The organism is Candidatus Seongchinamella marina (assembly GCF_026262685.1).
GTDB lineage: Bacteria > Pseudomonadota > Gammaproteobacteria > Pseudomonadales > Halieaceae > Halioglobus > Halioglobus marinus.
The window spans coordinates 977,646-1,034,669 of sequence record NZ_SHNP01000001.1; the positions used below are offsets into that span (position 1 = coordinate 977,646).

The following is a 57,024-nucleotide window of genomic DNA, read 5'->3' on the forward strand; positions in this document are numbered from 1 at the left end:
TGAAATTACCGCCGGTGGCCTGCGGGCCACACTCGAGTATGTGTCCAGCTAAGGAGCCTTGAGCCAACTGGTCAAGATCGTCCCTGTTCCAGTTAAATTCATGAATACAGGCACCTAGCGTAACCGCGCTATCCACGCATCGGCCAGTCACTACAATATCGGCACCCAGACCAAGTGCCCTGGCTATTGGGAATGCTCCAAGATAGGCGTTGATGCTTTGTATTCGCTCTACCGCCGGGAATTCTTCGTCAGAGAACATCTCTCGGACTCCACTAGCGGACAGCTGTGCTGTTTGCGGCATTAAATCGTCACCACTGACACAGGCGACTTTGAGTGCGAGGCCCTGCGCGGCAATTTCCGCACGCAGTGCATTAGCGCAGGCCCGGGGATTGGTGCCGCCTGCATTGGAAATGACTTTTACGCCGCGTTCGGCGACCAGGCGCAAGTTCGGTTTCATGGCCGCCGTGACAAAATCGACGGCGTAACCCTTGGTCTCGTCCTTGGCCCGACCTCTGGCCATGATGGACATGGTGATTTCCGCCAGATAGTCATAAACGATGTAGTCCAGCTCGCCGGCGCTTAGCAGCTGTGGAGTTGCTCGAGCTGCGTCGCCCCAGAAGCCGCTGGCCCCGCCGATGCGCAATACCTTGTCAGACATTTATTTTTCTTTCCTGTCAGCATGGATGAGAGCAGGCAGTTTACTGAATGCATCTAGTCAGGTCATGGGATATGGCGCCATACTCGCAAGAGTTTGCGCCACGCAATGCTCCGAACGCAGATGCCTGCTTGGTGTTGCTGCTTGCGATAATTCGGGGCTTAGAAAAGCTAATGCTGATATATTGAGGGTCGCATCGCATCGCATCAGGTATTTCCCGCTGCAAATGGTTATTGGCTCACCAAGCCCAGAGAGTAAATTCGACAATAGGTATGTCCACGCGAGGAGCTTGCGCGGGCTGATGGACCTGGCGACGGCTTTGGGTGCGGATTCAGCTTGTATCGCGCGAGACGCGGGTCTGGACACCAGTCTTCTGGAAGTTCCCGACGCCCGGGTGCCCGTTGCTGTGTTCTATCAGTTGCAACGAGAGTTTTTACTCCAGACCGAGAACCCTGACTTCGGGCTGCTCAGTGGTCGAGTGACATACATGGAAGCTGCGCACGTACTGGTGTATCTCGCATCGGCCTCAACGACACTGCGAGACTGGCTCAACTTAATGCCCAGCGTCTCCAGTCTTCTCGGGGATCTGGGAGTGATCAAAATCACTCGCAACGTGGGTGAGTTCGTCATGGAATGGCACCCTGAGGATCCGCCGCAGGCAAAGCGCTGCCTGATCAGCGACAATATCCTGTCGACTACAGCGTTACAGATGGACAGTTACTGCCTGTTGCCTGTGCGTCCACGTCGTGTTGACTTGTCTTACCCGCGGCCAGAAAATATTGATGTGCTGGAGTCGACTTTTCGAGCGCCCTTGTTTTTCAATCAGCCCCGCAGCGCGCTTTATTACGATCGTAAGGTACTGGATTTCCCCCAGCTACACGTCAGTACGCGTATCTATGAGGCAGTGGAAGAGGAGTTTTCCCTGTTTTTTAGCAGTGATAACTCAGCAAGCGATCCGTTTTCTCTCGCGCTGCACTCGGCTATTCGACGTCAGGTTCCCCTGGGAGGGGGCTCCATCGACAGCATAGCTAGCCATATGAATATTTCCCGGCGTACATTGCAGCGTCGTTTAAAAGAGCGAAACACCAATTTCCAGCAGCTGCTGCAGAGCGTTAAATCAGGACTCGCCAAGCGTTACCTGCAAGAGAACCGACTGAGCGTCATCGAAATCGCTTTTTTGCTAGGCTACGGTGACCCCTCTTCATTTTCAGCAGCTTTCAAAACCTGGCATGACTGTACCCCCACAGAGTATCGTCATGACAGTCTGCAAAGCCGCCCCCGGGCTGAACATGGCTCGGGTTTGATTCAAGACTCCGATTGATCCCACCAGGGATAGAAGGGCGGCATATTGACCGAGCACTTATCGGTAAAATTTGCGGCTCTCTTTTCGCGAAAGGACTGTACGCCTTCTTTGCCACTGCTGAGACTGGCGTAAAAAATCGCCAGCGAATCCACTTTGTGGGCTTCAATTGGATGCGGCGCCGCAGCATTTCGGTACATCATTTGCCGGGTCAGCGCGATCGCGACGGGACAGTGCTGGGCGATTTTTTCGGCAATGCGATAAGCCCCGGCGAGCAACTCGTCGGCCGGCAATACAGACTTTACAAGTCCGGCAGATAGCGCTTCGTCTGGCCCGATAATATCCGCGGTATAACACCATTCAAGTGCTTGTGAAACACCGACGATACGGGGTAGAAACCAGGTGGAACAGGCCTCTGGTGTGATGCCGATTTTGTTAAAAACAAAGCCAATGCGGGTGTTTTTGGACGCCAGGCGAATATCCATGGCGCAAGTCATCGTCGCGCCTATGCCGACTGCGGCACCATTGATTGCGGCAATCACTGGTTTTTTACAATCGTAAATGGCGAGAGTTACCCGGCCGCCCGTATCTCTGACGCCGGAGATAATATCCGGATCGTTAAGTCTTTTCTCCATGTCTTCCATGGTCGGTGACCGCGCCTCATCAAGACCAAATACATTGCCTTCTCCCGAGAGGTCCATGCCAGCGCAGAAAGCGCGCCCCGCGCCGGTGACCACAATGGCACGAACTTCATCGTCCTCGCTGGCACGGTTAAATGCGTCAATCAGTTCGTGAGCCATGACGATGGTAAAAGCGTTGAGCTGGTCCGGACGATTGAGAGTGAGGGTTAGAATGTGATCCTTCACTTCATACCGTATTGTTTCATATTGCATAAATTGTGATCTCGAATGTGTTTTGAGTAATGCCAACGGGGTAAGGCCGGACTCGTCTATGTTAACGCCAGGTATTGATATCGACAACGACGAGGATTACATCAGTAGCCTGTTATGGAACAATGACGCGATACCACAGGAAGGATAAGTGATGAGCGTGACGTCCGCAGTCAGTTCCGATAAAAAAGTCAGTAGCAAAGTCGCCGGCTATGGTTTGTTTATGCTGACGCTGGTTTATGCCTTTAACTTCGTCGACCGACAGATTCTGGTGATTTTGCAGGAACCCATCAAGAATGACATGGGGCTTTCCGATACTCAACTGGGTCTTTTAAGCGGCTTTTCTTTTGCTTTAGTGTACATCACAGCTGGTATCCCCATCGCCTACTGGGCCGATCGTACTAACCGTCGCAATATCATCACAGCATCTCTTGCCGTCTGGAGTGGGATGACCGCTTTGTCGGGTCTTGCGCAGAACTACAGCCAGTTACTGCTGGCGAGAATCGGGGTAGGCATCGGCGAGGCGGGCGGCAGTCCGCCTGCTCACTCGATGATTAGTGACTACTACCCGCCGGAGCGCAGAGCAACCGCGATGGCTATCTATACCACCGGGCTCCATCTGGGAATTCTGATGGGGTTTATTGTTGGCGGATTGATCAGCGAGTTCTTTGGTTGGCGTATCGCTTTTTTCTCCGTTGGTATTCCAGGGGTGCTGCTGGCAGTTGTCTTTTATTTCACGGTCAAAGAGCCACCGAGAGGACAATGGGATGAGTCGGTCAACATGGCGCACAAACCGTCTCTGGGTGAGACGCTCAAGCACTTGTCTTCGGTGCGCAGTTTTTGGTATCTGGCCCTGGCAGCTGGGGCGACATCGTTTGCGGGTTATGGCAATGGCAATTTTGCGCCGTCTTTCCTGATTCGAAATCATGGTTTTAGCGTGGGTGAAGTTGGTGTAGTACTGGCGATATTTGGCGGTGGTGGGGGCATGATAGGCACGTTTTTGGGCGGCTACCTTACGGATCGCCTGGGTGTGAGAGACCGCCGTTGGTACGTTTGGTTGCCGGCGTTGGCAGGCATTATTGCGCTACCGATGGGTTTTCCCTACCTGCTGCTAGACAACACAACGGTCGTTATTGGCCTGATGTTCTTTGTTACTCTATTTTTAAATACCTACATGGGCCCTGTGGTCGCTACCTGCCACGCATTGGTACCGTCCTCTATGCGTGCCATGGCTTCCGCGATACTGTTTTTCGTGCTGAATATGATCGGGCTTGGGCTTGGACCACTGACGGTTGGTGTCCTTAGTGATTTGTATATGCCGCACTTCGGAAACGATGGCTTACGCTATGCAATGTTGACGGTAGGCTTGTTAAGTTCAATAGGAATAGTGTTGTTCTACTTGGCGGGCAGGCATCTTGAAGCAGACGTCAAGAAGGCCCAGGCAGTTGGCCAGGGCGATAGCTAGTGTTCGGTGAGCTTTCGGGCGACCCAATACCAAACAGCCAAATTCATGTTGAGCCCGATATGGCTGCCAAGCACCTCTATATTGTGAACATTGGGGTAATCACCTCGCTGAACGGATGTACGCCAATTGACGACACCGTCCCCCCGGGTGTAGATGGCCGTAGTAGGCACCGGTGGCGGGGCGGGGTTCACCATCTCCCTGTGATCCCCAGGGTTCAACCTTCTGTAGAGTCGTGAGGCGTGAGATGCCTCTTCATGCCCGGAGCCAAAGGGGCTGCCAAGGGTAATGACCTGGCGGACAACACCGGGCTCCCTGCGAGCGATTTCGCGGGCGTAGATGCCACCTAGAGAATGACCGATCAGGGTCACCTTGCCACCGCCTGCGACAGCAAGACTCCCCAGCGCCCTGGTAAGACTGTCCTTATCGAAACTGGCAGTACCCAGATTGCGGCCCTGCTCCCAGCCACTGGCCTGATACCCCAAACTGTTCAGGAAGCAAATGAGTGGACCGTTGCCGCCATCATCGCCGAGAAAGCCCGGTATCACCATGACGCTGTGTTTTCCTGTGGCTTTTGGCATTTTGCGCAAAAGTGGGGTTGCCAGGCCAAGCACGGCAGCATCCAGTAAAGCTCTCGGGCCGTCAGTAAGAGCAAGAGCCAGCGGAGGAGGGTTCAAGAGGATATTCCTCGCAATTGTGATAACGATGGCAGTCGTTCATCGAAACTCGCTTGCACGTAGTTTCGGTAGAACCCTGATTCGGGCATGATGTTGCTATAATCTCTCATCGCACAGACAATAGAAGCCTCAAAGCGTTTTGTCGAGAGCAGTTGGCACTGCACCAAAATTCCTGAATGATTGCCTTTGCTAAGGGACGTCTCCGTGCCAACTTAGGCAAAATTCTTCGCCGCGAGCTCCGTGAATCAGGCGCAACTTGTAATCGCAGTTCAATAGTGGCATAAAGAGTGCCGAAAACTCCAGACACCGCTATAAACTTAATACAAGGGAGCTCCCCCATGGCTGTAAAAATTGTACCTAAGGATGAGATGGTTAACGCGATTGGTACCAAATTTGAGCCCGGCGATTGGATCGAGGTTACTCAGGGTCGTATCAATACCTTTGCTGACTGCACCGAGGATCACCAGTTCATTCACGTGGACGAAGAAGCCGCTAAAAACACGCCCTTCGGCACTACTATCGCACATGGATTCCTGACACTCTCTTTGCTGTCGAAAATGGTAGAGGGCAACGGAGTCGTTCCTGAAAATACGGTTATGGGCCTCAACTATGGCTTTGACAAGGTTCGCTTTCTTGCGCCCGTCGCCTCTGGCAAGCGTGTGCGCTGCCACTCTGAAGTGCTAAACGTGGATCGCAAAGACGATAACCGATTCCTGATAAAGCAGGGGGTTTCCGTTGAGATCGAGGGCGAGGACACGCCGGCGCTGGTTGCCGAATGGCTTTCCATGGTTATCACTGGCTAGGAAACGATTAAGCTCGCTGCCATCGATGTCATCCCCACGCAGGCGGGTGATGACTGCGCAAAAAATTTATCTTATAGGAGTGTTTAACAATGTCTATTCGCTATGACGGCAAAGTTGCCATCGTTACCGGTTCTGGCCAGGGTCTGGGCCGTAGTCATGCCATCGAACTTGCCAAGCGCGGCGCCAAGGTAGTCATCAACGACCTGGGCGGCAGTGTTGATGGCTCAGGCGCAGGCTCGGAGTCCGCACAGGCTGTGGTTGCTGAGATTGAGGCGCTGGGTGGTGAAGCTATTGCCAATGGCGCAAACGTCGCCCGCTACGAAGAAGTTGAAGCGATGGTCAAGCAGACCATGGATAAATGGGGCCGGGTAGATATTTTAGTCAACAACGCCGGAATTTTGCGCGATAAAAGTTTTGCCAAGTGCGACCTTGACGATTTCAAGCTGGTGGTGGATGTGCACCTGATGGGCACGATTAATTGCACCAAAGCCTGCTGGGATATTATGCGTGAGCAGGCCTATGGCCGTATTGTGGTCACAACCTCTTCTTCGGGCATGTACGGAAACTTCGGTCAAACCAACTACGGCAGTGCAAAGATGGGCGTAATTGGCGCCATGAATACGCTGGTGCAGGAAGGGGCCAAGTTCGATATACGCGTCAATGCCCTGGCGCCCACTGCTGGAACACGCATGACTGAAGGGCTGATTCCTGAAGAAGCCTTTGCATTGCTCACGCCTGAGACAGTGACGCCAGCGGTTCTGTACATGGTCAGCGAGGACGCTCCAAACAAAACGATTATCTGCGCCGGCGCGGGCGCTTACTCGGTGAGTAAGATTGTAGAAACCGACGGCGTGTGGCTTAAGCCAGAGGATCAGACCCCGGAAGGCATCGCTGCGAACTGGGACGCTATCACCTCCCCGGTGAATGAACGCCAGCCAGAAGCGGGCTTTGAGCAGACCGTCAAGTTTACCGGTAAGGCGATGGAAGGCCTTGGTTTGGTAGACAAGTAAATAATATCGAGGGTGCCTTTGGTGCCCTTTTTTGTATCACTGGAGAAAAATCATGAAAGAAGCAGTCATTGTATCCACTGCACGTACCCCGATCGGCAAAGCCTACCGCGGTGGGTTTAATAATTTGGGCGGCGCCAGTCTGGGCGCTGCATCTGTTGCCGAGGCGGTCAAGCGTGCCGGTATTGACCCCGGCGAAGTTGAAGACATCATTATGGGCTGTGCGCTGCAGCAGGGGCCAACCGGTGCCAATGTGGCTCGCCAGATTGCTTTGCGTGCAGGAATGCCCATAACGACCTCTGGGATGACTCTGGACCGCCAGTGCTCTTCTGGCCTGATGGCGGTTGCAACTGCAGCCAAGCAGGTGATGTACGACGGAATGGACGTGGTTGTTGGTGGTGGCCTGGAATCGATCTCTTTGGCCCAAACCGAGCACATGAACCTGCATCGCTTCGTGGATGAAGAGCTGATGGCAATGCATCCTAATATTCATATGCCTATGCTGCAGACCGCCGAGACGGTTGCCCAACGCTACAATATCTCTCGCGATGCAATGGACGAATACGGCCTGCAGTCTCAGCAACGGACAGCCGCTGCCTATGAATCTGGCAAGTACGCAGATGAGCTGGTTGATGTCTCTTGCATGCGCACGGTTTGGAACAAAGAAACGGGTGAGGCCTCTGAGGCTGAAGCGACTGTATCTGCTGATGAAGGTTTGCGCGCCACGACAGCTGAAGGCCTGGCCAATCTAAAGACGGTTGTTGAAGGGGGCACGATTACGGCGGGTAACGCCTCACAGCTGTCTGATGGTTCTTCTGCGCAGGTCGTTATGGATGCCAAACTGGCGGAGCAGCGAGGTCTCGAGCCCCTGGGTATTTATCGCGGTATCGCAGTTGCCGGCTGTGAGCCTGATGAAATGGGTATAGGCCCGGTATTTGCTGTGCCCAAATTGCTCAAGCAACACGGTTTGTCGGTGAATGATATCGGCCTGTGGGAGCTGAACGAGGCGTTTGCCGTACAGGTCATATACTGTCGTGATCAGTTGGGTATCGACAACGACAAGTTGAACGTTAACGGCGGCGCGATCTCCATCGGTCATCCTTACGGGATGAGCGGGTCACGCATGATTGGTCACGCCTTGATTGAAGGCAAGCGCCGCGGTGTGAAGTACGTGGTAATTACCATGTGCGTTGGTGGCGGCATGGGTGCGGCTGGCTTGTTCGAAGTTGCCTGATTGACTGGAGATTTATGATGAAAGCGATTATTTGTAAAGAGCACGGTCTGCCGGAAAAGTTGGAGCTGACAACCGAGTGGCCGGAACCCGAGCTTGGTGAAAACGATGTAATCATTGATGTTAAGGCCGCGGGGCTTAATTTTCCTGACGTATTGATGATTCAGGGCAAGTACCAGTTTCAGCCAGACATGCCTTTTGTGCCCGGTGCCGAGAGTGCCGGCGTCGTGAGTGCGGTAGGCGACAAGGTCACTCGCTATAAAGTCGGTGACAAGGTTATCTCCATGGGTGCATCGGGTGCGTTTTGCGAGCGTATTGCGGTCCATGAAATGGGTGCTTTCCCTCTGCCCGAAGGCTTGACCTTTGAGCAGGCAGCAGGGGTCAGCATTACGTACTTCACTTCTTACTATGCGTTGAAGCAACGTGCCAACATCCAGCCGGGTGAAACTCTGTTGGTTCTGGGTGCGGCCGGAGGCGTGGGTACGACTGCCATCGAACTTGGCAAATTGATGGGCGCTAAGGTGATTGCTGCGGCCAGTTCTCCCCAAAAGCTCGAGCTGTGTAAGCAACTGGGTGCCGATGAGGTCATTAACTACTCTGAGGAGTCGCTTAAGGATAGAGTGAAGGAGTTAACTGGCGGCAAAGGCGTCGATGTGGTTTACGACCCCGTAGGCGGTGATTTCGCCGAGCCTGCAGTGCGCAGTATGGCCTGGAAAGGACGTTATTTAGTCATAGGTTTTGCCAGTGGCCCTATTCCTCAAATCCCCTTGAATCTGGCCCTGTTAAAAGGCTGTTCTTTGGTGGGTGTTTTCTGGGGCAGGTTCTCCGGCGAAGAGCCGCAGGAAAATCTCAATAACATCACCGAGTTGTGGGATATGTTCACCCAGGGCAATCTCAGCCCTGTGGTGACTGACGTATTTCCCATGGCACAGTATGAAGATGCTTTTAATTGCCTGATACACCGCAAGGCAAGAGGGAAGGTGATTCTCACTACCCAGTGAGATTGCCGGCGACAGAGGGCGAGCGCTGTTAACGATTCGCTTTGTTGTAAAGTCGATGGTTGCGGTTCTTGTCCTTTTAACTTTCTGTGCGGCGCTGCTGCTCGTTTGATTGTGGCCCCCGATTCGCGGGAAATAGCGGTTCCCAATTATGGATTGCGCGATCCGCATTTGTTGCTTGAAGCGGATGCTCAGTTGCATTTGAATTATGTCGGCGCCGGTGAACAAGGAATCGGGGTGGCAATGCTGGAGTAGCATCCCTTTACTGAATAAATGAAACGGTAATTGAGCAGGTGTCTGTCACCTGTGTGACACCAACCAACGTCTGCGCACTGATATCGTTGCGGATAGTATTTTTTCAAACCATTACAACACCGGAGTTTTTAGCCATGCCAGCACCCTTATTGAGCCGTCGTGACCTTGAATTCATGCTCTACGAAGTGTTTGAAGTAGAGTCCAGCCTGACCCGCGAGCGCTATAGCGACCACAATCGGGAAACGATTGATGCGGCTATCGATGTGGCGCAGGCGATTGCAGAAAACTACTTTCTACCTATCAGGCAAAAAGTTGATACCAATCAGCCGACATTTGATGGCGAAAAAGTCCAAATGATACCGGAGATCAAGGTGGCGATTGATGCGGTAATTGAGGCCGGTCTGGCGTCTCCTGGAGCAGATTACGAGTTGGGCGGTATGCAATTGCCCGCACTGGCGACCGCCGCTACCGGTGCCTATCTCAACGCTGCTGGCAGCACGACCATGGGCTATATCGGGCTCACCAATGCCAACGCCAACCTGATTGACGCGCATGGCACACAAGAGCAAAAGGATAAGTGGGTGCAGCCCCAGCGAAGCGGCCGTTTTGCGGGCACTATGGCGATGAGCGAGCCCGGTGCTGGCTCCAGTCTTTCAGATCTTACGACCACGGCAATACCTCAGCAAGATGGCACTTACCGGATCAGCGGCAACAAAATCTGGATCTCCGGTGGAGACCATGAGCTGACAGAGAATATCGTTCACCTGGTGCTGGCGAGAGTCAAGGGCGCGGTCAAGGGCGTTAAGGGGATATCCCTGTTTATTGTCCCTAAATTCATGGTGAATGATGATGGCAGCCTCGGTGAGCGAAACGACGTTACCCTGGCCGGGCTGTTTCACAAAATGGGCGGTCGCGGGCAAACGTCTACAGCACTCAATTTCGGTGAGAAAGAAGGCGCAGTCGGTTACCTTGTGGGAGAAGAGAATCGCGGCTTGATGTACATGTTCCATATGATGAACGAGGCGAGAATTATGGTGGGCAGCGGCGCCGCCATCATCGCACTTGCGGGCTATCAGTACTCATTGGATTATGCCAAGGAACGCCCACAAGGACGCTTGCCGTCGGCCAAGGACCCATTGGCGCCACCGGTAAATATTATCGAACACGCCGACGTGAAGCGTATGCTGCTGGCGCAAAAAGCCTACTCAGAAGGAGCTTATGCGCTGTGTTTATTCGGCACCATGCTGGCAGATGATGAGCATACGGCCCACACGGAAGAAGAGCGGGCAGCTGCCCATGAGCTTCTCGACTTTTTAACACCGATCATCAAGTCCTGGCCATCGGAGTATGGTCCCAAGGCCAACTCTATGGCGATACAGGTCCTGGGTGGGGCGGGATATGTTAACGAGCATCCGGTCGAGATGATGTATCGCGACAATCGCCTCAATCCGATTCATGAAGGCACGACGGGCATACAGTCCCTGGACTTGCTGGCGCGCAAAGTGCCGCAGAACGGGCTCGCGGGCTACACGGCATGCCTCAATGCAATAGGCGATACCATCGCCGAGGCACGAGCCAGTGCAGAAGTTTCAGAAGCTGCAGAGCAGTTGAGTGCCGCCGTGGATACGCTGAAACAGGTCACAGAGTTCCTGTTGGGCTCGATGGCGGAAAAAGATATCGACCTGGTACTGGCCAACTCGGTGAAGTACCTGGACTTGTTTGGTAACGTGGTTATCGCTTGGATGTGGCTGAAGCAGGGAATCGTTGCTTGTCGAGGTCTGGCCGCAGACCCACATGAAGAGGACGCCAATTTTTATCGCGGAAAATTACAGGCGATGCAGTATTTTTCTCGCTACGACCTGCCTGAAATTGAAACCTGGGCTGCATTGCTGATGAAGCTGGACGGTACCTGCAAGGATATGCAAAACAACTGGTTCTAGTGAAGAAGTAAACGCTTGTCCTGGCGCAGTTGTTTGGCAGATGCGAGAACGCGCACTATTGCGATGTTAGGGAAACCGGTCTCGAAGTCGGTTTGCTCAGTTAACAGGAGTCGTGAAATGATCAAGGGCAACTGCCATTGCGGCGCAATATCATTTGAGCTGGACGATCAGCCGGAATGGCTCACCCAATGTAACTGCTCTATTTGCAGGCGTCTGGGTACCGTGTGGGCACATGCGCCCGTCGATAAAGTGACGCTAAATGCTGACTCCGGTGCATCTATCGCCTATTCCTGGGGTGATAAAGAGCTGGCGTTTCACAGCTGCAAAACGTGTGGAAGTACGACTCACTGGGTGAGCCGTGAGCCCAAGGAAGGTGCGGTGATGGCGGTTAACACATGCCTCGTTGAGCCTGCGCAGCTTGCGAAAATCAGGGTGCGTCAGTTTGATGGTGCCGATAGCTGGCGTTATCTTGATTGAACGGGGCGCCAATTTCTTTTTACCTACAAATATTGGCGTAATATTAGCGTGTCGCCCCGTTGGGTGAATTCAATGTGCTTGAGAAAGGTCATGCCCAGAAGTATTTGATTCATAGCCAGGCCCGGCGCAATTCCAGCCTGCACATCACGTAACTCAATTTCTCCCACTGCCACGCTGTCTAGCGATGCTGCGTAACTAGTGGATATGCCGTTTGCTGTCTGAGTGCGGTATGGGCGTCCCCGTGGTATATCCAGTTTTCGCGCAATCGCTTCAGGAATGGCAACGCCGGTAGCTCCCGTATCCAGCATGAAGGTGACAGGCTGGCCATTAATCGTGCCGCTGGTCACGTAGTGCCCAAACTTGTTGCGCTGCAGTACCACTTCTCGCATACCCGCTTTGGAATATTGGGTGTCCAGACGTTGGTTGGGGTTGAATTGTTTTTCCAGTACGTCGCCAAAAAATAAAATGCCCAGGCCCAAAAATACCATCCAGGCCAGGATCATCATTCCCAGTCCCATGCGCTTTTGTTCCTTGATAGAGTCCTGGGAATTCATTGAGTTAGACCGGGTATTCAGTCCAGATCACTAGCATCGTGGCGCTCTGGCACTCTTTCTTCTTCCGGTCCCCAGGCTTTATTGACGCGTTCGCCTCGCTTCACGGCCGGTCGGCCTTCGATTGTTTGAGCCCAGCGTTTGACGTTAGTGTAAGACGCGACGTCCAGGAATTCCTGAGCGTCGTAAATTTCGCCGGTGATCAGTTTGCCATACCAGGGATACACGGCCATGTCGGCAATGGTGTATTCGTCGCCTGCTAAATAGTTTGCCTCGGCTAGTCGACGGTCGAGCACATCCAGTTGTCGTTTCACTTCCATTGCGTAGCGATTGATTGGATATTCGTATTTTTCCGGCGCGTAGGCATAGAAATGCCCGAACCCGCCGCCCAGGAAGGGGGTGGCAGCCATTTGCCAGAACAGCCAGGACAGGCACTCGGCGCGTGCAGGCTCATCTTTCGGAATAAAAGCGTCGTGCTTTTCTGCCAGGTACAGCATCATCGCGCCGGACTCGAAAATGCGAGTTGGGGGCGTGGTGCTGTGATCCATCATTGCCGGAATTTTCGAGTTGGGATTGGCAGCGACGAAGTCGCTACCGAACTGGTCGCCCTCACTGATATTGATCAGGTAAGCGTCGTACTCGGCATCGGTCTTACCCAGGGCGAGTAACTCTTCCAACAAGATCGTAACTTTAACTCCGTTGGGCGTGGCCAGGGAGTAAAGCTGCAAAGGATGCTTGCCTATCGGGAGTTCTTTCTCGTGGGTAGCGCCCGCAATCGGTCGGTTGATGTTGGCGAAACGGCCGCCACTCTCTGAGTCCCAGGTCCAGACCTTGGGGGGTGTGTAGGTAGTAGTCATAAGTTGCCGATGTCCTCAAAAGTTTCAATTTGGCGGGGGTTGAATTTTCCAGGTCGCCCGTCCATTCCAGACATCACAGCTTCGGTCTGATTGTCCTTGCCTAGAATGCGGCCCTGTAGCTTTTCTTCCAAACGCAGGCCGTCACTGTCACTGCCGTGCCAGCCATGATTCAACAGGTATTTCCCGTAGGTGATTGCATCCGGGCTGCGACCGGCAATGTCATGAGCCATCGCCAGGGCAGCGCTGACCGGTTCTTCGTCTAGCCGGGTGACAAGGCCCAGTGACATGGCTTCTTCAGCATTGACGACCCTGCCGGTGAAGGTGAGTTCCTTGGCGATGTCCAGGCGCACCAGGTCACGCAGGGTCTGTGATGCCGACATGTCCGGGATGAGTCCCCATTTGATCTCCATGACTGACAGTTTGCTTTCGGGGTGAGCAATACGAATGTCCGCCCCCATGGCGATCTGGAATCCGCCGCCATAAGCGACGCCATGCAAGGCACAAATGACTGGCACTGGCATCGCTTTCCACACATACGCGGGGGATTGGTAGTAGTTTGGCCAGAAGCCGCCGCGGCCGGGGCCGAAGAAGTTGCTGTTGAGTTCGCCGCTGGCAAAGTTTTCCAGATCCAGGCCAGCGCAGAATCCGCGACCTTCGCCCGATAGAACGACTGCGCGGACATCTTTATTAACAGATAGCTCACGACCGGCGTCAGTGATGGCCTCGAACATCTGCCAACTCAGGGCGTTCATTTTCTCGGGTCGATTGAGGCGGGCGTGAGCAACGTGATCGTTGATCTCAACAGTGACCAGTTCAGACATGATATTACCTGTGTTGGGAATGGCTAGGGAGCAAGAGTATACAGATTCGAGGGCGGTGTGTTCACCGCTTACTCATTGAATCTGTCCGCGAGGAAATTGACGAACAGGCGCACTTTTGCAGACAGGTGCCGGTTGTGTGGATAGACCGCCCAGACGCCCGTGTCCGTTGGGTTGTAATCTTCCAGAACCGGCAGCAGCGCACCATCAACAATATCTTGATCAAGATAGAAGCTGGGCAGTTGGACTAGACCGAGCCCTGCCCGTGCGGCGCGCAGTAATGAACGCCCATTGTTGGAGCGCCAGTTGCCGCTAACCCGCAGATCCTGGTTTCGTCCATTTTCACGGAAACGCCAGCTGTCGAGTGTGCCCAGTAGACAGTTATGGTTAGTCAGGGAGTGGATGCTGCTGGGTGTGCCATTGCGCAGTAAATATTCCGGCGATGCGCAGGTGAGCAGTTTGCGGGTACTAATACGACGGGCGATTAACGAGGAATCCTTCAGTGTGCCTGCCCTGATCGCTACGTCGTAGCCTTCTGAAATCAGGTCGATGAGCCGGTTACTGAAGTTCAATTCTACGATGAGGTCGCGGTATTCAGCCATAAAGTCCAGGGCTGCTGGGGCGATAAAGTCCTCTCCAAATGCGCCAGCAACGGTCACTCGCAGGATGCCGCGTGGATTGGCCTGCAGGTCGAGTACTGCTCGCTCCGCCTCATCGAGGTTGTCCAGTACTTGTCGGCATTGCATATAGAATGCCTGGCCGACATCCGTGGTCGATACTTTGCGAGTTGTTCTGAGCAGTAGCTGGGCATCCAGCCGATTTTCCAGCGCGTTGATCTGACGGCTCACGTGAGAGCGAGAAACTCCAAGGTCATCCGCGGCACGGGTAAAACTCCCCAGGCGCACGACTCGCTCAAAGGCTTCTATATTTTCCCAACGGTGCGATGCCATGAATAAGGCCCTCATTGTTTCCATATAACAACAGTGAGGTGCAAGATAGAGTATTTATCTTGCTTATGGCAACTAATTAAACTACGCCGATTTTGCGATAACACCAAATCAGGGAGAGTTTAATGAAGACACGTGCAGCAGTCGCGTTTGGAGCCGGTAAACCACTGGAAATATGTGAGGTGGACCTTGATGGGCCGCGCGCGGGCGAAGTATTGGTCGAAATAAAAGCCACCGGCGTTTGCCACACGGATGCGTTTACCCTGTCAGGAGATGACCCCGAGGGCGAATTTCCAGCCATCCTTGGCCATGAGGGCGCTGGCGTAGTCGTCGATGTTGGCCCCGGTGTTAGCAGTTTAAAGCCCGGTGATCACGTCATCCCGCTTTATACACCAGAGTGCCGCGAGTGCAATTTTTGTCTGCACCCAAAAACCAACCTGTGTCAGTCCATTCGCGAGACACAGGGACGTGGCGTAATGCCCGATGGCAGCAGCCGCTTCTCGCTCGATGGTAAACCGATACTGCACTACATGGGGTGCTCTACTTTTTCCAACTATTCGGTAATGCCGGAAATAGCATTGGCTAAGGTGCGTGAAGACGCACCTTTCGACAAAATTTGTTATATCGGTTGCGGTGTAACCACTGGCATAGGTGCCGTTGCTTTCACGATGAAGGTGGAACCTGGCTCAACCGTTGCAGTCTGGGGTCTTGGGGGCATTGGTCTGAACGTGATCCAGGGCGCCAAGATGGTAGGCGCTTCGCGAATTATTGGCGTCGATATCAATCCCGATAAAGTCGGACTGGCGAAAAAGTTTGGCATGACCGACTTCGTCAATCCAAAAGAGGTGGACGATGTGGTTGGCCATCTGGTTGAAATTACTGGCGGTGGCCTGGATTACACTTTCGAGTGCATTGGTAACGTCAACACCATGCGCCAGGCGCTGGAGGCCTGTCATAAAGGCTGGGGAGAAAGTTGCGTCATTGGTGTTGCCGGCGCGGGTCAGGAAATTTCCACACGGCCATTCCAACTGGTTACCGGTCGTAGCTGGAAAGGCACTGCTTTTGGTGGCGCTCGCGGCCGTACCGATGTGCCAAAAATCGTTGATTGGTATATGGACGGGCGTATCAATATCGATGACCTTATCACTCATACCATGCCATTGGACGATATTAATAAAGCGTTTGATTTGATGCATTCCGGCGAGAGTATTCGTTCGGTCGTCACTTACTAACGGAATTGATAATGGAAAAAATCGGCGAAAATATTTGTTTCGGTGGACGTCAATTGCGCTACTGCCATGCCTCAGATGTATTGGGCTGCGAGATGAATTTCTCCATTTATCTGCCCCCACAGGCGGAGCAGGGCAAAGTGCCGGTGCTGTATTGGCTTTCCGGCTTGACCTGCACCGATGAAAATTTTGTGACCAAGGCAGGCGCGCAGCGATACGCCGCAGAACACGGTATTGCAATCGTTGCACCCGATACCAGTCCTCGCGGTGAGGGTGTGCCCGATGACCCGGAGGCCGCATGGGACTTTGGCCTGGGCGCCGGGTTCTACGTCAACGCCACGCAGTCGCCCTGGTCGCAGCATTACCGCATGTATGACTATGTGGTCACCGAGTTGCCAGCGCTGCTCAAGGCACAGTTCCCAGTGGATGAAGCACGGATGGCTATCTCAGGTCATTCCATGGGCGGTCATGGCGCATTGACTATCGCACTGAAAAACCCGGGGCGATTCAAGTCGGTATCTGCATTTTCCCCCATTTGCTCTCCCTTGCGTTGCCCGTGGGGCGAGAAGGCGCTGGGCATGTACCTGGGGGACGACCGCGCGACTTGGGCTGAGCACGACAGCTGTGCGCTGATGGCGCATGTTGAGGAAAAGTTACCTGCTTTGGTTGATCAGGGTGACGCAGATAATTTCCTGCAGGAGCAGCTTAAACCCGAGTTGTTGCAAGAGGTTGCCAATAGTGTTGGTTACCCTTTGGAACTGAGGATGCAGCCTGGTTATGACCATAGCTACTTCTTCATCGCGAGCTTTATTGGCGAGCACATTGCGTTTCACGCATCGCACCTGTAGTTGGGTGGTGGGCGCCTGACGGCGTCCCCAAAATGAGCCATACTCAAATGAGTAGACGCGAGTATAGAGAGGCGCCATTGGACACTGAAAGATTGCTGGCACAGTTACTGTGTCAGTACGAAAATACACCTGGTGGTCTGTTGCCCCTGCTGCACGCAGTGCAGGAAGATCTGGGGTATGTACCCCCTGAATCAATTCCGGCTATAGCCGAGGTGATGAACCTGTCCGCGGCTGAAGTGCACGGTGTGATCAGTTTCTATCACGACCTGAAAACCAGCCCCGTTGGTCGTCATACTTTGCAGGTATGCGCGGCAGAATCCTGTCAGGCTGCGGGCGGCAGAACACTGGAGCATGCTGCTCAGGAACAGTTGGGAATAGGGTTTGGTGAAACCACCGATGACGGTTCGGTAACGCTTGAAAAAGTCTACTGCTTGGGCAATTGTGCCTGCTCACCATCGGTGCGTATCGATAACGAAACTTATGCTCGCCTAGATGCTACAGGCCTGACGGCGTTAATAGCGAACATTGGTCAGGGGGAGGGCGCATCATGAGCCAACGATTTTTTATACCTCGGGATACTACGGCAGTTGCTGTTGGCGCGAACGAAGTGGCCAATACGCTGGCAGCGGTGCTGTCAGAGCAAGTGAGTGAAGCCACCATTGTGCGCAACGGTTCCCGTGGCGCGTTTTGGCTAGAGCCCTTAATGGAAATTGAAACACAAGGGGAGCGCGTCGGATTTGGCCCGCTATTCCCTGAAGATGTTGCTGATATTGTTGCACTGTCGCCTGCCGACCGCACCGAGCATCCAAAGTATTTGGGAAAGCTCGAGGAGCACCCATGGTTTGCAGGACAGCAGCGTTTGACGTTCGCTCGTTCCGGGCTGGACGACCCGCTGTGTCTGGATGCTTATCTCTCGCGTCATGGCTTTGATGGCCTTGAGCATGCACTGCATTTGCCGCCAGAAGGCATTGTCGACGAGGTGACGCGTTCTGGCTTGCGTGGTCGTGGGGGTGCTGCTTTCCCTGCGGGTATTAAGTGGAATACGGTGCTGCAGGCCGCTGGCGACGAAAAGTATATAGCCTGTAATGCAGACGAGGGTGATTCCGGCACCTTTGCCGATCGCCTGCTGATGGAGTCCGATCCCTATATGTTGATTGAGGGAATGACGATAGCGGGGCTCGCCGTAGGCGCACAACAAGGTTATATCTACCTGCGCTCTGAGTATCCTCACGCCTGGGAGGTTATGCACACTGCCATTGCCAAAGCCGAGGCGGCCGGTTACCTGGGAGAGGGCATCTGCGACAGTGATCGGCAATTCCATCTGGAGTTAAGACTGGGCGCGGGCTCTTATATTTGCGGTGAAGAAACCGCCATGCTGGAAAGTCTGGAAGGTCGTCGCGGGGTGGTAAGGGCAAAGCCGCCGTTGCCTGCGATTGAGGGCCTTTTTGGCAAGCCTACGGTAGTAAACAATGTTCTCACCCTGGCTGCTATCCCCACTATTATGGCGGGCGGTGCGGAGGCTTACGCCGCCCTGGGTCAAGGCCGTTCGCTGGGTACGATCACTTTACAACTGGCGGGCAACATTAAAAACGGTGGCCTGGTTGAAGTGCCTTATGGTGCCACTTTGCGAGCGGTTCTGGATCAGTTTGGCGGCGGCACCCGTTCGGGTAGGCCGATCCGAGCGATACAGGTGGGTGGCCCATTGGGTGCCTATTTACCGGAGCCACTTTGGGACACTCCGCTAGACTATGAGGCCTTTGCCGCGGCTGGAGGCATGTTGGGCCACGGCGGTGTCGTGGTGTTTGATGACACCGTCGACATGGCACAGCAGGCACGTTTTGCAATGGCCTTTTGTGCCGAGGAATCCTGCGGTAAATGCACGCCCTGTCGAGTGGGGTCTGTTCGCGGTACCGAGGTAATGGATCGAATTATTGCCAGGGAATCACTCGATGAGAACATGGCTTTGTTGGATGACCTTTGCGAAACCATGGAATTGGGCTCGCTTTGTGCCATGGGTGGACTGACGCCAAATCCGGTGCGCAGTGCACTGCAATATTTTCCAGAAGACTTCGCCTGAGGCGGGAGAACACGATGCTGCAATATTACGAACCGGAAAAAGACTACGGCACGCCCCCGGTCCAATCTTCCGAAATGGTGTCGGCAAATATCGACGGTGTTTCTATAGAAGTGCCTGCGGGCACCTCGATAATGCGAGCCGCTGCTCTGGTGGGAATCAAAGTCCCCAAGCTTTGCGCCACCGATTCGATCGACGCCTTTGGCTCCTGTCGTATCTGCCTGGTTGAGATAGAGGGACGCAGAGGTTACCCCGCTTCCTGCACTACGCCGGTGGAGGAAGGGATGCAGGTGCAAACTCAAACGCCGAAGTTGGCTAAAATTCGCAATGGAGTGATGGAACTTTATATTTCGGACCACCCGCTGGATTGTTTGACCTGCCCGACCAACGGCGACTGTGAGTTACAGGACACTGCCGGCGAGGTTGGACTGCGCGAAGTGCGCTATGGTTTTGAAGGCGAAAACCATTTGGCTGCGGAGAAAGACGAATCCAATCCCTACTTCACGTTTGATCCTTCCAAATGCATCGTCTGTTCGCGCTGCGTGCGTGCCTGTGAGGAAACTCAGGGGACCTTCGCGCTGACCATTGAAGGCCGCGGCTTTGACTCCAAAGTCAGCGCCGGTGGCGTTGATTTCCTGAATTCTGAATGTGTATCCTGCGGCGCCTGTGTTGATGCCTGTCCAACGGCAACGCTCACTGAAAACAGTATTATTGAACAGGGGAAACCCGAACATACGGTGCTGACAACCTGTGCTTATTGTGGCGTGGGCTGTGGCTTTCGCGCGGAGCTTAAGGGCGAGCAGGTAGTGCGAATGACGCCGTGGAAAGAGGGTAAAGCTAACGAGGGACACGCCTGCGTAAAGGGTCGCTTTGCCTTCGGCTACGCTACACATCCTGATCGTATTACATCGCCGATGATTCGAGACAGTATCGATGAACCCTGGCGTAAGGTGAGCTGGGATGAGGCAGTGAATTTCGCGGCGCAACGTTTCCGCAAAATTCAACAAGAGTACGGACGTAATAGTATCGGCGCTATTAGCTCCAGTCGCTGCACTAATGAAGAGGTCTATCTGATCCAGAAACTGGTGCGAGCGGGCTTCGGCAATAATAATGTTGATACCTGCGCCAGAGTTTGTCATTCGCCGACGGGTTTTGGCTTGAAGACTACGCTGGGTGAATCAGCAGGTACCCAGACCTTTGCGTCTGTGGCAAAGACAGATGTGGCAATCGTAATGGGCGCCAATCCCACCGAAGCGCACCCCGTGTTTGCCTCGAGGTTAAAACGGCGGCTGCGGGAGGGGGCCAAACTGATTGTGATTGACCCCCGCAAGATTGAGCTGGTGAGCTCGCCGCATATTCGTGCCGATTATCACTTGCCGGTTAACCCCGGAGCAAACGTCGCCCTGCTGAACGCTCTGGCGCATGTCATCGTTACTGAAAACCTGCACGACGCTGAGTTCATCGGCCAGCGCTGTGAGTCAGAAGCGTTCAGTGAATGGCAGGCGTTCATTGCCGATGACAGTCAATCCCCTGAATCACTGGAACAGGCCACCGGCGTCGACCCACAAACCCTGCGTGAAGCTGCGCGTTTGTATGCCAGCGCGCCTAACGGTGCCATTTACTACGGTTTGGGTGTGACCGAGCACAGCCAGGGTTCCACTGCCGTCATGGGTATTGCTAATCTCGCCATGTTGACCGGTAATCTTGGTCGTGAGGGGGTCGGGGTCAATCCCATGCGCGGCCAGAACAATGTGCAGGGCTCTTGCGATATGGGCTCCTTTCCCCATGAATTGCCCGGTTACCGGCACTTGTCGGATGCTGCCACCCGCGCACTGTTTGAAGCAGAATGGCAGGTGGATCTGGATCCGGAGCCTGGCATGCGGATTCCCAACATGTTCGATGCTGCGGTGGACGGACAATTCCGAGGGCTTTATTGCCAGGGTGAAGACGTGGCGCAGTCCGATCCTAATACGCACCACATTGAAGCAGCTCTCGGTGCACTGGATTGTTTGGTGGTGCAGGATATCTTCCTTAACGAAACGGCCAAGTTCGCCCATGTCTTTTTACCCGGCGCCTCTTTTCTTGAGAAAGACGGTACGTTTATTAATGCAGAGCGTCGGATTTCGTCAGTACGCAAAGTAATGTCGCCTCTGTCAGGGAAAGCGGATTGGGAGGCTACAGTGGCCTTCGCCAATGCCCTGGGCTGTGACATGAATTACCAGCACCCCTCAGAAATTATGGATGAAATTGCCAAGCTGACGCCCACTTTCCATGGTGTCAGTTATTCCTTATTGGATGAACTTGGCAGTATTCAATGGCCTTGTAATGAGCTTGCCCCTGAGGGCACGCCGACCATGCACGTGGACGAATTTGTGCGCGGTAAAGGTTATTTTGCGGTTACCGAATTCGTGCCTACGGAAGAACGAGCCAACAAGCGCTTTCCGTTGTTGCTCACTACCGGACGTATCCTCAGTCAATACAACGTCGGAGCGCAGACCCGTCGCACTGAAAACAGTACCTGGCATGAGGAGGACTTGCTGGAGATTCACTCCCATGACGCGCAGGAGCGAGGCATCAACGAAGGCGACTGGGTGGGGATTCAAAGCAGGGTAGGCACCACGGTGCTGCACGCACACATTTCTGATCGGGTTAAGCCGGGAGTGATATACACCACGTTCCATCATCCGGTATCAGGCGCCAATGTGGTGACTACCGACAACTCGGATTGGGCAACGAATTGCCCTGAGTACAAGGTGACTGCCGTTCAGGTTAGCAAGGTTAATGAACCTTCTGCTTGGCAGGCGAGGCAGCAAAAGTTTGATCGCCGTCAGCATCAGCTGCTGAAACAGGCGACGGAGGATGCCTGATACTACCTTTACCCTGTCGCGCAAGGTTTGGCGCCAGGGTCGTGTTAGCGAGGATTCGGACCAGGTTGTAGAAGAATCCCCCGTAGCGCTGGTTTATAACGGTATATCCCACGCCGTAATGATGGCTACCCCTGCAGATCTGGCCGATCTGGCTTTGGGCTTCAGCTTGTCCGAGGGCATTCTTGCTGACGCTGATCAATTAATTGGCCTGGATGTGGTGGCGAGAGATCAGGGAATCGAGGTGATCATGGAAATCAATGCTGAGCCTTTCGCTGCCCTCAAACAAAGGCGTAGAAACCTGACCGGTCGCACCGGCTGTGGGCTGTGTGGGGTGGAGTCTTTGGAACAGGCAATTACGCCGCCTCGCCAAGTCACTGCGGACGTGCGCCTGACCCACGAGGCGGTTCAACTTGGTTTGCAGGGGCTTGCCAGGGCCCAGATGCTGAAAACAAAAACCGGCGGCGTTCACGGCGCCGTCTGGTGTGATGCAGCTGGCAGTATCCGGTTGGTACGCGAAGACGTAGGCAGGCATAACGCGTTGGATAAATTACTGGGCGCGATGGTGTCTGGAAAAGAAGGTCGAGAAGGCTTCGTTTTGCTGACCAGCAGATTGAGTTATGAAATGGTGGCAAAAGCGGCAGCTTGCAACGTGCCAGTGTTAGCGGCCGTGTCCGCACCCACCGCGCTTGCGGTAAAGCAGGCCGAGGCCGCCCAAATCACGCTCGTTGGATTTGTACAGACAGGCAGGCAGGTAATTTACAACGGCGAATTCAGATTTCAGGAGGCACAAGACTAATGTCGGGGCAACAGATCGAACACCTTGTCAGTATGGCGAACCAGATTGCATTGAACTTTGGTGAGAAGCGCAATCTAACAGAGGCAGCACGCAAGACTGGAGAGCATCTGAAAAAATTCTGGACTCGGGCTATGCGTGAAAAATTATCCATTGAAGCCGCGGACAGCGAGGTGCCTCTATCCCCCGCCGTCAACTTGATGCTGGAACAGCAGCGCGGCCAGATCGGGAGTTAATGTTTATGAATACGCGTTTTTTCAGTTTGATCAGCCTGGCGGCTGTTGTATTGCTTGTTGTTTCTCCGCCTTTGCTTGCCGACGCACCAGACCCCCAGATTCGTGTGAGTGGCCAGGCCGAAGTGAGTATTGCGCCGGATATGGCGCTGCTGCAACTTACAGTTATGCGCGAGGCAGGTACTGCGCGTTTGGCATTGGATGCTAATTCCAGTGCAATGGCTGAGGTGTTAAAGGCTATGCGCGCTGGTGGTGTTGCGGAACGGGACTTGCAGACCAGTAATTTTTCAATTCAACCTCGTTACTTTTACCCTAAGCCTCGCAGTGAAAAGCCACCGGAGTTAGCGGGTTATATTGTTCGAAACAGTATTACTGTGACAGTACGTGATTTGAAGGCATTGGGAAGCCTGTTGGATAAGTCGGTCAGCCTTGGCGTGAATGAAGGTGGAAATGTTAGCTTCACTAACGACGACCCCTCCGCAGCAGTCGCAACAGCCCGCGCCGGTGCTGTGAAAGACGCCATGGCCAAAGCGCGCACCTTGGCTGATGCCGCGGGCGTGGTACTGGGAGATGTCAGCGAAATTTCTGAACAAACTCACATGCCGCAGCCGCGACATTATCGCTCTGAGAAAATGATGATGAGTGAGGCGGCCGATGCGGTCCCGATGATGGCAGGTGAAAATAGCTATCAGGTGTTGGTGCACATGAGTTTTTCCATCGATCAGTAGGCGCTCGCACAGCACTGTTGATTCATATTTCGCGCCAACCGGTGGGATTAGGATAGTGCAGTGGCTGGAAAGGGTGGCTTTAGCCGCCCTTTTTTATGTCCCGGGTTCAAGCGTCGTGAACCGTGGCTTTGATAGTTCCATTTAAGAATGAATATGCTAAATTGCCATCATAAGGCCGCAAATTCGGAGTCAACATGCGCTGGGACGATATAGACAAGCAGGTATGCTCGGTAGCCCGCTCACTCTCGGTCGTGGGAGAGCGTTGGACTATGCTGATTATTCGGGACGCATTTCTGGGTACGCGACGATTTGACCAGTTTCAAAGCAACCTGGGCATTACCAGGCATCGCCTATCGGAGCGATTAGGCAAACTGGTGGATGCTGGTGTGTTGGTGAAAGTGCCCTATAACGAGCGCCCCCTGCGTCATGAATATCGACTTACTCGCAAGGGACTGGGGCTTTATCCGGTGCTAATGAGCCTGGCTCACTGGGGCGACGAATGGATGGACAAGGGAGAGGGCGCTCCGCTGGAGTACGTGCATCAAAACTGCGGTCAGAAGACCCAGCCCACGTTGACGTGCAGCGAGTGTCACGAGCCACTGCGGCCTGAAGAGGTGACTCCCAGACTGGGGTCGGCACTCAAGGAATTGGCAGAACGCTTGCGAGTAGAGGGCGAGACCTTCGACGAGATTCCGCCGTTGCTGCGACGTTCTGTGTAATCGTTGTCCAGCCGTCTAGTCAGCATATATTCGACTAACCCTGGTCCGAATTACGGACTTCCCGCCTTATTAATCGTATGAAATAGTTACGTTAGCTGCCACCGCAAGGCCTGTGTTTAAGGTATAGAATCGCAGACCTAATAAGTTTGTCACCGCAAATTTTGTTCACGCGAGGGATTACTACAATGCAAAACTTCAAGCAAGCGGCGATGGCTGCAGCCGTACTTTCAGTCTTATCTTCAGGGGCAAATGCCCAGTTGGAAGAGGTTATCGTCACTGCCTCCAAGCGGGTTGAGAGTCTGCAAGACGTCTCTATGAGTATCTCAGCTATTTCAGGCGAGTCGATTACTCGCCTGGGTGCTGCAGATTTCAATGATTTGGCAGCTTCTGTTCCGTCACTGTCTTTACGTTCGTCCGGTCCCGGCCGCACCAAGCTGAATATTCGTGGAATATCTGCAGCCACCGGCGTAGCGCCAACCGTCAGTTTCTATATCGATGAAATGCCAATTTCGACGATCTCATCCGGTTCCTCGACTTCTTTTGCTCAAACCATCGTGGACCCAAAGCTTTATGATCTGAAGCAGGTGGAAGTTCTGCGCGGCCCACAGGGGACCTTGTACGGATCCAGTTCGATGGGTGGTACGGTTCGACTGATAACGGGTCAGCCGCTCGTAGGCGAATCAGAGGGCAGCGTTAATGCTGAACTCTCGGATACCAAAGAAGGGGGCATGAACTATGTTCTCAATGGCATGTATAACGCCCCCGTGAGTGATAACGGTGCATTGCGTGTGGTTGGTTCCTTTACAGATCGAAGCGGCTTTATTGACAGAGTAGATCGTGAGACAGGTGAGACGTTTGACGATGAGGTCAATTCAGAGGAATCGACTGCGTTGCGCGTTGCCTACCGGCATGAGTTTGATAACGCTTACATTCAGCCTTTTGTGTTCTACCAGAAAAATGAGATGGATGGAAAGCCAAGCTATGACGGCCCCAATGACGAGTTTCTTCAAGTACGCGAGTTCGACGCAGCAGAGCCGTTTGAGGATGAATTCACAATGTTTAACCTGACCTATGGTCAAGATTTCGAATCTATGGCTCTGGTGGCAAGTCTTTCCCAGCTCAATCGCGAGCTCGAAAATGTTGAAGATCTTACAGACCAGACTTTTGCTGCAGTTGGTCAGGGCAGTGAAGCAGTCTATGCCGACGAGTCAGTGGATTTGGACGACCTGACCTTTGAGGCGAGGTTGAGCTCAACCACTGATAATTCGCTGCAGTGGCTTGCCGGCGTATTTTATAAAGACGCGACAGCTGACTCTGGCTATCGTATGCAGCGCGGCTTTGACATTAACCTTTCTCCCTTTGGTCTCGCTAATACCCAGGATGAGAAGAGCTATAAAGAATATGCTGTGTTCGGTGAGCTTGGCATGGATATTGGCGAACGATTCACTTTGACCGTAGGCGGACGCTACCTGGATTACGACTTCGATCAGTACAAGGAAGATTGGGGTTTTGTCTATGATGGCGCCAATGGTGGAACAGACAGGGATCAGGCGAATATTCTTGACCTCTCGGTGTCTGATGATGACGTTCATGGCAAGGTCACGGGTACATTCCATGTGACTGATGTGAGTCAAGTGTACGCGACCGTCTCGAACGGGTCGCGCCCCGGCGGCGGTAATCGTTCGGTACCTCGCAGCACTAATCCAGCGGAGACAACAGCCTACGCCTGTAACCAGGATCTGAACGAACTAGGAATTTCCGGTAGCCCCGATTCCTATGAAGGTGATGAGGTTGTTAATACAGAATTGGGTTGGAAAACCATGATTGGAGACAGCCTGCGCTTCAACGGCGCTGTTTACCAAATGCAGTGGGACGATATCCAACAAGTTGTTAACACGAGTGGCGAGTGTGGCTTTAACTTCACTACCAATATTGGCGAAGCTGAATCTCGCGGTGTCGAGATGGAGTTGGCGGCGTCTATTACTGACAATCTGAATCTAAACATGGGTGTAGGTTATACGGATGCCGAGTTTAAAGATGATGTGCCTCAGGCCGGCATAGAGTCTGGCGACTTGTTGGCCGATGTTCCTGAGTGGACCTACAACATCTCGCTGGATTGGACGATTCCAATCAAAAGTGGCGAAGTGTTCACTGTATTAAGCTACAGCTATGTTGATGAGACGCTTGAATTGGCAGGCCAGCCCGGTGACGACCTGACTGACAATGGCATTATTTCGGGTAACGTAAAGCCCGATTATGAGATTGTTGACTTACGCGTCGGCTATACCAGTGATGGCGACTGGGAGGCGGTGCTGTTTGTCGACAACCTGATGGATGAGGAAGCTATTTATACCTACAGCGATGTGCTGGCATTTAATATTCCAGCTTATGATCGCACGGTACGCAATCGTCCGCGCACCTATGGCGTGTCAGTTAGCTATAGCTTCTGATAAACGCCGGCACAAAAAGGCCCTGCACGTGAGTGTAGGGCCTTTTTTAAGGTTATAGTGAGGTAGGACGATAATAAGAATATAAGCACGAGGAAATACATGAAAGTGAAAGAGTTGGGTCTGGTGCCACAGATATTAATTGGTGTCACTCTGGGTGCACTTACCGGTGTATTGTTTCCCGAGCTCGGAAAGACACTGGGCCTATTCGGCCAGCTCTTCGTAGGTATGCTTAAAGCAGTGGCACCCTTGCTGGTGTTGGTGCTGGTGATGTCGGCTATTGCCAACCGTCATGAAACCGGTAGCGATGGTCGCAAAACGCTGGTGGTTTTGTGCCTCTATCTGATCGGTATGGTGAGTGCGGCGTTAGTGGCGTTGCTCCTCAGCCAGCTGTTTCCTCAAACGATCGCGCTGACCGGAGCTGCTGATGGTGCGCCGCCTGATGCTGTCGGTTCGGTGTTAACCGATGTTCTATTTAAGTTGATCGACAATCCTATTAATGCGCTCTTAACTGGTAATTTTCTTGGATGCCTTAGCTGGGCGGTTCTGTTGGGTGTCAGTTTTCGCGCTGCCCCGGCTCCCTTTAAACAAAATTTACAGGTGTTGGCCGATGGCGTCAGCCAGATTGTGCGCTATGTGATTCGTCTGGCTCCTATTGGCATCTTTGGCCTGGTTTGCGTCACCGTGGCGACAGTTGGCGTCGAGGCCCTGGCGAATTATGCAAACCTGGCGGTGTTACTGGTAGCGGCAATGCTGGTGATGGCCCTGTTTGTAAATCCTTTATTGGTCTTTTTGCTGACGCGCAGTAATCCATATCCGATAGTGTTTCGCTGCCTCGAGGAGTCGGGGATTACCGCGTTCTTCACCCGTAGTTCGGCAGCCAATATTCCGGTGAACCTTAACCTGGCCAAAAAGCTAGGGATAAGTGAAGAACTTTATACAGTCACGATCCCGGTGGGCGCTACGGTAAATATGTCTGGTGCGGCGATAACGATCACAACACTAACCCTGGCGGCGGCGAATACTCTTGGTATTGAGGTTTCGCTGGCTACCGCGCTTTTGCTGTGTGTGATTAGCGCGCTGTCTGCCTGCGGGGCCAGCGGCGTTCCCTCGGGCAGTCTTTTGCTAATTCCCTTGGCGTGCTCTCTGTTTGGGATACCTCTTGACGTGTCCATGCAGGTGGTCGCGGTTGGCTTTATCATCAGTGTCATTCAAGACTCTGCAGAGACCGCTCTAAATTCCAGCACCGATGTGGTCTACAGTTATGCGGTCGATCGTTGGAGAAAAAGCGAGACACAGGTCTCTCAACCTCAAGGCAGTTGAGATCTCACTTCCGCTAATTGCGCGCAGAGATCGGCTGCGCCCAGGGCAATGCGGGCAGTCGGTCTCTGGATGATATCAGGGTGGATGTGGAGTAGGGCATCTCGCTTGACGGCGTGCAGGCTGTCATAGCGTTTCCAGTCGTCAAGCCATTCCGGTCGAGCTACCCCCATGCCACTGGCTACGATCGCGTCTGGGTTAATGTCCAGAACTGACTCCAGGCTGATTCGCGGAGCGAGCTGGGTTTCTGCAGCAAACACATTGCTTCCCCCGCAGAGGTCTATGACGTGGCTAATCATGTGTTGACCATTGATAGTCTGTAGCGGTTTATTCCATATCTGATAGAACACAGTCAGAGGTAGCTGGTTTTGATGGAGCACGCTTAGTTCTTCAATCGTATTTTCAAATGCTGTCGCGTTTAATTCGGCCTCTGCTTCAGTCCCTGCAAGCACGCCAAAGTCACGGATACTGTCGGCGATATCCTCCAGTTCCCTGGGTTCGCTGACGTAAACTTTAATCCCGAGACGCTCCAGCTGTGATCGAGCGGCGGTGCCATTGCCTGAGCCCCATAACACGACCAAATCGGGATCCATTGCCACTACGGTCTCCAGACTCCAGGCATAAGCGCTCCCGACTTGCGGAATAGACCTGGCCTGCACAGGATGGTCACTATAGTTAACGACCCCTATCAGCTTATCTCCAGCACCTGCGCTAAACAGGTTTTCCACAATATGCGGAGCGAGACCGATAATAGTCTCGGCTGGCTTAGCCAGAGTAACTTCTCGGCCAATAGAGTCAGTAACTTGTGGGCCTGCTAGACCGACACTGCTAAAGATGAGCGCAATTATAAGACCAAGCAGGCGCTGCATTAGACGTGGACAACCAGGGGTGAGTTGTTCTCAGGATGGCGCTGTACCAAGACACTGACATTAAAAATCCGTTGAAACATTGTTGGAGTAAGCACTTCCTCGGGTGTGCCGTAACTGTGTTGCGTTCCCTGATGCATGACTAGCAGCTGGTTCGCATGGGCTGAAAGCAGATTGAAATCGTGGGTTGCCAAGATAATTGTGCAACCTGTTTTTGCCAGTGTGGCAACGAGGTCTAGAACCATCCGTTGATGTGATAAATCCAGAGCAGAGTTGGGTTCGTCCAGCAGCAGCAGTCTGGTCGGGGCATCCTCTTCTCGCCAAACCTGAGCTACTGCTCGCGCCAGCTGCACGCGCTGTTTTTCGCCTCCAGAGAGCTGCGTGTAGGGGCGATGTCGAAGTTCCGTGGTGTCGGTCGCAGTCATTACCTCTTGTAAGACTTCTTTGTCACACAGGTTGCCCGAAGCATGGGGAGTTCGGCCTAGTAGGATGACTTCTTCCACGGTAAAGGGGAAATTCAGGGCGGCGCTTTGAACCTGCATCGCCAGGGCGCGAGCTCGGACTAATAACGGCCAATCTTTAAGCGGCATTTCATTGAGATACAGCTCACCGGAGGTGCAGGGTATGCCGCCGGCAATGCAGTGCAACAGGCTGCTCTTTCCGGCGCCATTGGGGCCCATCAAACCCAGTACTTGTCCGGCCTTCAAATTGAAGGAAATGTCTTGTAATAGTGGGCTGCCATAAGGGGCAGCACAGACCGAATTTAGCGATAGCACGTTCACTACTGCATTCCGTAATCGCTGCGGCGATGCAGGAGCGAGATAAAAAATGGCACGCCTATACAGGCGGTAACGATGCCAACGGGCAACTCTGTTGGCGCAATCACGGTGCGGGCGACGATGTCCGCACAGACAAGTAATATGGCTCCTGCCAGCGCAGACGCCGGCAATAAATAGCGGTGATCCGGGCCAATTAGCAGACGCACGATATGGGGAATCACCAAGCCTATAAAAGCGATCGTTCCTGCCAGTGCAACCGAGGTGCCCACAGCGACGGCAACGACAACGACAATCCAGGTCTTGGTTTTTTCCACATTTACGCCCAGATAGCGGGCTTCTGACTCCCCCAGCAACAGCGCATTAAGAGCGGTTGCATAGCGTGGCAGGGTTAAGACAACGAGTAGACATACCGCCAGGGCAGCGGTAACTCGTTGGTAATCTGCGCCGTCCAGTCCCCCCATGCGCCACAAGCTGATGCGCCTGAGTATTTCATTGGAAGAGAATAGCTCCAGAATGCTATTCATCGCGCCCGCCAGAGCAGTAATCGCGATACCTGCCAATAACATAGTGGCTACCGAGGTGCCCTGTTCGGAATTCGCTAAGCGATAAACAATGATTACCGCCAGCATGCCGCCAACGAAGGCGCCCACTGAAATCAATCCGAGACCTCCCAGGCCGGTAATCCAGCTACCAGCGCTGGCGATCATTATACTGGCGCCCAAAGATGCACCGGCGGTCACACCGATGAGTGAAGGGTCTGCCAGCGGATTGCGAAAAATACCCTGCATAGCAGCGCCGCTGATGCCGAGCATCGCGCCGACGATTGCCGCCAGTAAGGCTCGAGGCAGCCGAATCTGCCCGATGATAACGGACGCCCGGTCTCCCGATTGCTGGAGCAACTGTGTCAGCGCCTGCAGACTTTCTTCTACACCGAGACTGACACTGCCCCAGGCTAATGCCCCCAGTAATGACAAGGGCAGCAGCAATAACAAAATGACCAGTAGTCTTTTTGCCTTGATTTCGCGGCCAATGATCATGCGGCATCGAACCACTGGGAGAACAGTTGGGTAACTTTATCGCTGGTTGGCTTGAGCAGAACGGGGTTCATATCGGCCAGGGCGGGGACCCCGGGCGCTTTGGCCTGTGAAGCCTGCCTACGAGCGACTTTTCCACCTTGCGTGGTCACTGCGCTGTTGAGTAAGCTATTTTGAGATTTGAATGGAGCTGGACTAACGCTCCGTCGAAAAAGTATGCGATACAAGCCTGCCACCAGTGCGCTCTTTCCAGCATCCGACGTCGTTGCCTGTATCATTAGTGCTGCGGGCACAGTCAGTAGTCCACGCCCAGCCTGGCTTTCACACCCGCCTGAAAGGCGTGTTTTATTTCTTTTACCTCAGATACAGTATCCATCAGCTGCTGCAGTGCGGACCCGCCACCGCGGCCGGTAACGACTACACTCTGGTTGCGAGGACGGTTGGCAATGGCTTCAAGTATTGTTTCCTCTGGCAAGTATTTGTAGGCCAGCATGTAGGTTATCTCGTCGAGCACAACCAGGTCGTAACTCGGGTCGTCCAGCATCGGACGGGCCACCGCCCAGGTGTCTTGGGCTGCCTTGATGTCGCCTTCCCGGTCCTGGGTGTCCCAGGTAAAACCGGTGCCCATCTGGTAAAAGTCGACCTCCGGACAGTGATTCTTGAGATAAATTTCTTCACCGGACAGCTGCTGCCCTTTGATAAATTGAATGACGCCGACTTTATGGCCGTAGCCCAGTGCCCGCATTACCATGCCAAAGGCTGAACTGGACTTGCCTTTGCCGTTACCGGTTAGCAGAATCGAAACACCGCGCTCTTCGTCAGCGGCTTCAATATTGGAGTCGACTTTGGCCTTTTGTTTCTCCATGGAGGCTTTGTGTCGGGCGTTCTTTTTTTCGTCGTTCATGCTAGTCCTCAATATGGCCTGTTTGCTGGCAATCGAGGGAGGGAATCAGGGAACGCGATAGCGAGATCGAGCAGCCTTTAATGAAGCCCTCCGCCTCATCGGTGCAAAGTCCAGGCAGGTATCGGGCTTACAGTCATTGACTGTATACCGTTGCGGGGGCAGCGGTGGTATCTCACCACACTTCCCATTTAACCCGCCCCTCAGTTAGTCCTGTGGCGGGCACCTGGCACGGGCTGGATTGTGGGCGCGAGCCCGGTCTTTGTCAATCTGAAGGTATCTGAAAGCACTGCATAATGTCGTAGAATGCAAAGCTCATGCGTTGTGAGAAATCGATTGTGACAGTATCAGAAGTTCAGCGAGAACAAGTGGCCAGGCTGTTAGGCCGCAAGCCTCGTGGTTTGGAGGATGTACCTGTCTTGGGACCCGACGGACAACCCAGGGTGATACGTGTAGCGTCATTGGTAAACGAGAAGCCTTTTCCAACACTATTCTGGTTGGTGGACCCAGACTTGAATTATCGGATCGATGGTGAGGAGGCAAACGGATTGATTGCCCTGATGCAGGCTAAAATCAATGATAGCCTCGAGCTCAAGTCTGCTATGGTTGAAGATCATAAGTGCTACATCGCTCTTCGTGACAGCTTCATATCAGAAGAAGAGCGACGGCATATTGAGCGCCTGGGCTTCACCGATGTATTCCAGTTAAAGGGCGTAGGCGGCATCGCAGACTATACTCGCATACGCTGCCTGCATACCTGGTATGCGGCGCATCTAGTGACTGCAAATACAGTGGGCAAGTTGCTGGATGAACATTGGCGACAAAATCTGGACTCGTCTTGTCATTAATGGCGCAGGATTTATTGTAATTTGTGGTGATCGCTAACTTATAGGGTGTCTTATGTTTGTTCGCATGTCGGTTGTTGTTTTGCTAGCTTTGGTTCTAAGTGCTTGCGGTGACGCGAGCACGGTTGGCAATGAAGCGGTAAGCCGCAGTCTCAAGCCTGCCGACGCTGAACTGGCCAGTATTTATAACCGCAGCTGTCGCAGTTGTCATACGGTCGCGGGAACGGGGTCCCCGCTCACGGGTGACAAGATTGCATGGGCTCCGCGCATGGCAAAGGGTATCAACACACTGCTGGATAATGTGGTTAATGGCTATGGTGGAATGCCGCCCCTTGGGCTTTGTATGGACTGTGATGCTGACCAGTTCGAGGCGTTGATCGTGTTCATGGCGACAGGGCAATAGCAATGTTGAATAGACGCAACCTGATTGCGGCAATGGGTGGACTCGCATTGGCGAGTCGCTATGGTGTACTTCCTGCAATGGCTGCAGAGAAACGTCGCCTACCATGGCGCAATTGGTCGGGTTCCCAGCAATGTCTGCCTCAGTCGCGTATTGCGCCCGCAAGCCTGGCCGAACTGCAGGAGTTGGTGGCAAGTACCGAGGGAATTATTCGCCCGGTTGGCGCTGGGCATTCCTTCTCTCCTTTGGTTCCAACGGATGACACCCTGGTTTCCTTATCTCGATTGGGTGGCGTGAGTGATGCCGATAGTGCGACGCTGCAGGCCACAATTGGCGGAGGCACCCGCTTGGGGGATATAGGGCAGCCGCTGCAAGATGCAGGTCAGGCATTGATTAACATGCCTGACATCGACGAGCAGACGCTCGCTGGCAGTTTGGCGACTGCAACCCATGGTACGGGCGCTGGGTTGGGCTGCATGTCTACCTTTGTAAAGGGTCTACAAATTGTCAACGCTCGCGGCGAACTGGTGGATTGTGATGCGCGCAACAAGCCTGAATTGTTTCAGGCGGCCAAAGTTTCGTTGGGCAGCCTGGGTTTGATCACTCAGGTCCGAATGCAAAGCGTGGAGCCCTATCGACTGCGTCGCGAAACCGTGTGGATGGAATTTGAAGAAATGTTGGAAAATGCCGACAGCATGGCTGACCAGCATCGAAACTTCGAGTTTTACTACGTGCCGTTTTCCGGTATGGGTTTCACCGACGTTCATGACCTCACCGACGAGCCTGTGGGTACCACTGGCAAGAATGACCCCAACGAAGGGGCAATGGAACTTAAGATGCTGCGGGATTGGTTGGAGTGGTCACCCACCCTGCGGCGATTGGTTCTGGGCTCCTATGCCAGCACTATTCCCGATGAGATCACCATTGGTAACTCCTGGAAAAACTATGCCAATGAACGCAACGTGCGTTTTAATGAGATGGAGTATCACCTGCCGCGAGAGGCGGGCTTAAAGGCATTAAGAGAAATCGTTGCAACGCTTGAAAGCAGTCATCATGAGGTGTTTTTCCCCATTGAAGTTCGCTATGTCAAAGGGGACGATATCTGGCTTAGCCCGTTCTATCAGCAGGACTCTCTGTCAATCGCGGTACATCGTTACTTTGAAGAGGATTACAAACCCTACTTCAAAACACTGGAACCGATATTTAGAAAATATGGCGGTAGGCCGCATTGGGGAAAACTGAACAGTCTGGGCGGCGCCGACTTCAAGGAATTGTATCCACACTGGAACGACTTCGCTGAGGTGCGTGCCCACATGGACCCAACAGGACGCTTTCTTAATCCGTACCTGCGTGATTTGTTTATGGGCGAGACCGGCTGATGAACCGACGTAGCGTGCTGCTTGGAGCGGCCGGATTGGCGGGTGCCGGGTGGTTGCTGCGTCCCACAGATACGGGAGAGAACCACGCGCCGTATTTTCAAGCGCTAAGCGAAGGTCTGGGTCAGCAGGGCAGAGCGGTGCCTACTCTGGTTATAGACCGCAACGCATTGCATGAAAATATAGCGACCTTAAAGCGTCATATTGATGATCGCTTTGCCTATCGTATCGTGGCTAAGTCGCTTCCGTCCCTGCCGCTGCTAGAAGAGGTGATGAAATACTCGGGCAGTAATCGACTGATGTTGTTCAACCAGCCATTTATTAATCAGGTGGCGGTGGCTTTTCCAGAAGCAGATGTTCTACTCGGTAAACCGATGCCCGTCGCTGCGGCAAGAAGTTTTTATGCAGAATATTCAGGTGGGCCATTCACCGCTTCCCAACAATTACACTGGCTGCTGGATACACCTGAGCGCGTTATGCAATATGCTGCTCTGGCGTCGGAGTTGGGTGAGACCCTGTCCATTTGTATTGAGCTGGATGTGGGGTTGCACAGAGGTGGAGTCAGTAATGATTTTGACTTTCTTGAGATGTTGACGCTGCTGCAGGATTCGGAGCATTTAAAGTTTCGCGGACTCATGGGTTACGAACCGCACATTGTGAAAGTGCCGGGCAACCCGGAAACCTATCGAGATGCTTCGATGGCTGCTTATAGCCATTATCTTGAACTGGCTCGCAATACTTTGGCCGCGGATTGGCCAGTGGCTCCCATCCTGAATGCGGCGGGGAGCCCTACCTATCAGCTATATGATCGCGGTGACTATCCCTTCAATGAATTGGCAGCGGGCTCGTGCCTGGTGAAGCCTTCTGACTTCGATCTGCCCTCGCTGGAAGATCATATTGCCGCCAGCTACATCGCTGCCCCGGTGCTTAAACGGCTTGAGCAAACACGTATTCCAGGGATTGATTTGGGCAAGTTGCAGGCTATGTGGAACCCAAATCGCGAGCGTGCGTTTTTCACCTATGGTGGCTATTGGAAAGCAGAACCGGTCTCTCCCCGAGGCCTGAGTACCAATCCGCTGTACGGTCGTTCAACTAATCAAGAGCTGTTTAATGGTTCCAGCAGTGTTGATCTGCAGCCTGATGACTGGGTGTTTTTGCGCCCTACGCAGAGTGAGTTTGTGTTTTTACAGTTTGGTGATATCGCCGTTTATGAAGCGGGTCGCGTGACCGAACAGTGGCCAGTGTTCATGACCGAGGCCTGAATTTGGGCTTTGCGGTCCCCGCCAGTGCATGAGAGCTTTAACCTGTGCATCCCTGACGAACAAGGAGCCCCGTTGCGCCAGCGTTGCGCGGCTCAAAGTATCTCAGAAGCCTAACGGCAGCAATTGATCTTGGGTAATAGTAATACCCTCTAATGCCAAGAGATCATGCCGGTGTTATATTGTCCGCCTTTTTTAGAGGGTTATCTCTCTTAGCTAAAGCCACAGAAAGGTTTATTGAACATGACTGCCAATACAGACGATCTCCGGATTCAGAAAACCAAGGAGCTGATGTCTCCTGAGCAATTAATTGGAGACATTGGTGTTAGTGATGCTGCTGCCTCTGTCGTCGCCAACGCGCGGCGAAGCATACACAACATACTTACTGGCGAAGATGATCGCCTGCTGGTAATCGTGGGCCCCTGTTCTATCCATGACCCGGATGCCGCGCGGGAATACGCAGGGAAATTAAAAGCCGCGGCCGACGCGGTTGCCGACGATGTATTCGTGGTGATGCGAGTGTACTTCGAGAAACCACGCACCACGGTGGGCTGGAAAGGCCTGATAAACGACCCCGATCTGAACAATACATTTCAAATTAGCAAAGGTTTGCACCTCGCGCGGAGGCTTCTCGCTGACCTTGCAGACATGGGGCTACCGACCGGCACTGAATACCTGGACTTGATCAGCCCGCAGTATTACGCGGACTTGATCTCCTGGGGGGCTATTGGCGCGCGCACTACCGAGAGTCAGACTCATCGGGAACTGGCGTCCGGCCTTTCTTGCCCCGTCGGCTTTAAGAACGCTACAGACGGCGATATTCAGGTCGCTGTCGATGCTATTAACTCAGCCTCACAGCCTCACAACTTTTTATCGGTGACCAAGCAGGGACACTCGGCAATTTTTCAGACCGCTGGCAATGAGGACTGCCATATTATTCTTCGCGGAGGCAGGCACCCCAATTACGATATGTTCTCAGTCGATGACGCCAGTAATATGTTGACCAAGGGAGGTCTGGCCGCACGAATCATGATTGATGCCTCCCATGCCAATAGTCGAAAAATTCCCGCTCGCCAGCTGGATGTAGCCTCAGATATCGCTACACAGGTGGCTCGAGGCAACAACAATATTTTCGGCATCATGCTTGAAAGTAATCTGGTAGAGGGTCGCCAGGACGTAGTGTCGGGGCAGCCACTAACTTACGGGCAGAGTATCACTGACGCTTGCGTTAACTGGGATGACACCCAGTCATTGCTGCTGGAACTGGCCACTGCGGTGCAACTGCGTCGCGGCTAGCGCCTGCGAGCTCGTTCTTTGGCCGCAGTCATTTGGTCCAGGTAAGTCAGCATCTCCATGGTATTCGTATCCGGATCGAGAATCCTTGACTTGTATACATCAAACACCAGTTGCTGTACTTCGGCGTTGTCAGGCCTTGCGTAAAATAGCCAGTCAGTAAGGTGCGATGCAAGCCGAATATCCTGAGTAATCAGTTTGCGAGCATAGCTGGTGATTGCCGGGATGTTGCCGCCCGCCAGTTCGATAATCATATTGCCCTGCTGCTCCATAGAGGCGGGGGTCCAGTTTGAGGGAATATCATCCCACCAGCCGGTGTACTTCTTGATCACCATTTTGGAAATGTCGTTGGGGGTGACGTACTGCACGTTAAGGCTGGGGTGATTGGCCAGATGCTCCGGTAGTTGTACGGAGCCAAAAATCTGTTCCTTACGCTTGCCTGCGTTGAGCCCATCAATCGTGTGGTCGACGATGTAGTCGAAAGCCTCTGCCAGCGCCAGGAAGTTCTCTTGAATGACCGCAGGTTCAGTAATTTCTTTACCGTGAGCTGGTAGCAGAATTTGTGGATTCAGTGCAGCCATTTCCTTCATAGCCACAGACCATTCTTCGACATGGCGTTGTGAGCGCTTGCCATTCCCTGCGTTGGGGAGGAACCCCTGGTAGTAGTCGGCGCTGGCGAGCGCCTCACGGCCGGGGACCCAAACGTAAAGCTGATCGTCAGTTTCTCCTTTGTGATGTTGCAGTATAAAGGTTTCGTCACCGACTTCGATTTCAAGTCGGTCAGTGAAATAGCGGGTAGGCCATACCAGGTCAGAGGTGGAGGCGGGCAGCTGATCTTCCGGCTGACTCATGTATCTGGCCAGTGAGCCTCGCAGTCGAATATAACGATTGAAGCGAGGTTTGAGTAAATCGTGTGCGATTATCTGCGGTGTTTCTCCGGCTTCTATAATCGCCCAGGTACCGTAAGCGTGATCAACATGTCCATGAGAATATATGACGGTGTGGATGGGCTTGTCTGTTACTGAACGTATGGCATCGAGAACGGCAGGGCCTGCAGGCCCCATGCCGGCATCGACCAACACGACACCTTCCTCGGTGACAAAAAATGCCGCGTTTACGATGGGCATTCGAATCAGGTAGCTGCCAGGGCCGACTTCAACAACATGGGTTTTCTTGCGTACGTCCTCAATGGCAGATTTGGTGCGACCGAACATATTTTGCGCTGCTTCGATTGAGTATTCGCCACCGAAAGAACCGCCTTCCATCAGGCGGCTGATGATTTCGGGGTTTTCTGCTAAAACCATGGTGCGAGTTTTAACGCCAGCTGAATTCCCAACCACTTCAACAGCGGCCGATCTGGCCTTATTTGCTGTATCCCGAGCGACGGTGGCGATATCAGTATCTGAAAGCAGCATTCCAATCAAAAGTGAGAGGGCGGCCACAAGGCAATAGCTCAACAGATTTTTCACGTAATTCTCCAGAAATTTTCCAGCATTTTATCGGTCAGGTGGGTGTTTGATAAATGGCCATTCGGGCCGAATTATGCCGGCTGGACTGTACCTACAAAAAAGGGCAACCCTGGGGCTGCCCTTCAGTGATCATCCGGCATTATGCCTAGAAATTGTAACGGGCAGTGACACCAATAGTGCGCGCGGCCTGGATGTTGGACTGGGTGTAAGACCCCCCGCTAGCGTCAATATCATAGGAGTCCGGTCCCTGTTCAAAGTTGACTTCATCGGAATCAAGCAGGTTTTTGGCCCAGAGAGAAATGTCCCAGGTGAAGTCACTGCTGCGCAGTCCCGTATAGACGTTGATCACCTGAGTGTCTTCGAACGTGGCTCTGGTGTTGCCAATACCTGCTGATGCAGTAGTGTTCTCGCGCTCATCGGTGTATTTGTACAAACCGCGTATGTACCACTCGGTGGATGAGAACGAAACAAAGAACTCCGAGTTGAGGCTGACGGTGAGCTCAGGCTCTCCACCAAGGCTGTCACCGCCAATATCACAGGAACCTAGAATCTCGCCCGGCTCGCGTTCGTTGCAAGGTGCTTGAGCGCCATCGTCCCATTCGCCTTTGGTGTAGGAAAATGCGCCGCCGGCGATCCAGTTCTCTGTTAGCAAGTACTGGCCTTCCAGCTCTATCCCCCAGATCGACGCATCACCGTTATAGATGAGCCCGCCTGATATATCCTGCGGTGCGCCATCGTCGTCGATAACTTGCACGCCGCGGACAAAGCCCAGATAGCCATCGAAGTCTTGATAGTAGAGGGCGCCGTTGAGGGTGCCCCGTCCATCCATATAACGCCCTTTAAATCCAATTTCCAGTGAGTCACTGGTTTCTTCATCATGAATTAAGTCGCCCTCACCGTTGGGGAGGAAAGCAACATTGGGTGTCGGGTTAATCGATGTGCCACTGGGGCGATAGCCTCTGTTATACGCACCGTAAACAGTGGTGTTATCTGTCCATTCGTAGCGCAGCGTCAACGAGCCGGTTACTGCATCTTCCAGTGTTTGCTCAAATTCATCGCTGACTCCCTCAATCGGGAAAGTCTCGGCGATGCCTGCTTCAATCGCTGGGAGGGCCGGCAGAAGGAAGTCTGGTACATAGTTTAAATCGCCGAAAAACACGTCTGCTCGTCTGAAAGAATCGTAATCCGTGTAACGTAAGCCTGCTTCCAGACTCACGTTATCTGTCAGGTAAAACGTATTGTGAGTGAACAGCGCCCATTCGGTCCTGTCGACTGGAATGACCCCGAATGAATAGAATGAGATTCCTCCGAATACTGCTGTATTGGCGAGAAAACTGGTGTCTGTTTGCTGGTCGAGGTAAAAGGCGCCCACCATCCAATCCCAGAACTCATTGTCCAGGGACGAAAGTCGGAACTCTTGTGAAAACGCTTCGACCAGCGTGTTTGCGCTCTGGTCGGTGAGGCTTCGTGTGTCTGGGACGTAGTTGGCTCGATCATTTTGTGTGCCCGAAAGCTTGTCACTATCAGTCCAGCCGCTAATAGAGATAAATTCCAGATCTCCGATAGCCCAATCAACTTGAAGATTGTAGAGGTCGTACTCTAGGTTGCCGTAGTCGTTAGTTTTGCCTAGCGCAGTTGTGTCTTGAGGGTTTAGTGTGGGGCGCTCGCCCAGTGAGTCTGTGCCATTCATTGCTTTGGGGTCTTCGATTTCTCGATCGAAATACTGATAGACAAAAGACGCGGCAAGTTCGTCTGTTACCTGCCACTTGGCGCTCAGGCGCGCAGAGGTAGCTTCCGACTTAGGATCGTCCAGTCCGGTGGTGATATTGTCAACATCGGTGGAATTGTTTTCGTCGTAAACAGCAGCAATTCGTACGCCAAATACGCCATCTACGATTGCCCCGCCCCACGCTGCCTGCGTGTTCAGTCCGTCGTTATCGCCTACAGTCGCTTCAACATAGCCGCTGCTCTCGAGTACATCGGCACCGCGGGTAATCAGGTTAATAGCGCCGCCTGGAGATGTTCTGCCCTGCAGTGTACCCTGTGGACCTCGCAAGACTTCTATTCGCTCCATGTCATACAGCTGGGAAAAGGCAACATCTGTGCGGATTACCTGATCATTCCAAAAAACGCTGACCACGCCGCTCGCTCCCGCTTCTGGATCGAGGCTGATGCCTCGCATCGCGATGGTGCTATTTCGGGCATTGGGAGATAACAGGCTCAATCCTGCGGTTTGCTCTTCTATGTCACCAAAAGCCAGCGAGTTGTACTTCTCCAAATCTTCGCCAGTGAGTACGTTAACGGTGCCTGAAATTTCCTGAATGGTGGCTGCGCGTTTTGTCGCCGTTACGATGACTTCTTCAAGCACAAGTTGCTGGGCGACGCTGGGGAATGCAATCGCAGCCAGTGAACTGGCGAGTAATGTTCTTTTTACGGAGTGAGTGTTAAGCATTGTCTACCTCGGGCAGATTAGCCAGCAAACGTTATGTGCGGTTATCGCTTGCTCGCAGTTAATTATTTTTAGTTCAGTCACCATCCGCTGCGAGGGTGGTGTCATGGTCTTAGTATATCTCGACGGTACAACAATAAGAGGAGCCAGCGAGCTTAATAATGACCAAATCGGTCAAAACAGGTTACCTTAACTTGATCTGGACGCTGGAGTTTAGTTCTTTGTACTCGAACTTCGCCCGCGCAGGGGCTATTCCATTAGTGGCGAGCACTGATCAAACTGGCTACAACAACGGCCATATAGAACGAACCGATCATCGCCTGCATGTAGGCGAGGGTCCGGCTGATAGCTATGGCAGGTGTGATTTCGCCGTACCCGACAGAGGTCATGGTGATATAGCTGTAGTACAGCGCGTTAGAAAAATTGTCGCCCCAGTAGATGTGCTCTATGCCATTGAAGGCGTGCGGGAAAAATTCCATAGTAATTAAGTAAAGTGTGGCCCAGATCAAGCCCAGTAATATGTAAATCGCGAGCGCACCAACGACAATATTGGTGGTGACTTTTTCTGGAAATAATACTTTACGAGCAGTTGTGAGAGCGACTCCCACGTAAAAGATAAGGGTGAAGGTCAAGGCGGCAACAGGGCCGGCTGACCAGTCCGAATATCGGTTGAAAATATTAGCCGTGGCGATGATAACGAACATGATCAAGACAAAATAACGCCAATAGCGACCAAAATTCAGGCTCATGTAGGCGACAACGTGGGTTAACAAGATAAACAGTTCGACTAGCATCATTCCCTTGGATTCGGGCACCGAATCGACAAAAGCGGAAGCCAGTAATAGCAAGAGCAGTGCAGCAGTAAAGTAAATGAAGTTGTTCTGCTGGGTGACATGTTTCATGCATTCATTCCGTTTGTGGCAGCGCCATTAGGCTTAAAAATTCCAGCCAATTCCTGTGCTGATGGAATAATCAGTGGTCGTATCCGTATTTTCCGCCTGGTTGTCCGTTGTGATCCAGGCAGTAACGTCCCAAAATAGATCGGCCACCAGTTCCCAGCGAATTCGGATGTTGCCGTCGGTGCGAATTCGACCGCCGTCAGTAAGGCTTGGGTAGACAGAAAAGTTCAAATCAATGTTCATTTCGGGTGAAGTGAACTTCCACGTTGATAACGTGGTTGATAAGTACAATTCCACATCCTGGCTTTCATCTTCGCGCTTGAATTTTTCAGAAATTACCTGAAGTCCCGTGGTCCCCGTGAAACGGGTTTTGTGAGTATCAATCCAATATCTGCCCAAGCCTCCGCCGGCACCGATGCGTCGTTTCAGTTCGAGTTCGTCATTGTGTTCAAAGTTGGCAAATACCGAGCGAAAAGAATCAGAGCGCCTGCGATTCCATACCGTACGACTAATATCATAGCGCGAACTATTGGATTGATCTTCCTCAGTTGAAGTGAGGTCCGTGCGGCCGCTTAGAGCACTGCGTGAACTCTCATCTTCATAACTGACGGTAGTATTAAAAGAAACTTGTCCAATGTCAGTCGCTTTTGTGTAAGCGAAGGTGGTTGAAAGGTAGACGTCCAGGCGGTCGAGAAATTTTTCTTCTATCGGACGTATCTCAACCACATTAAGCCACTCAACCTCATGCTTGCCAAAAATATCCACCAGAGCAATCTGTCCAAGCCTGGATTCACTATCGAAAGAACCGTAGAGTCGCTCGCCATCACTGAGTCGTAGTTCATAGTGATATTCGCTCTTGATGGCAGAAATTTCAGGCCATTCAATGCGTAATTTTCCCATGAAGTCTGTGCTGACTTCGAGAATTCCTCCTTCAAGCAAGACAATTTCTCCGGTGATCCGATCACCGTTATACATGGTAATCACATCTGTCTTGCGATTTGCCTGCACGTTCAGGCTTATCAAAGACAAAAGCACCAGAAGTATCAGCAATAATCGCTTGCGTATTATGGACGGTGTGAAAAAGTCTGCTTTCATAGTTTAGTGAATGTCGTTTTTGCTTGTTTGTAAAAGATAACATACTGAATATCAGTTGGTTATATTCCCCTAACTACTCAGTGTTGCTCTTTGTTATTGATCGATAGTTTTAGTAATGAGAGTCAGGTATGGCAGGTAATTGCTGCTTACGTCAGCCTCTATTCCCGAGCCACCGGATACTCCCGACTTGCCCAACGTTGAAATTTCAAACGGTCCCTTAACGCGCCCCCAACGCACGTGAGAATAAAGGTAAGGCCGTCCCCAGGGGTCTACCGGAATCTCTTTTAGATACCCTCCCTCTCGATAATTCTTTAACCGGTTGCCGCTTTCGGGTTTCTTTACTAGAGCTTGAAGCCCTTGTTCTTCTGTTGGGTAATAAAAGATTTCAGCGTAATACTGCTCCATCGCTCCGGACAGTAGTGCCATGTCATTAGTGATTTTTTTTAGCTCCAGGGCTTTTTGGTCAAAAGGGCCGATGCCAGTCTGTTCATGCAGGCGAGCGGCAGGAGCTCGATCGCAAAAAATGCTCCAGTCCATGTCGGAAGGATTCTTATCAAGTGTTTCGCCACGTACAATAAAAGGCTGATTAACGCTGCGTGTTGTATAGGATGTGGTGGCAGTGAATGATCCGCAGACCGCCTCGCCGGGATAACTTTTAACGTCTTGGAATTCCAGGTCTGAGGTGATCAGCAGACTATCGGCGAGCAGATCTTTTGCCTTTTGGGTCTCAGAAGAGCACCCCGCTATTGTGAGTAAAAGTAAGACTGAAGCAGTGCGGATCAATCGGATAATCTCCATTGTAGTGATGACTCTAAAGTGTTTGCTAAGTTTTTAGGGGAAATCTTTCCTCTGTCTTACTCCACCCACGATTGGGGAATATTTTCCTCTACTAACTGGGCGATACTAATGCTGGTGATATTATGTTCTCGACCGACCTCGGAGGCAAACAGAGATTCTTTGCTGCTTCGCGCGATGACCATTGCGCCAGGGTATTTTTTTCGTAACCAGAGCGCCGAACGGAGATTTTCTTCTTCGCGACCGGTCCCCAGTACAAAAACGGTATTGTCGCCTTCCACACTGGCATCGCGCCTGACTTTCTTCCAGACCTCGGGATTGGCGATGTCGCCATCGAAAATTTGCCTGTCATAGGCGCCGGAGAATTCCATCTGCTCATCTGCGACCAGTACTCTGCGTTGAGCGTCTTTGTCGATGATAAGCACCGTGTCCAACTCATTGACAGCGCTGCGCTGCAGCTCCTCCAGAATGGTTTGTCCGAAGCGGCCGAAGCCGGCAAGTATGACAACATCTTTGCGTACTGTTTGTCGAAAGTGCTGCAGCATCTGATTGCGGACTAAGCCAGATGCGGCCAAATGATAAGTGTTAAACACCTGGCAGCTCTGGGCGACTCTGGTATTGGCCATTGAGCGCATGAAGCGCAGACCTGCACAATGAATGATCAACCGATCGGCAATCGCGGGAGCCAGATTTAACAACACACTGGCTGCTTCGTAGCTGCGCAGGCTGTTGTTGTCCAGAAGGAGGATTTTTTTTGCTCGCTCAGGCTTGAGCTTCCTAAGGAAGAATTCATGTGTGATATCGCCGTTGACGACGACAGCACCGAAACTTTGTTTGAATTCCTCCATTAGTGTTTGTTCTGCGCTACTGACAACGACGACAGATACCCTGCGGTCGTTTTCACGCAGTACCCGCAAGTAGCTAATGGTAAGTTCACCATCGCCTACTACGATAATGTGATTGTTGAGACGTTTTAGCTGCCAACGTTGGGGCGCGAGTGCGTGCAGCAAGGCACTAATTAGGCCCCAGGCGGCCAGCATGGGTGCACCAAAGTAGGCAGTCCATAACATTGCCTGACCCAGCGCGGGCCCGCCAGTTGGGGTTCCAAGGTCTACGCCACCGACGACGAACAGACTTAATGCGTAGTAGGCTTTGGCCATCAAACCGGCTGTGGCCAGTTCCGGGCGCTCGGTGACAGAGACACCGGATTCGAAGCCGATTAGAGCCAATAGAAATACGACAATGGCACCGGCGGGCAGCCAGGGAAATGCTTCAGGAGTATACTTTTTTTGCATAGGTCGGATGATACCTCACCCCGAGGGATCAGTGCATGATAGGGCGCAATACGACCTGAAATCAGGCTGGTCCAATGATCCTCCATTTGGCCTTAGCGGGCCATATATTTGTGAGTTTCGGCCATTGTGCTACAGTGCGATCTCTGCAAAAAAAGGCCCTGCGATAACATGCCCAGATCTATTCAGGACTTGCCCCAGCACCCGGCGCGGGTGCTGCTACCGCCACTAGAGGTCCTGCTGGACATGGGCTTTACGCCCAAAAGCTGTTTGGCTGGAACCGGTGTCTCGCTTGCCCAAATGAACAATATCAACACCCGAATCAGTCTGGAGCAGGAGTTGCGTTTCTACAGGAATGCACTGGACCTGACAGGTGACCCAACCATAGGGCTCAAACTGGGGGAGCCCTTTATCCCTCAACGCTATGGTTTGTTTGGTTATGCATTGCTCAGTGCAGAGACCTTTCGACATGCTCTGACCATTACCGAAAACTTTGGCCGTCTTACGTTTAGCTTTTTCAGCTTTAGTTTTGGCGTCGACGGGTCTCAGGCCTGGTTCTCTATCGGCGAGCCGCCGCCTATAGATCAGGAGCTAATCGATGTGTACATGGACAGGGATATGTCGGCCGCTGGCGTTGATTTTACCGAGGTGCTTGGAGTTGGTTTCAGTATCGACCGAGTGCTGTTGCCGCATGATGGTAAGGGGTTTAAACAAAAATACCGCGATCACTTTGACTGCCCCATTGAGTTTGGTGGCGCTGAAGGGCGGTTCTACTTCAGTTCAGATCTGCTGGACAAGCCATTACCAAAAAGTGACCCGGAGTCCTCTCGCCATCTTCAGCACCAGTGCCAGATGCTAATCGCCAAGATGACATCTCACGGCAGCTTTGTTGATGAGGTCAGGTTGTTAATGCTTGCAAGGCCGGGTTACTTTCCCGATATAGATGCGCTGGCGGGAAAAATAGGGATGTCTGCGCGAACATTGAGGCGCAGGCTAAAAAACGAGGGGAGCACGTTTCGAGAGGTGCTTGAAGAAATTCGCTATGGTCTTGCCCGCGAGTATCTCGCCAATACCCATTTACCCATGGACGAAATTTCACTGCTGTTGGGTTATACGGAGCCCGGTAATTTCAGTCATGCCTTCAAGCGCTGGAGCGGGCTGTCTCCGAGCCTATGGCGACAACACGCAGATTCTAGCTGAACAACGACTCGCAAAAATGGAGAATCCAATGGGCTATGGTTTACCTCTAATGATGCAGCGGGGCATTTTCTCGCGAGCATTAGCTGTCTTGATAACTTGCCTGACGCTGGTGATAGCCAGTCCATCCGACGCAACGCAGTACACGGAACAGCGTGAGCCCTGTGCTGAGTTTAATGAGCAACGGCGTCCGTTTTTTGGCGATGTTCATGTGCACACTCGATACTCGCTGGATGCCAGCACCCAGGGAACGCGAACCTCTCCTGCCGAGGCTTATCAATTCGCCCGTGGTGACGAATTGGGCATCCAGCCCTGGGACATAAATGGGCAACCCATGCGCAGTTTGCAACTGCGCCGATCACTGGATTTTGCAATGGTGTCTGACCACGCTGAATTAATCGGCGAGGTACGGATGTGTAATACACCGGAGATTGAGGGTTATAGCAGCTGGCAATGCAAGGTTTACAGACACCTGCCACGAGTGGCCTATTACCTGTTTAACTACATGGCCACCATGCAGCAATCACACCTGGGGATGTGCGGAGAAGAGGGTGAGCGATGTCGTGAAGCGGCGCTTGTGCCATGGGCTGAAATGCAGGCGGCGGCCGAGGAGCACTACGATCGAAGCGACGGCTGCGAATTTTCCACTTTCGTTGGCTATGAATGGACAGCCATGCAAAGTGGTAGTGGCGGAAACCTGCACCGCAATGTCATATTTCGTAATGCTGAAGTGCCCCAAACGCCAATAAGCTTTATCGACAGCCCAGGCGCGAGTTTGCTTTGGCAGGCACTGGAACAACAGTGCACTGACGGCGAAGGTAACTGTGACGCTTTAGTTATTCCTCATAATTCCAATCTCAGTGCGGGCTATATGTTCAGTGGCGAGTTGGACGCAGGGGGTCCAATGACCGTCGGCTATGCGCAGCAACGCGCAAAGTTTGAGCCGCTGGTGGAAATTATGCAGCATAAGGGTGCATCCGAATGTTATTACGCTCCCGGTATTACCAGCGATGAACTTTGTGCTTTTGAGCAACAACCCAAGGACAACATCGCCGGTTACAGCTCGCCTCCAATGCCTGACACTGGTTTTGTTCGTCAGGTGTTGGCGACTGGTATAGAGCTCGAGGCAAAGCTGGGTTCAAACCCTTACCAGTTCGGCATCATCGCCAGTACTGATACGCATCTGGGCGCTCCTGGTTCTGTAGAGGAAGACCGCTTTTTAGGACATGGCGGTGCAGGGGTCCCGGCTCGCGAAGAGATACCTCCCGGCTTGCCTGACAAACTGGAATACAACCCGGGTGGTTTGGCGGTATTGTGGGCGGAAGAGAACAGCAGAGACTCACTCTTTTCTGCAATGCGTCGACGTGAAGCCTACGGTACCAGTGGCCCGCGTATTAGTAGTCGGTTTTTCGCAAGCTGGCAGTTCCCTGATGACCTGTGTCAATCATCTGACCGTATCGAGCAAGCTTATTCAACTGGCGTCCCCATGGGCGGGCTGCTCGCTGGGTCACCCACTCCCGGCGCTGCACCTACATTTTTACTGGCCGCCAGTCAGGATCCTGGTACTGCCAATTTTCCTGGGATGCCCCTACAGCGTATTCAGGTGGTTAAGGGGTGGCTTGACGAGCATGGTCAGACTCAGGAGAAAGTCATTGATGTGGCGGGTAATTCCGACAATGGAGCCAACGTTGATCTAGAGACCTGCGAAACTCGCGGTAAAGGTTTTGCGCAGTTATGCGCTGTCTGGAGGGATGACGAATTTGACGCAACGCAGCGTGCTTTTTACTACTCCCGGGTCGTAGAGAATCCAAGTTGCCGCTGGAGCCAGCGGCAGTGCGTCGCAGCGAAGGTGGATTGCAGCGCCCCCGAGACCATTGGCGAAGGCTTTTCTGGTTGCTGCGCGGCTGACCATCGGCCTGTTATTCAGGAGCGCGCATGGTCCTCTCCCATCTGGTATGCGCCCCCGGGGCCTAGTCTTGCAGAAACTCCGTTGAATCAAGCACGTTGACGTAGGTACAGGAGCTAAAGCCATTGAAGGTGGTGGTCGTTGCTGACCCATAGGCTCCCAGTAAGCCGAACTCGATGTAGTCGCCTGTTCTCAGCTCTTTGGGGAGCGCGGTAGATTTCGACAAGCGATCTACCGGGTCGCAGGTGGGGCCAAACACGTGGTAGTTCGACTCCGTTGCAATGAGTGCTTCGCCTTCTCTCCAGGCCCGCACAGGCAAGCAGATGTCCACCAGGGATTGCTCTTGCATCCCGCCGTACACGCCGTCGTTGACGAACACACTCTTGCCGCAGTCACGCACGTGAATCACTCGCGCTAACAGAGAAACCGATGAGGCGACCATGCCCCTGCCAGGCTCACAAATCAGCGGGATATCGCTATCAAAATATTTGTCCATTGAGGAAGAAATCACCGAGAAATACTCTTCCAGTGCGGGAATAGAGGTGTCTTGATAGTACTCGGGGAATCCACCCCCCACGTTGATGAATGCTGGCTTGACGCCGGCGCGGCTGAGGATGCGCGATGCCGCCTCCAGGTAGCGCTCATACATTTGCGGATCAGTGCACTGTGAGCCCGGGTGAAAAGTGAGAGCAGGGCGCCCTCCGATTTTTTCAATGGCCTGCAATAACTCAACAGCATAGTCTTCGGTGGCACCGAATTTGCTGCCGAAATCATAGGCTGCCCCAGCGTGCTCCAGCTTGAAGCGCACCGTATAGGTCACATCCGGATCACCTCCGGTGCAACGGTGAATTTTTTCCAGTTCCGACATCTCGTCGAGGGCGAAAGAGCGAACGCCGTAACGTAAGTAAGACTCTGCGACTGCCTCTTCGGCTTTAATCGGGTTGTTGTAATGAAGTATTGACCCCGGGCAGTATTCCGAAACTCGACGAACCTCATCGAGCGACGCTACGTCGAAGTTTTGGAGGCCGGTGGCGGCCAGCGTTTCTAACACCCTGACCTCGGGGTTGGCTTTGACGGCATAACTCACTGTGCCCGGGAAATGCGTCAGGAAGCGCTTGGCTCGAGTCTGAAGGGTGTCAGGGCAAAACAGGTATAAAGGATCGGTGGGTTTCAATTTTCCAGTGATCTGTGCGGCGTCCTGATAAAAGTTGGCCGTTTCAGGTTTGTCAAAAGCGGTAGCAACACTGCCAGTCATATCAATCACCCTGTGTTTGTTATTTCACTATTATCGGGTGCCAGCGTGACCAGCGAATAGTTGCAAAAACTGGTTAATATGCTCAAATGATAGGCATTATGATTAATGTGATGATCAAAGTGGTGAATTTATGGATTTAAGCAGAAATGATCGACGGTTGATTAAAGCCTTGCAGCTTAATGCCAGACAGACCATTAGCGAGCTGTCCCGTGAGTTGGACCTGTCGCGCACCACCGTTCAAAAGCGCCTTTCCCAACTGGAGGCAAGTGGAATCATTGCCGGTTACAAGCTCAAACTGGGCGATGCTTACCAATCACGCACGTTCCAGGCGTATGTCAACCTGGTGGTAGATCCGCACCTGGGAAGTCAGGTGGCTAGTGCTTTAGAGGGCATGTCAGAGCTGGAGGCCCTTTATACGGTGTCGGGAAAAATTGACCTGGTGGCGATTATTCGGGTCAATGCGCCGGCGGAACTTGATTCCGTGCTTGACCGAATTGGAGAAATGGATGGTGTGCGAGATACGGACTCGGCTATCGTGCTGTCGACTAAATTTGATCGACGTTAGGGGCGTACTTAGGACACGCTCATTGAAGCGGTGCTGAATTCAACGTCAAAGCACATGAATTATTCTTTACTGGCAGTCGTTTTAAGCTTGTCGCTGCGATCCTTGGGTTCGCAGCGGCTTTTTGGCCGGATTGGTGGCAGCTGGCCTGTAAATATAGACCATAGCGTTTTCGCTATTTTTTCGAGGCAGTCGCTGTTCGTGCAGGCAATGGTCCCATCATTGGCCCTTGTCACGCAGCGCAGTGATGCCGACAACCGCAACCGCCGCTCCGTTGTCTTGGCTTGCCTTGGTGGATAAGTGCGCAATACCGGTCAAGATCGATGAGCTACTGCGAGAACAGGACGAGTTGCATTTCCATTTCTTTATGCAAGGGTTCCAGACGGAGCCCCGCGCCTAAAAGTCTCACTGGACGACTGCCTCGCTGCCACGCACTGTGCAATAGAGCTTGATAAGCCCTTTCATTGAGCCAATGCCCTCCGCTATCCGATATTATTTCTTCTATGGTGGTTTGTTCAAAGTTATCGAACTTTACTTTTACGAAGCGCTTGTGCGGTCGATAACGTTCCTCAATTTTATGAAAGCGTCCTTCCAGTTCGTCCAGCAAACGAGTCAGGGCTTGATCCATCTGCTGCAGCTGTTCGATATCGGAATGATAGGTGTTTTCAACCGAGATCGACTTTCGCGTGCGACTGGTTTGCACGTCTCTGTCGTCCAGGCCGTGGGCCACTTTAGCCAGCCTGGAACCGTACTTTCCGAATCGCTTCACCAGAACTTCCAGCGGAATGGATTGCAGTTCACCGCAGGTTGTCGCGCCCAGTTTTTCGAGCTTGGCAGCGGTAACAGCGCCGACCCCATTGATTCTGGACACCGGAAGATCCACGACAAATTCGGCAACGTCTTCCGGCGTAATAGTGAAACAGCCGTCTGGTTTGTCCCAGTCACTACCCACTTTGGCTAGGAATTTATTTGGAGCCACTCCGGCTGAGACGGTCAAGTTCAGTTCTTGCTTAATGCGGCGCCGAATGTCTTGTGCGATCAGGGTAGCGCTGCCGTGAAACTGCTCACAGTCGCTGACGTCCAGGTAGGCCTCATCCAGGCTTAAGGGCTCGATTTTGTCGGTGTAGTCTTTGAATATTTGGTGAAATTGTTGGGAGACCTCTCGATATAGGTCGAACCTCGCGCTCAGGATGATTAAACCGGGACATAGTTGCAGGGCTCGGCTACTGGGCATCGCCGAACGCACGCCGAATTTTCGGGCTTCATAGTTGCAGGTTGCGATAACCCCACGACGTTGTGCACTGCCGCCTACCGCCACCGGCCTGGCGGCAAGCGAGGGATCTTCGCGCATCTCGACAGACGCATAAAATGAGTCTGCATCGACATGGATTATTTTCCGCTGCCCCATGTCAGATGTCAGGCCCTGCGTTTGATGGAATCCTGGCGTGGTTGTTCTCTGCGGCTGCCATTGGCAATCCTTTAGGGACGATACGAGAAGTCTAATACGAAGGGGCTGTGGTCGCTAGGCGTCGACTGAACGGCAGGTGTCCATCCAAAAGCGAACCGACTCTAAACCGAAGCGCTTGCGTGGCAAGGCAAAGTAAAAGGTGCGCCGCATATCGCGCCGCGGCAGGGTAAGCGGTACCAGGTCCCCGTTGGAGAAGTTACGCTGGAGCACGATGCGCGAGAGACAGCCGATTCCCAGTCCAGACTCCACCGCGTTTTTAATGGCCTCGTTGTGTTTAAACTCCATGAATACATTGAGTTCTGGCAAAAGTCCGGCCATGGCTTTGTCAAACGTCTGCCGGGCGCCTGAGTCGGGTTCCCGCAGTATCCATGCGGCACTCTTTATATCGCGAGTAGATAGGCTGCTTTTGGATGCGAGCGGATGGTTGGCGGCGCAGAACACCACCAGTTCATCATCGCGCCATGGAATGAGTTCTAGTTCCCTGTGCTGTACTTCGCCTTCAATCATTCCTATGTCGACCTCGTAATTGAGTACTCGGGCAACAATTTCGGGAGTGTTGGCGATGTCCAGGGTCACGTCTGCGCCAGGGTACTGCCCCAGGTAACCTGCCAGGTAGCGCGTTGCCAGATGATTGCCTATGGTGAAACTGGCACCTACCTTGATGTGTCCAAGTTCTTTGTGAGACTGCAGAACTTCTTCGAAGCTTTGGGCATGCTCCAGCAGTGACTGTGCCTCTTTACGCACCGTTTGGCCGACAGCATTGAGTATCAATTTGTTACTTGCCCGGTCGAAGAGGGCAATTTCGTAGGCATGCTCGAGGTTCTGTAAAGCTTCACTCGCCGCCGACTGCGACATATGCAGGCTCTGGGCTGCCCGCGAAATGCTCTGTTGCTGGGCAACCTCCAAAAAAATCTGTAATTGGCGCAAGGTGTATTTCATCTGTGGCTCTTGATGTATCGGAAAAACCGATGGAGGTATCCATAATATCCTGTTTTACATATGGCTCCAATGGCCGTACCCTGCGCTTCGCAATAATAACTTCAGCATGCGGTCCAACCTGTTCGCCTGCGATCACTTGAGGAATAATGCTATGGCCGATCAAAAAGCCACCAATGTGCACTGGCACGAGGGTGATATCACCCGTGAACACCGCGAGAAAACCCTTGGCCACAAGGGCGCCACGCTCTGGTTCACCGGCCTTTCCGGTTCAGGCAAAAGTACAGTAGCGGTAGAGCTCGAGGGTACCCTTCACGAGATGGGTGTCACTTCTTATCGCCTGGACGGCGATAATGTCCGGATGGGTATCAACAAGAATCTGGGTTTTTCAGCTGAAGACCGAACAGAGAACATCCGCCGGATCGGCGAAGTGTCCAAGCTTTTCGTGGATAGCGGCGTAATTGCGCTGTCCAGTTTTATCAGTCCCTATCGCGCTGACCGTGATCAGGTGCGCGAGCTGCACGAAGCGGCGGGGATGGAGTTTATCGAGATTTTCGTCGATTGCTCGCTGGAGGCGGCTGAGAGCCGGGACCCCAAGGGCTTGTACAAAAAAGCGCGTGCGGGAGAGATCAAGAATTTCACCGGTATCGATGACCCTTACGAAGCACCCAGTAAGCCTGAGATTCACTTGCACTCCGACCAGCAAGAGTTGGCAGAGGAAGTACAGGAAATTCTCGCACTGCTGCGTGAGCGCGGCATTATCAGCGCCTGATTGGAGAGTACAATGATTAAGCCACATGGATCTGACGAACTGAATCCACTGTTTGTCGACAATAGTGAACAGCGCCACGCTTTAGAAGCAGAGGCGGAAAACCTGCCCTCGATTTTGCTCAACTCCGCGGCCGCAGCCAATGCGGTAATGCTGGGTGGCGGTTATTTTAACCCACTGACCGGCTATATGAATCTGGCAGACGCAATGGCGGTGGCAGAAAACATGCACACCAGTTCGGGCCTGTTCTTTCCAGTGCCAGTCCTCAATCTTACCAGTGAAGCCGGTGTCGAAGCAGGAAGTCGCATTGCATTGCGCGACCCCAATGTCGAAGGTAATCCGGTGTTGGCAATAATGGACGTGGATGCAGTAGAGTCGGTCACCGAAGAGCAGATCGACTTCATGGCGGAAAAAATATTCCGCACTCTGGACCCGAATCATCCCGGCGTAGCTACCTTCAAGAGCCTGGGTAAAACTATGCTCTCTGGCTCGATTCAGGTTTTGAACTTCTCTTATTTCCAGGCAGACTTTCCTGACACTTTCCGCACCGCTGTCGAGATTCGCAATGAAATCGCAGAGCACGGATGGAACAAGGTTGTCGCCTTCCAGACGCGCAACCCCATGCACAGGGCCCATGAAGAGCTATGCCGGATGGCGATGGAAGATCTGGGCACGGATGGCATTCTCATTCACATGCTATTGGGTAAACTCAAGCCGGGGGATATTCCAGCTGAAGTTCGCGACGCCTCTATCCGTAAAATGGTTGAGGTGTATTTCCCCGAAAACACAGTGATGATTACCGGGTACGGCTTCGATATGCTCTATGCCGGTCCCAGAGAAGCCGTGCTGCACGCGGTATTTCGTCAAAATTGCGGTTGTTCGCATCTGATTGTCGGTAGAGATCATGCTGGCGTTGGCGACTACTATGGCGGCTTCGATGCACAAACAATCTTTGAAGAGGAAGTGCCTGAGGGTGCGTTGGAACTGCAGATATACAATGCAGATCACACTGCCTATAGCAAAAAGTTGAATAAGGTAGTGATGATGCGTGATGCGCCTGACCACTCCAAAGACGATTTTGTACTATTGTCCGGTACGGCAGTGCGAGAAATGCTGGGTAAGGGCATTGCACCACCTCCCGAGTTTTCGCGTCCCGAGGTAGCCAAGATCCTTTCTGATTATTATCAACTGTTGGATAGCTGATAAGTAGTTCTGGCGGGATGGTCGCGCTGCGAGGATCCCGCCACACTCTGGAAATAGGCGATGGACTACGACATTTTTAATGGCGATGCCGATGGTATTTGCGCATTACTACAGTTACGCAAGGCGGAACCTCGGGATTCAACCCTGGTAACCGGTGTCAAGCGCGACATTAACCTTATGGGCAAGATCCACGCGGAACGCGGGGACAAGCTAACTGTTCTTGACGTCTCCATGGATAAGAATAAATCTGGCCTGGAAAAGGCGCTGACAGCCGGCGCCTCAGTGTTTTATGTGGATCACCATTTTCCTGGAGAGATACCGCAGCATCCGGGGCTGGAAACTATCATCAACGAGGCTCCGGACGTGTGCACAGCGGCGTTGGTCAATGGCTATCTGCAAGGCTCTCATCTGGATTGGGCGGTCACAGGCAGTTTTGGCGATAACCTGAAAGAGACGGCTCGCACCCTGGCTAAAAACCTGAATGTTTCAGCCTCGGATCTGGACAGCCTGGAGCAGCTGGGCGTATGTATTAATTACAACGGTTACGGTCCTTCGATAGAGGATTTGCACTTTGATCCCGAAGATCTTTATCAGCGGCTGTATGCGGCTCCCAGCGCCCTGGAATTCGTTAGCGCTTCGCCGGATTTTGCTCGGTTGAGTGAAGGCTATGCCTCTGACATGGCGATGGCACAGGGTTTACAGCCCAGCCACGAAGGAACGAGGACAGCGGTTTTCCAGTTGCCGAATGAGGCCTGGGCACGTCGTGTGAGCGGTGTTTACAGTAATGACCTTGCTATTGCCAATCCCGATCGTGCTCACGCGGTATTGACCTGTAAAACTGACGGCGGCTACCTGGTCAGCGTGCGAGCACCACTTAACAACAAACAGGGCGCTGCCCAGCTTTGTATGCAGTTTCCGACCGGGGGCGGCAGAGCTGCCGCCGCAGGCATTAACGACTTGCCTGCAGACAGGCTGGATGACTTTGTAGAGGCTTTCTCTGTTACTTACGGGAACTGAGACTTTAAAGTAATGATACCTCGGTAGATCAAGGCGCTGAGTCAGCCAGTTTTTGCACGCGATCCACAAAGTGCCAGGGAGCGAGCATGGGCTTGAGTTCCTCGGCTGGAACCGGTTTGCTGAACAGATAGCCCTGAATCAGGCTGGCACCGTTACGGGTGAGAAAGTGAAACTGTGACTCCGTTTCGACGCCAGACGCCAGCACACGTAGTTCCATGCTTTTTGCCATGGCGATGATCGCGATCACAAGATTTGCACCATTGTCTGATTTCTCGGCGTCGATAAGAAAACTGCGATCTATCTTGATTTCGTCCAGGGGGTACTGGGCCAGGTAGTTAATCGGTGAGTAGCCGGTGCCAAAGTCATCGACAGAAAGATAAACTCCACTTGCTTTAAGCAGCGCTAAGGAAGCGATCGTTTCGGGGTCGTTGCTGGACATGACTGCCTCAGTGAGACCGAGCTCTAATTGACGGGGGTCGATACCGGTCTCGTCAATGACCACCCCCACGCGTTGGATGAAGGTAGGGGTGAATTGCTCAGCGGAAACGTTAATGGCAACCTTCGCCAGCTTTATGCCCTCATCTTCAAAGCTACGAAGTTGTTGGCAGGCCTGTACCAAAACCCAATCGCCAAGTTGCCCCATCAAGCCTATATCTTCGGCCAGGGTGATCAGTTTTTCGGGCGGAATCGAGCCCAGTTCCGGATGCTCCCAACGCAGTAAAGCCTCGGCACCCAGAACCGAGCCCGAATGGGTATCGATCTGGGGTTGGTAGTGCAGGCTGAGCGCATTGCTCTTTACTGCCTTGCGCAGGTCGGACTCGAGGCGAAGGCGGTCTTCGCCTTCCTGTGCCATGTTGCTTTGATAGATTCCAATTCTCGCGCCGTCGGTTTGTTTGGCGTGAAATTTGGCGATACTCGCGGCTTTCAACAAGCTCTCCACATCCTTGCCGTCATTAGGTGCTATTGCAATTCCCAGGCTGGGGTGGAGGACTAAATCGCGACCCTGGATAGCGAGTGGGGCGGTGAGTTTTTGCACCAGACGCTGCGCCACCAGTTGCGCTGACCCAGCGGTGTCCAGCTGGTTGAGGATGACAGTAAATTCGTCTCCTCCTAACCGCGCTACATCGATCTCGGTATTGCTACTGGCATAGCGGCCGACCGAATCACTGTCGCGAACCGCGTGAGACAGGCGCCTGGCCACCTCAACAAGCAGTTGGTCGCCAGCACCAATACCCAGAGAGTCGTTAACTCGCTTGAAATCGTCCAGGTCGATAAACAGCAGGGCCAGGGTATGGCCACTCCGCTGGTTCAGTTTTAGCAGTAAATCCAGCTGTTCGGTGAGCAGGCGACGGTTGGGAAGTGAAGTCAGGTTATCGTAGTTAGCGAGGTGATGAGCTCGATTCTTTGCTTCGTTGGCTTCCTCAACGACTTTGTTCAGTTCCACATTACGCTCAGATAATTGCGAACTTCGCTCTTCGACCTTCAGGCTGAGTAGTCGCTTATCTACTTCATGAACCTTCTTCGAGTCGCTTAACCCTTCAATGACACTGTTGAAGAGCCGCGCAATTTCTTGGATCTCGCCGCTGCCCTGAACTTTAATCGGCTCCTTGACCTGCCCGGACGCTATCGAGTCAGCGATATTTGCAAGCTCACGCAACGGGCGGGTGACTCGATATGTAAACGCCCATGCGATCGCCCCGCACATGAGTGCAAATACAACGTTGATCATCAGCACTCGGGTGCCAGCTGCGATTGCCTTGGAACGCAGAACAGACGGATCCCAAAGTACCTGCACGTAGCCAATGATGCGCTGGCTGGAAGAACTTGGCTTCA

53 protein-coding genes and 1 riboswitch (2 of these 54 running past the window's edge) are annotated in these 57,024 nt (G+C 52.9%); of the genes, 31 read left to right on the top strand and 22 right to left on the bottom strand.

Going from position 1 to position 57,024, the window contains the following annotated elements; translation table 11 throughout:
• Positions 1-658, bottom strand: partial view of an acyclic terpene utilization AtuA family protein gene (locus EYC87_RS04390; RefSeq protein WP_279251779.1) — the 5' portion only. It extends 1,148 nt beyond the left edge of the window; only the first 658 of its 1,806 coding nucleotides appear in the window; it begins with the start codon at positions 656-658; the stop codon falls past the left edge of the window.
• A gap of 298 nt (positions 659-956) precedes the next feature.
• On the opposite strand from EYC87_RS04390, the gene EYC87_RS04395 reads away from it, so the two are divergent.
• Entirely contained in the window at positions 957-1,976 is a 1,020-nt protein-coding gene (locus EYC87_RS04395) for an AraC family transcriptional regulator (protein ID WP_279251780.1), read from the top strand.
• Here the strand turns inward: EYC87_RS04395 and EYC87_RS04400 are convergent.
• A complete protein-coding gene (locus EYC87_RS04400) occupies positions 1,961-2,848 on the bottom strand; it encodes a crotonase/enoyl-CoA hydratase family protein (protein ID WP_279251781.1) in 888 nt (295 codons plus the stop codon). The genes EYC87_RS04395 and EYC87_RS04400 overlap by 16 nt on opposite strands.
• A 151-nt stretch (positions 2,849-2,999) precedes the next feature.
• On the opposite strand from EYC87_RS04400, the gene EYC87_RS04405 reads away from it, so the two are divergent.
• Positions 3,000-4,310 carry a spinster family MFS transporter gene (locus EYC87_RS04405; RefSeq protein WP_279251782.1) on the top strand — a complete coding sequence of 437 codons (1,311 nt, stop codon included), beginning with the start codon at positions 3,000-3,002 and terminating at the stop codon, positions 4,308-4,310.
• On the opposite strand, the gene EYC87_RS04410 is transcribed toward EYC87_RS04405, so the two are convergent.
• Positions 4,307-4,984, bottom strand: a complete 678-nt coding sequence (locus EYC87_RS04410; protein ID WP_279251783.1) for an esterase/lipase family protein — start codon at positions 4,982-4,984, stop codon at positions 4,307-4,309. The two genes, EYC87_RS04405 and EYC87_RS04410, sit on opposite strands and share 4 nt — an antisense overlap.
• Before the next feature lie 338 nt (positions 4,985-5,322).
• Between EYC87_RS04410 and EYC87_RS04415 the strand changes: the two genes are divergently transcribed.
• The 7 genes from EYC87_RS04415 (at position 5,323) to EYC87_RS04445 (ending at position 11,695) form a co-directional block, all read left to right on the top strand.
• Complete coding sequence (locus tag EYC87_RS04415; protein WP_279251784.1) at positions 5,323-5,787, top strand: MaoC family dehydratase; 465 nt, start codon at positions 5,323-5,325, stop codon at positions 5,785-5,787.
• Between the two features lie 89 nt (positions 5,788-5,876).
• Complete coding sequence (locus EYC87_RS04420) at positions 5,877-6,797, top strand: SDR family NAD(P)-dependent oxidoreductase (protein WP_279251785.1); 921 nt, start codon at positions 5,877-5,879, stop codon at positions 6,795-6,797.
• Between the two features lie 52 nt (positions 6,798-6,849).
• Positions 6,850-8,028 carry an acetyl-CoA C-acyltransferase gene (locus EYC87_RS04425; protein WP_279251786.1) on the top strand — a complete coding sequence of 393 codons (1,179 nt, stop codon included), beginning with the start codon at positions 6,850-6,852 and terminating at the stop codon, positions 8,026-8,028.
• A 14-nt stretch (positions 8,029-8,042) separates the two neighbouring features.
• Positions 8,043-9,026, top strand: a complete 984-nt coding sequence (locus EYC87_RS04430; protein ID WP_279251787.1) for a zinc-binding dehydrogenase — start codon at positions 8,043-8,045, stop codon at positions 9,024-9,026.
• Positions 9,027-9,137: 111 nt separating this feature from the next.
• Complete coding sequence (locus tag EYC87_RS04435) at positions 9,138-9,278, top strand: hypothetical protein (protein WP_279251788.1); 141 nt, start codon at positions 9,138-9,140, stop codon at positions 9,276-9,278.
• 134 nt (positions 9,279-9,412) lie between these two features.
• Positions 9,413-11,218 (top strand): acyl-CoA dehydrogenase, encoded by a 1,806-nt coding sequence (locus tag EYC87_RS04440; protein ID WP_279251789.1) that lies wholly within the window; start codon positions 9,413-9,415, stop codon positions 11,216-11,218.
• A 117-nt stretch (positions 11,219-11,335) separates the two neighbouring features.
• Positions 11,336-11,695 carry a GFA family protein gene (locus EYC87_RS04445; RefSeq protein ID WP_279251790.1) on the top strand — a complete coding sequence of 120 codons (360 nt, stop codon included), beginning with the start codon at positions 11,336-11,338 and terminating at the stop codon, positions 11,693-11,695.
• Positions 11,696-11,718: 23 nt separating this feature from the next.
• Here EYC87_RS04445 and EYC87_RS04450 read toward each other — a convergent pair whose 3' ends face one another.
• From EYC87_RS04450 to EYC87_RS04465, 4 genes are all read right to left on the bottom strand, one after another.
• Positions 11,719-12,249: a retropepsin-like aspartic protease family protein gene (locus EYC87_RS04450; protein ID WP_279251791.1), complete on the bottom strand. Its 531-nt coding sequence runs from the start codon at positions 12,247-12,249 to the stop codon at positions 11,719-11,721.
• 17 nt (positions 12,250-12,266) lie between these two features.
• A complete protein-coding gene (gene yghU, locus EYC87_RS04455) occupies positions 12,267-13,103 on the bottom strand; it encodes a glutathione-dependent disulfide-bond oxidoreductase (protein ID WP_279251792.1) in 837 nt (278 codons plus the stop codon).
• On the bottom strand, positions 13,100-13,924 hold the full coding sequence (locus EYC87_RS04460; RefSeq protein ID WP_279251793.1) for a crotonase/enoyl-CoA hydratase family protein: 825 nt from the start codon (positions 13,922-13,924) through the stop codon (positions 13,100-13,102). Before EYC87_RS04460 ends, yghU begins: the two co-directional genes overlap by 4 nt.
• Positions 13,925-13,992: 68 nt before the next feature.
• Entirely contained in the window at positions 13,993-14,871 is an 879-nt protein-coding gene (locus EYC87_RS04465; protein ID WP_279251794.1) for a LysR family transcriptional regulator, read from the bottom strand.
• Positions 14,872-14,993: 122 nt separating this feature from the next.
• Here EYC87_RS04465 and EYC87_RS04470 point away from each other — a divergent pair, with 122 nt between their 5' ends.
• From EYC87_RS04470 to sstT, 11 genes are all read left to right on the top strand, one after another.
• Complete coding sequence (locus EYC87_RS04470) at positions 14,994-16,100, top strand: S-(hydroxymethyl)glutathione dehydrogenase/class III alcohol dehydrogenase (protein WP_007230284.1); 1,107 nt, start codon at positions 14,994-14,996, stop codon at positions 16,098-16,100.
• Between the two features lie 11 nt (positions 16,101-16,111).
• The gene (gene fghA / locus EYC87_RS04475; RefSeq protein WP_279251795.1) at positions 16,112-16,945 is read left to right on the top strand and encodes an S-formylglutathione hydrolase; all 834 of its coding nucleotides are present in this window, start codon (positions 16,112-16,114) and stop codon (positions 16,943-16,945) included.
• A 47-nt stretch (positions 16,946-16,992) separates the two neighbouring features.
• Positions 16,993-17,496, top strand: a complete 504-nt coding sequence (locus EYC87_RS04480) for a formate dehydrogenase subunit gamma (RefSeq protein ID WP_279251796.1) — start codon at positions 16,993-16,995, stop codon at positions 17,494-17,496.
• A complete protein-coding gene (locus EYC87_RS04485) occupies positions 17,493-19,022 on the top strand; it encodes a formate dehydrogenase beta subunit (RefSeq protein ID WP_279251797.1) in 1,530 nt (509 codons plus the stop codon). Before EYC87_RS04480 ends, EYC87_RS04485 begins: the two co-directional genes overlap by 4 nt.
• A gap of 14 nt (positions 19,023-19,036) precedes the next feature.
• Positions 19,037-21,886, top strand: a complete 2,850-nt coding sequence (fdhF, locus tag EYC87_RS04490) for a formate dehydrogenase subunit alpha (RefSeq protein ID WP_279251798.1) — start codon at positions 19,037-19,039, stop codon at positions 21,884-21,886.
• On the top strand, positions 21,879-22,682 hold the full coding sequence (gene fdhD, locus EYC87_RS04495) for a formate dehydrogenase accessory sulfurtransferase FdhD (RefSeq protein ID WP_279251799.1): 804 nt from the start codon (positions 21,879-21,881) through the stop codon (positions 22,680-22,682). The genes fdhF and fdhD overlap by 8 nt, the downstream gene beginning before the upstream one ends.
• Positions 22,682-22,915: a formate dehydrogenase subunit delta gene (locus EYC87_RS04500; protein WP_279251800.1), complete on the top strand. Its 234-nt coding sequence runs from the start codon at positions 22,682-22,684 to the stop codon at positions 22,913-22,915. Before fdhD ends, EYC87_RS04500 begins: the two co-directional genes overlap by 1 nt.
• 5 nt (positions 22,916-22,920) lie before the next feature.
• The gene (locus EYC87_RS04505; RefSeq protein ID WP_279251801.1) at positions 22,921-23,640 is read left to right on the top strand and encodes an SIMPL domain-containing protein; all 720 of its coding nucleotides are present in this window, start codon (positions 22,921-22,923) and stop codon (positions 23,638-23,640) included.
• Positions 23,641-23,834: 194 nt separating this feature from the next.
• Positions 23,835-24,359, top strand: coding sequence for a winged helix-turn-helix transcriptional regulator (locus EYC87_RS04510; protein ID WP_007230297.1), 525 nt, complete (start codon positions 23,835-23,837; stop codon positions 24,357-24,359).
• 185 nt (positions 24,360-24,544) lie between these two features.
• The gene (locus EYC87_RS04515) at positions 24,545-26,809 is read left to right on the top strand and encodes a TonB-dependent receptor (RefSeq protein ID WP_279251802.1); all 2,265 of its coding nucleotides are present in this window, start codon (positions 24,545-24,547) and stop codon (positions 26,807-26,809) included.
• Positions 26,810-26,908: 99 nt separating this feature from the next.
• Positions 26,909-28,129: a serine/threonine transporter SstT gene (gene sstT / locus EYC87_RS04520; protein ID WP_007230283.1), complete on the top strand. Its 1,221-nt coding sequence runs from the start codon at positions 26,909-26,911 to the stop codon at positions 28,127-28,129.
• On the opposite strand, the gene EYC87_RS04525 is transcribed toward sstT, so the two are convergent.
• Genes EYC87_RS04525 through cobO form a run of 5 tightly spaced genes read right to left on the bottom strand, consistent with a single transcriptional unit; the run spans position 28,117 to position 31,709 of the window.
• Positions 28,117-28,995, bottom strand: a complete 879-nt coding sequence (locus EYC87_RS04525; RefSeq protein ID WP_279251803.1) for a cobalamin-binding protein — start codon at positions 28,993-28,995, stop codon at positions 28,117-28,119. The genes sstT and EYC87_RS04525 overlap by 13 nt on opposite strands.
• Positions 28,995-29,774 carry a heme ABC transporter ATP-binding protein gene (locus EYC87_RS04530; RefSeq protein ID WP_279251804.1) on the bottom strand — a complete coding sequence of 260 codons (780 nt, stop codon included), beginning with the start codon at positions 29,772-29,774 and terminating at the stop codon, positions 28,995-28,997. The genes EYC87_RS04525 and EYC87_RS04530 overlap by 1 nt, the downstream gene beginning before the upstream one ends.
• The gene (locus tag EYC87_RS04535) at positions 29,774-30,808 is read right to left on the bottom strand and encodes a FecCD family ABC transporter permease (RefSeq protein WP_279251805.1); all 1,035 of its coding nucleotides are present in this window, start codon (positions 30,806-30,808) and stop codon (positions 29,774-29,776) included. The genes EYC87_RS04530 and EYC87_RS04535 overlap by 1 nt, the downstream gene beginning before the upstream one ends.
• Complete coding sequence (locus EYC87_RS04540; protein WP_423243960.1) at positions 30,805-31,098, bottom strand: hypothetical protein; 294 nt, start codon at positions 31,096-31,098, stop codon at positions 30,805-30,807. Before EYC87_RS04540 ends, EYC87_RS04535 begins: the two co-directional genes overlap by 4 nt.
• Before the next feature lie 2 nt (positions 31,099-31,100).
• A complete protein-coding gene (gene cobO / locus EYC87_RS04545) occupies positions 31,101-31,709 on the bottom strand; it encodes a cob(I)yrinic acid a,c-diamide adenosyltransferase (protein WP_007230268.1) in 609 nt (202 codons plus the stop codon).
• Between the two features lie 96 nt (positions 31,710-31,805).
• A riboswitch (cobalamin riboswitch) is annotated at positions 31,806-31,951 on the bottom strand.
• 93 nt (positions 31,952-32,044) lie between these two features.
• Between cobO and EYC87_RS04550 the strand changes: the two genes are divergently transcribed.
• The 5 genes from EYC87_RS04550 to EYC87_RS04570 all read left to right on the top strand — a co-directional run bounded on the left by EYC87_RS04550 (position 32,045) and on the right by EYC87_RS04570 (position 36,882).
• On the top strand, positions 32,045-32,554 hold the full coding sequence (locus EYC87_RS04550; RefSeq protein ID WP_279251806.1) for a DUF501 domain-containing protein: 510 nt from the start codon (positions 32,045-32,047) through the stop codon (positions 32,552-32,554).
• A gap of 52 nt (positions 32,555-32,606) precedes the next feature.
• Entirely contained in the window at positions 32,607-32,954 is a 348-nt protein-coding gene (locus EYC87_RS04555) for a c-type cytochrome (protein WP_279251807.1), read from the top strand.
• A gap of 2 nt (positions 32,955-32,956) precedes the next feature.
• Complete coding sequence (locus EYC87_RS04560) at positions 32,957-34,330, top strand: D-arabinono-1,4-lactone oxidase (protein ID WP_279251808.1); 1,374 nt, start codon at positions 32,957-32,959, stop codon at positions 34,328-34,330.
• Positions 34,330-35,589, top strand: coding sequence for a DSD1 family PLP-dependent enzyme (locus EYC87_RS04565; protein WP_279251809.1), 1,260 nt, complete (start codon positions 34,330-34,332; stop codon positions 35,587-35,589). The genes EYC87_RS04560 and EYC87_RS04565 overlap by 1 nt, the downstream gene beginning before the upstream one ends.
• Positions 35,590-35,829: 240 nt before the next feature.
• Positions 35,830-36,882, top strand: coding sequence for a 3-deoxy-7-phosphoheptulonate synthase (locus tag EYC87_RS04570; RefSeq protein WP_279251810.1), 1,053 nt, complete (start codon positions 35,830-35,832; stop codon positions 36,880-36,882).
• On the opposite strand, the gene EYC87_RS04575 is transcribed toward EYC87_RS04570, so the two are convergent.
• The 6 genes from EYC87_RS04575 to EYC87_RS04600 all read right to left on the bottom strand — a co-directional run bounded on the left by EYC87_RS04575 (position 36,879) and on the right by EYC87_RS04600 (position 44,881).
• Positions 36,879-38,348 carry an alkyl sulfatase dimerization domain-containing protein gene (locus EYC87_RS04575; protein ID WP_279251811.1) on the bottom strand — a complete coding sequence of 490 codons (1,470 nt, stop codon included), beginning with the start codon at positions 38,346-38,348 and terminating at the stop codon, positions 36,879-36,881. The genes EYC87_RS04570 and EYC87_RS04575 overlap by 4 nt on opposite strands.
• Before the next feature lie 145 nt (positions 38,349-38,493).
• Positions 38,494-40,800, bottom strand: coding sequence for a TonB-dependent receptor (locus EYC87_RS04580; protein WP_279251812.1), 2,307 nt, complete (start codon positions 40,798-40,800; stop codon positions 38,494-38,496).
• Positions 40,801-41,054: 254 nt separating this feature from the next.
• A complete protein-coding gene (locus tag EYC87_RS04585; RefSeq protein WP_279251813.1) occupies positions 41,055-41,699 on the bottom strand; it encodes a potassium channel family protein in 645 nt (214 codons plus the stop codon).
• Positions 41,700-41,732: 33 nt separating this feature from the next.
• Complete coding sequence (locus EYC87_RS04590) at positions 41,733-42,791, bottom strand: DUF481 domain-containing protein (RefSeq protein WP_279251814.1); 1,059 nt, start codon at positions 42,789-42,791, stop codon at positions 41,733-41,735.
• 93 nt (positions 42,792-42,884) lie between these two features.
• On the bottom strand, positions 42,885-43,574 hold the full coding sequence (gspG, locus tag EYC87_RS04595; RefSeq protein ID WP_279251815.1) for a type II secretion system major pseudopilin GspG: 690 nt from the start codon (positions 43,572-43,574) through the stop codon (positions 42,885-42,887).
• A 71-nt stretch (positions 43,575-43,645) separates the two neighbouring features.
• Complete coding sequence (locus EYC87_RS04600) at positions 43,646-44,881, bottom strand: NAD-binding protein (RefSeq protein WP_007230258.1); 1,236 nt, start codon at positions 44,879-44,881, stop codon at positions 43,646-43,648.
• A gap of 168 nt (positions 44,882-45,049) precedes the next feature.
• On the opposite strand from EYC87_RS04600, the gene EYC87_RS04605 reads away from it, so the two are divergent.
• Together EYC87_RS04605 and EYC87_RS04610 are read left to right on the top strand one after the other, a co-directional pair.
• Positions 45,050-46,078 carry an AraC family transcriptional regulator gene (locus EYC87_RS04605; protein WP_279251816.1) on the top strand — a complete coding sequence of 343 codons (1,029 nt, stop codon included), beginning with the start codon at positions 45,050-45,052 and terminating at the stop codon, positions 46,076-46,078.
• Positions 46,014-48,083 (top strand): DUF3604 domain-containing protein, encoded by a 2,070-nt coding sequence (locus EYC87_RS04610; RefSeq protein WP_279251817.1) that lies wholly within the window; start codon positions 46,014-46,016, stop codon positions 48,081-48,083. The genes EYC87_RS04605 and EYC87_RS04610 overlap by 65 nt, the downstream gene beginning before the upstream one ends.
• Here the strand turns inward: EYC87_RS04610 and EYC87_RS04615 are convergent.
• A complete protein-coding gene (locus tag EYC87_RS04615; protein ID WP_279251818.1) occupies positions 48,046-49,236 on the bottom strand; it encodes a type III PLP-dependent enzyme in 1,191 nt (396 codons plus the stop codon). The genes EYC87_RS04610 and EYC87_RS04615 overlap by 38 nt on opposite strands.
• A gap of 130 nt (positions 49,237-49,366) precedes the next feature.
• On the opposite strand from EYC87_RS04615, the gene EYC87_RS04620 reads away from it, so the two are divergent.
• Positions 49,367-49,801 carry an Lrp/AsnC family transcriptional regulator gene (locus tag EYC87_RS04620; protein WP_279251819.1) on the top strand — a complete coding sequence of 145 codons (435 nt, stop codon included), beginning with the start codon at positions 49,367-49,369 and terminating at the stop codon, positions 49,799-49,801.
• 325 nt (positions 49,802-50,126) lie between these two features.
• Here EYC87_RS04620 and dinB read toward each other — a convergent pair whose 3' ends face one another.
• Positions 50,127-51,206 carry a DNA polymerase IV gene (gene dinB / locus EYC87_RS04625; protein ID WP_279251820.1) on the bottom strand — a complete coding sequence of 360 codons (1,080 nt, stop codon included), beginning with the start codon at positions 51,204-51,206 and terminating at the stop codon, positions 50,127-50,129.
• Between the two features lie 114 nt (positions 51,207-51,320).
• On the bottom strand, positions 51,321-52,205 hold the full coding sequence (locus EYC87_RS04630; protein ID WP_279251821.1) for a LysR substrate-binding domain-containing protein: 885 nt from the start codon (positions 52,203-52,205) through the stop codon (positions 51,321-51,323).
• Positions 52,206-52,356: 151 nt separating this feature from the next.
• On the opposite strand from EYC87_RS04630, the gene cysC reads away from it, so the two are divergent.
• The 3 genes from cysC to EYC87_RS04645 are packed head-to-tail and all read left to right on the top strand — an operon-like array spanning position 52,357 to position 55,191.
• Positions 52,357-52,974 (top strand): adenylyl-sulfate kinase, encoded by a 618-nt coding sequence (gene cysC, locus EYC87_RS04635; RefSeq protein ID WP_279251822.1) that lies wholly within the window; start codon positions 52,357-52,359, stop codon positions 52,972-52,974.
• A 12-nt stretch (positions 52,975-52,986) separates the two neighbouring features.
• Positions 52,987-54,174 carry a sulfate adenylyltransferase gene (gene sat, locus EYC87_RS04640; protein ID WP_279251823.1) on the top strand — a complete coding sequence of 396 codons (1,188 nt, stop codon included), beginning with the start codon at positions 52,987-52,989 and terminating at the stop codon, positions 54,172-54,174.
• Between the two features lie 60 nt (positions 54,175-54,234).
• Positions 54,235-55,191, top strand: a complete 957-nt coding sequence (locus EYC87_RS04645; RefSeq protein WP_279251824.1) for a DHH family phosphoesterase — start codon at positions 54,235-54,237, stop codon at positions 55,189-55,191.
• A 28-nt stretch (positions 55,192-55,219) separates the two neighbouring features.
• Here the strand turns inward: EYC87_RS04645 and EYC87_RS04650 are convergent, their stop codons facing one another.
• Positions 55,220-57,024 carry the 3' portion of a putative bifunctional diguanylate cyclase/phosphodiesterase gene (locus EYC87_RS04650; RefSeq protein WP_279251825.1) on the bottom strand. 520 nt of this gene lie beyond the right edge of the window, so the window shows 1,805 of its 2,325 coding nt (coding positions 521-2,325); its start codon lies off the right edge, out of view — the gene reads right to left on this strand; it ends in the stop codon at positions 55,220-55,222.

What these genes read in the sequence shown, in the direction of transcription:
- yghU (WP_279251792.1), bottom strand. Translation starts at nt 13,103, where the DNA reads ATGACTACTACCTACACACCCCCCAAGGTCTGGACCTGGGACTCAGAG.
- EYC87_RS04485 (WP_279251797.1), top strand. Translation starts at nt 17,493, where the DNA reads ATGAGCCAACGATTTTTTATACCTCGGGATACTACGGCAGTTGCTGTT.
- EYC87_RS04645 (WP_279251824.1), top strand. Translation starts at nt 54,235, where the DNA reads ATGGACTACGACATTTTTAATGGCGATGCCGATGGTATTTGCGCATTA.
- EYC87_RS04395 (WP_279251780.1), top strand. Translation starts at nt 957, where the DNA reads ATGGACCTGGCGACGGCTTTGGGTGCGGATTCAGCTTGTATCGCGCGA.
- EYC87_RS04460 (WP_279251793.1), bottom strand. Translation starts at nt 13,924, where the DNA reads ATGTCTGAACTGGTCACTGTTGAGATCAACGATCACGTTGCTCACGCC.
- EYC87_RS04515 (WP_279251802.1), top strand. Translation starts at nt 24,545, where the DNA reads ATGCAAAACTTCAAGCAAGCGGCGATGGCTGCAGCCGTACTTTCAGTC.
- EYC87_RS04450 (WP_279251791.1), bottom strand. Translation starts at nt 12,249, where the DNA reads ATGAATTCCCAGGACTCTATCAAGGAACAAAAGCGCATGGGACTGGGA.
- EYC87_RS04465 (WP_279251794.1), bottom strand. Translation starts at nt 14,871, where the DNA reads ATGGCATCGCACCGTTGGGAAAATATAGAAGCCTTTGAGCGAGTCGTG.
- EYC87_RS04535 (WP_279251805.1), bottom strand. Translation starts at nt 30,808, where the DNA reads ATGATCATTGGCCGCGAAATCAAGGCAAAAAGACTACTGGTCATTTTG.
- cysC (WP_279251822.1), top strand. Translation starts at nt 52,357, where the DNA reads ATGGCCGATCAAAAAGCCACCAATGTGCACTGGCACGAGGGTGATATC.
- EYC87_RS04630 (WP_279251821.1), bottom strand. Translation starts at nt 52,205, where the DNA reads ATGAAATACACCTTGCGCCAATTACAGATTTTTTTGGAGGTTGCCCAG.
- EYC87_RS04590 (WP_279251814.1), bottom strand. Translation starts at nt 42,791, where the DNA reads ATGAAAGCAGACTTTTTCACACCGTCCATAATACGCAAGCGATTATTG.
- EYC87_RS04560 (WP_279251808.1), top strand. Translation starts at nt 32,957, where the DNA reads ATGTTGAATAGACGCAACCTGATTGCGGCAATGGGTGGACTCGCATTG.
- fdhF (WP_279251798.1), top strand. Translation starts at nt 19,037, where the DNA reads ATGCTGCAATATTACGAACCGGAAAAAGACTACGGCACGCCCCCGGTC.
- EYC87_RS04480 (WP_279251796.1), top strand. Translation starts at nt 16,993, where the DNA reads ATGAGTAGACGCGAGTATAGAGAGGCGCCATTGGACACTGAAAGATTG.
- EYC87_RS04620 (WP_279251819.1), top strand. Translation starts at nt 49,367, where the DNA reads ATGGATTTAAGCAGAAATGATCGACGGTTGATTAAAGCCTTGCAGCTT.
- EYC87_RS04405 (WP_279251782.1), top strand. Translation starts at nt 3,000, where the DNA reads ATGAGCGTGACGTCCGCAGTCAGTTCCGATAAAAAAGTCAGTAGCAAA.
- dinB (WP_279251820.1), bottom strand. Translation starts at nt 51,206, where the DNA reads ATGGGGCAGCGGAAAATAATCCATGTCGATGCAGACTCATTTTATGCG.
- EYC87_RS04440 (WP_279251789.1), top strand. Translation starts at nt 9,413, where the DNA reads ATGCCAGCACCCTTATTGAGCCGTCGTGACCTTGAATTCATGCTCTAC.
- EYC87_RS04555 (WP_279251807.1), top strand. Translation starts at nt 32,607, where the DNA reads ATGTTTGTTCGCATGTCGGTTGTTGTTTTGCTAGCTTTGGTTCTAAGT.
- EYC87_RS04470 (WP_007230284.1), top strand. Translation starts at nt 14,994, where the DNA reads ATGAAGACACGTGCAGCAGTCGCGTTTGGAGCCGGTAAACCACTGGAA.
- EYC87_RS04615 (WP_279251818.1), bottom strand. Translation starts at nt 49,236, where the DNA reads ATGACTGGCAGTGTTGCTACCGCTTTTGACAAACCTGAAACGGCCAAC.
- EYC87_RS04425 (WP_279251786.1), top strand. Translation starts at nt 6,850, where the DNA reads ATGAAAGAAGCAGTCATTGTATCCACTGCACGTACCCCGATCGGCAAA.
- sstT (WP_007230283.1), top strand. Translation starts at nt 26,909, where the DNA reads ATGAAAGTGAAAGAGTTGGGTCTGGTGCCACAGATATTAATTGGTGTC.
- EYC87_RS04580 (WP_279251812.1), bottom strand. Translation starts at nt 40,800, where the DNA reads ATGCTTAACACTCACTCCGTAAAAAGAACATTACTCGCCAGTTCACTG.
- EYC87_RS04585 (WP_279251813.1), bottom strand. Translation starts at nt 41,699, where the DNA reads ATGAAACATGTCACCCAGCAGAACAACTTCATTTACTTTACTGCTGCA.
- EYC87_RS04415 (WP_279251784.1), top strand. Translation starts at nt 5,323, where the DNA reads ATGGCTGTAAAAATTGTACCTAAGGATGAGATGGTTAACGCGATTGGT.
- EYC87_RS04500 (WP_279251800.1), top strand. Translation starts at nt 22,682, where the DNA reads ATGTCGGGGCAACAGATCGAACACCTTGTCAGTATGGCGAACCAGATT.
- EYC87_RS04420 (WP_279251785.1), top strand. Translation starts at nt 5,877, where the DNA reads ATGTCTATTCGCTATGACGGCAAAGTTGCCATCGTTACCGGTTCTGGC.
- EYC87_RS04605 (WP_279251816.1), top strand. Translation starts at nt 45,050, where the DNA reads ATGCCCAGATCTATTCAGGACTTGCCCCAGCACCCGGCGCGGGTGCTG.
- EYC87_RS04400 (WP_279251781.1), bottom strand. Translation starts at nt 2,848, where the DNA reads ATGCAATATGAAACAATACGGTATGAAGTGAAGGATCACATTCTAACC.
- fdhD (WP_279251799.1), top strand. Translation starts at nt 21,879, where the DNA reads ATGCCTGATACTACCTTTACCCTGTCGCGCAAGGTTTGGCGCCAGGGT.
- cobO (WP_007230268.1), bottom strand. Translation starts at nt 31,709, where the DNA reads ATGAACGACGAAAAAAAGAACGCCCGACACAAAGCCTCCATGGAGAAA.
- EYC87_RS04525 (WP_279251803.1), bottom strand. Translation starts at nt 28,995, where the DNA reads ATGCAGCGCCTGCTTGGTCTTATAATTGCGCTCATCTTTAGCAGTGTC.
- EYC87_RS04610 (WP_279251817.1), top strand. Translation starts at nt 46,014, where the DNA reads ATGCCTTCAAGCGCTGGAGCGGGCTGTCTCCGAGCCTATGGCGACAAC.
- fghA (WP_279251795.1), top strand. Translation starts at nt 16,112, where the DNA reads ATGGAAAAAATCGGCGAAAATATTTGTTTCGGTGGACGTCAATTGCGC.
- EYC87_RS04565 (WP_279251809.1), top strand. Translation starts at nt 34,330, where the DNA reads ATGAACCGACGTAGCGTGCTGCTTGGAGCGGCCGGATTGGCGGGTGCC.
- EYC87_RS04570 (WP_279251810.1), top strand. Translation starts at nt 35,830, where the DNA reads ATGACTGCCAATACAGACGATCTCCGGATTCAGAAAACCAAGGAGCTG.
- EYC87_RS04600 (WP_007230258.1), bottom strand. Translation starts at nt 44,881, where the DNA reads ATGCAAAAAAAGTATACTCCTGAAGCATTTCCCTGGCTGCCCGCCGGT.
- sat (WP_279251823.1), top strand. Translation starts at nt 52,987, where the DNA reads ATGATTAAGCCACATGGATCTGACGAACTGAATCCACTGTTTGTCGAC.
- EYC87_RS04510 (WP_007230297.1), top strand. Translation starts at nt 23,835, where the DNA reads ATGCGCTGGGACGATATAGACAAGCAGGTATGCTCGGTAGCCCGCTCA.
- EYC87_RS04505 (WP_279251801.1), top strand. Translation starts at nt 22,921, where the DNA reads ATGAATACGCGTTTTTTCAGTTTGATCAGCCTGGCGGCTGTTGTATTG.
- EYC87_RS04445 (WP_279251790.1), top strand. Translation starts at nt 11,336, where the DNA reads ATGATCAAGGGCAACTGCCATTGCGGCGCAATATCATTTGAGCTGGAC.
- EYC87_RS04430 (WP_279251787.1), top strand. Translation starts at nt 8,043, where the DNA reads ATGATGAAAGCGATTATTTGTAAAGAGCACGGTCTGCCGGAAAAGTTG.